The sequence below is a fragment of the Arcanobacterium hippocoleae genome (assembly GCF_031456295.1).
Taxonomy (GTDB): domain Bacteria; phylum Actinomycetota; class Actinomycetes; order Actinomycetales; family Actinomycetaceae; genus Arcanobacterium_A; species Arcanobacterium_A hippocoleae.
In genome coordinates this window covers 749,729-807,399 of record NZ_JAVDUJ010000001.1, presented here as the reverse complement: position 1 = coordinate 807,399, position 57,671 = coordinate 749,729, and the positions used below count along the sequence as shown (strand labels likewise).

General features: G+C 49.2%; 38 protein-coding genes and 2 tRNA genes (2 of these 40 running past the window's edge). 28 read left to right on the top strand and 12 right to left on the bottom strand.

What is annotated here, in order from left to right:
* Positions 1-3,200, top strand: partial view of a bifunctional proline dehydrogenase/L-glutamate gamma-semialdehyde dehydrogenase gene (locus J2S36_RS03430; RefSeq protein ID WP_309955589.1) — the 3' portion only. 280 nt of this gene lie to the left of the window's left edge; only the last 3,200 of its 3,480 coding nucleotides appear in the window; its start codon lies beyond the left edge, outside the window; it ends in the stop codon at positions 3,198-3,200.
* Between the two features lie 166 nt (positions 3,201-3,366).
* Here the strand turns inward: J2S36_RS03430 and J2S36_RS03425 are convergent, their stop codons facing one another.
* From J2S36_RS03425 to J2S36_RS03415, 3 genes are read right to left on the bottom strand one after another with little or no spacing between them, the layout of a single operon-like run.
* Positions 3,367-4,371: an aspartate-semialdehyde dehydrogenase gene (locus J2S36_RS03425; RefSeq protein WP_309955587.1), complete on the bottom strand. Its 1,005-nt coding sequence runs from the start codon at positions 4,369-4,371 to the stop codon at positions 3,367-3,369.
* Between the two features lie 44 nt (positions 4,372-4,415).
* Entirely contained in the window at positions 4,416-5,726 is a 1,311-nt protein-coding gene (locus tag J2S36_RS03420) for an aspartate kinase (protein ID WP_309955584.1), read from the bottom strand.
* A 7-nt stretch (positions 5,727-5,733) separates the two neighbouring features.
* Positions 5,734-6,894 carry a homoserine dehydrogenase gene (locus tag J2S36_RS03415; protein ID WP_309955581.1) on the bottom strand — a complete coding sequence of 387 codons (1,161 nt, stop codon included), beginning with the start codon at positions 6,892-6,894 and terminating at the stop codon, positions 5,734-5,736.
* Positions 6,895-7,278: 384 nt separating this feature from the next.
* On the opposite strand from J2S36_RS03415, the gene thrC reads away from it, so the two are divergent.
* Together thrC and thrB are read left to right on the top strand one after the other, a co-directional pair.
* Positions 7,279-8,910 carry a threonine synthase gene (gene thrC / locus J2S36_RS03410; RefSeq protein ID WP_309955579.1) on the top strand — a complete coding sequence of 544 codons (1,632 nt, stop codon included), beginning with the start codon at positions 7,279-7,281 and terminating at the stop codon, positions 8,908-8,910.
* Between the two features lie 38 nt (positions 8,911-8,948).
* Positions 8,949-9,818, top strand: a complete 870-nt coding sequence (gene thrB, locus J2S36_RS03405) for a homoserine kinase (RefSeq protein WP_309955576.1) — start codon at positions 8,949-8,951, stop codon at positions 9,816-9,818.
* Between the two features lie 280 nt (positions 9,819-10,098).
* Here the strand turns inward: thrB and J2S36_RS03400 are convergent.
* A tRNA-Gly gene (locus tag J2S36_RS03400) sits at positions 10,099-10,169 on the bottom strand.
* Positions 10,170-10,341: 172 nt separating this feature from the next.
* Here J2S36_RS03400 and J2S36_RS03395 point away from each other — a divergent pair.
* Both J2S36_RS03395 and J2S36_RS03390 read left to right on the top strand, forming a co-directional pair.
* Positions 10,342-10,415: transfer RNA gene (locus J2S36_RS03395), tRNA-Pro, on the top strand.
* A 298-nt stretch (positions 10,416-10,713) separates the two neighbouring features.
* Positions 10,714-13,818 (top strand): beta-galactosidase, encoded by a 3,105-nt coding sequence (locus tag J2S36_RS03390; RefSeq protein ID WP_309955573.1) that lies wholly within the window; start codon positions 10,714-10,716, stop codon positions 13,816-13,818.
* A gap of 632 nt (positions 13,819-14,450) precedes the next feature.
* Here J2S36_RS03390 and rarD read toward each other — a convergent pair.
* The 3 genes from rarD to J2S36_RS03375 form a co-directional block, all read right to left on the bottom strand.
* Positions 14,451-15,377, bottom strand: a complete 927-nt coding sequence (gene rarD / locus J2S36_RS03385; RefSeq protein ID WP_309955570.1) for an EamA family transporter RarD — start codon at positions 15,375-15,377, stop codon at positions 14,451-14,453.
* 230 nt (positions 15,378-15,607) lie between these two features.
* Positions 15,608-16,783 carry a homoserine O-acetyltransferase MetX gene (gene metX / locus J2S36_RS03380; protein ID WP_309957470.1) on the bottom strand — a complete coding sequence of 392 codons (1,176 nt, stop codon included), beginning with the start codon at positions 16,781-16,783 and terminating at the stop codon, positions 15,608-15,610.
* Between the two features lie 221 nt (positions 16,784-17,004).
* Positions 17,005-18,291, bottom strand: a complete 1,287-nt coding sequence (locus J2S36_RS03375; RefSeq protein ID WP_309957468.1) for an O-acetylhomoserine aminocarboxypropyltransferase/cysteine synthase family protein — start codon at positions 18,289-18,291, stop codon at positions 17,005-17,007.
* A gap of 738 nt (positions 18,292-19,029) precedes the next feature.
* On the opposite strand from J2S36_RS03375, the gene J2S36_RS03370 reads away from it, so the two are divergent.
* From J2S36_RS03370 to J2S36_RS03325, 10 genes are all read left to right on the top strand, one after another.
* Positions 19,030-19,974 (top strand): metal ABC transporter substrate-binding protein, encoded by a 945-nt coding sequence (locus tag J2S36_RS03370; RefSeq protein ID WP_309955566.1) that lies wholly within the window; start codon positions 19,030-19,032, stop codon positions 19,972-19,974.
* Positions 19,975-20,100: 126 nt separating this feature from the next.
* Entirely contained in the window at positions 20,101-20,895 is a 795-nt protein-coding gene (locus J2S36_RS03365) for a metal ABC transporter ATP-binding protein (protein ID WP_309955562.1), read from the top strand.
* The gene (locus J2S36_RS03360) at positions 20,892-22,052 is read left to right on the top strand and encodes a metal ABC transporter permease (RefSeq protein WP_309955558.1); all 1,161 of its coding nucleotides are present in this window, start codon (positions 20,892-20,894) and stop codon (positions 22,050-22,052) included. The genes J2S36_RS03365 and J2S36_RS03360 overlap by 4 nt, the downstream gene beginning before the upstream one ends.
* A complete protein-coding gene (locus J2S36_RS03355) occupies positions 22,049-22,915 on the top strand; it encodes a metal ABC transporter permease (RefSeq protein ID WP_309955555.1) in 867 nt (288 codons plus the stop codon). Before J2S36_RS03360 ends, J2S36_RS03355 begins: the two co-directional genes overlap by 4 nt.
* A 122-nt stretch (positions 22,916-23,037) precedes the next feature.
* Positions 23,038-23,235 carry a hypothetical protein gene (locus tag J2S36_RS03350; protein ID WP_309955552.1) on the top strand — a complete coding sequence of 66 codons (198 nt, stop codon included), beginning with the start codon at positions 23,038-23,040 and terminating at the stop codon, positions 23,233-23,235.
* Positions 23,236-23,347: 112 nt separating this feature from the next.
* Positions 23,348-24,871, top strand: a complete 1,524-nt coding sequence (gene tig, locus J2S36_RS03345) for a trigger factor (protein ID WP_309955549.1) — start codon at positions 23,348-23,350, stop codon at positions 24,869-24,871.
* 200 nt (positions 24,872-25,071) lie between these two features.
* Positions 25,072-25,707 (top strand): ATP-dependent Clp protease proteolytic subunit, encoded by a 636-nt coding sequence (locus tag J2S36_RS03340; protein ID WP_309955546.1) that lies wholly within the window; start codon positions 25,072-25,074, stop codon positions 25,705-25,707.
* Positions 25,708-25,834: 127 nt separating this feature from the next.
* Positions 25,835-26,455: an ATP-dependent Clp protease proteolytic subunit gene (locus J2S36_RS03335; protein ID WP_309957466.1), complete on the top strand. Its 621-nt coding sequence runs from the start codon at positions 25,835-25,837 to the stop codon at positions 26,453-26,455.
* 186 nt (positions 26,456-26,641) lie between these two features.
* Positions 26,642-27,928, top strand: a complete 1,287-nt coding sequence (gene clpX, locus J2S36_RS03330) for an ATP-dependent Clp protease ATP-binding subunit ClpX (RefSeq protein ID WP_309955544.1) — start codon at positions 26,642-26,644, stop codon at positions 27,926-27,928.
* 10 nt (positions 27,929-27,938) lie between these two features.
* Complete coding sequence (locus J2S36_RS03325) at positions 27,939-28,310, top strand: chorismate mutase (RefSeq protein WP_309955541.1); 372 nt, start codon at positions 27,939-27,941, stop codon at positions 28,308-28,310.
* 235 nt (positions 28,311-28,545) lie between these two features.
* Here the strand turns inward: J2S36_RS03325 and J2S36_RS03320 are convergent, their stop codons facing one another.
* Together J2S36_RS03320 and valS are read right to left on the bottom strand one after the other, a co-directional pair.
* Positions 28,546-30,381, bottom strand: coding sequence for an AMP-dependent synthetase/ligase (locus J2S36_RS03320; protein ID WP_309955538.1), 1,836 nt, complete (start codon positions 30,379-30,381; stop codon positions 28,546-28,548).
* 168 nt (positions 30,382-30,549) lie between these two features.
* Complete coding sequence (gene valS / locus J2S36_RS03315) at positions 30,550-33,240, bottom strand: valine--tRNA ligase (protein ID WP_309955535.1); 2,691 nt, start codon at positions 33,238-33,240, stop codon at positions 30,550-30,552.
* Positions 33,241-33,688: 448 nt separating this feature from the next.
* Here valS and J2S36_RS03310 point away from each other — a divergent pair, with 448 nt between their 5' ends.
* Positions 33,689-35,695, top strand: coding sequence for a potassium transporter Kup (locus J2S36_RS03310; protein ID WP_309955532.1), 2,007 nt, complete (start codon positions 33,689-33,691; stop codon positions 35,693-35,695).
* Between the two features lie 135 nt (positions 35,696-35,830).
* Here the strand turns inward: J2S36_RS03310 and proC are convergent, their stop codons facing one another.
* Entirely contained in the window at positions 35,831-36,643 is an 813-nt protein-coding gene (proC, locus tag J2S36_RS03305; protein WP_309955529.1) for a pyrroline-5-carboxylate reductase, read from the bottom strand.
* A gap of 536 nt (positions 36,644-37,179) precedes the next feature.
* Between proC and ileS the strand changes: the two genes are divergently transcribed.
* From ileS to J2S36_RS03285, 4 genes are all read left to right on the top strand, one after another.
* Positions 37,180-40,428 carry an isoleucine--tRNA ligase gene (ileS, locus tag J2S36_RS03300; protein ID WP_309955525.1) on the top strand — a complete coding sequence of 1,083 codons (3,249 nt, stop codon included), beginning with the start codon at positions 37,180-37,182 and terminating at the stop codon, positions 40,426-40,428.
* On the top strand, positions 40,421-41,953 hold the full coding sequence (locus J2S36_RS03295; RefSeq protein ID WP_309955522.1) for a bifunctional folylpolyglutamate synthase/dihydrofolate synthase: 1,533 nt from the start codon (positions 40,421-40,423) through the stop codon (positions 41,951-41,953). Before ileS ends, J2S36_RS03295 begins: the two co-directional genes overlap by 8 nt.
* Positions 41,954-42,378: 425 nt before the next feature.
* Positions 42,379-43,713 carry an aminotransferase-like domain-containing protein gene (locus tag J2S36_RS03290; RefSeq protein ID WP_309955519.1) on the top strand — a complete coding sequence of 445 codons (1,335 nt, stop codon included), beginning with the start codon at positions 42,379-42,381 and terminating at the stop codon, positions 43,711-43,713.
* Positions 43,714-43,748: 35 nt separating this feature from the next.
* Positions 43,749-44,708 (top strand): D-alanine--D-alanine ligase family protein, encoded by a 960-nt coding sequence (locus J2S36_RS03285; protein WP_309955517.1) that lies wholly within the window; start codon positions 43,749-43,751, stop codon positions 44,706-44,708.
* Between the two features lie 94 nt (positions 44,709-44,802).
* Here the strand turns inward: J2S36_RS03285 and J2S36_RS03280 are convergent, their stop codons facing one another.
* Entirely contained in the window at positions 44,803-45,054 is a 252-nt protein-coding gene (locus tag J2S36_RS03280; protein WP_309955514.1) for a hypothetical protein, read from the bottom strand.
* 230 nt (positions 45,055-45,284) lie between these two features.
* On the opposite strand from J2S36_RS03280, the gene ndk reads away from it, so the two are divergent.
* The 6 genes from ndk to J2S36_RS03250 all read left to right on the top strand — a co-directional run bounded on the left by ndk (position 45,285) and on the right by J2S36_RS03250 (position 54,238).
* Positions 45,285-45,701: a nucleoside-diphosphate kinase gene (gene ndk, locus J2S36_RS03275; protein WP_309955511.1), complete on the top strand. Its 417-nt coding sequence runs from the start codon at positions 45,285-45,287 to the stop codon at positions 45,699-45,701.
* A gap of 54 nt (positions 45,702-45,755) precedes the next feature.
* Positions 45,756-49,433, top strand: a complete 3,678-nt coding sequence (gene smc, locus J2S36_RS03270; RefSeq protein ID WP_309955509.1) for a chromosome segregation protein SMC — start codon at positions 45,756-45,758, stop codon at positions 49,431-49,433.
* Between the two features lie 97 nt (positions 49,434-49,530).
* Positions 49,531-49,974, top strand: a complete 444-nt coding sequence (locus J2S36_RS03265; RefSeq protein ID WP_309955507.1) for a hypothetical protein — start codon at positions 49,531-49,533, stop codon at positions 49,972-49,974.
* A 93-nt stretch (positions 49,975-50,067) separates the two neighbouring features.
* A complete protein-coding gene (ftsY, locus tag J2S36_RS03260; RefSeq protein ID WP_417281544.1) occupies positions 50,068-51,273 on the top strand; it encodes a signal recognition particle-docking protein FtsY in 1,206 nt (401 codons plus the stop codon).
* A gap of 157 nt (positions 51,274-51,430) precedes the next feature.
* Positions 51,431-53,014: a signal recognition particle protein gene (gene ffh / locus J2S36_RS03255; RefSeq protein ID WP_309955500.1), complete on the top strand. Its 1,584-nt coding sequence runs from the start codon at positions 51,431-51,433 to the stop codon at positions 53,012-53,014.
* A gap of 87 nt (positions 53,015-53,101) precedes the next feature.
* Positions 53,102-54,238 (top strand): amidohydrolase family protein, encoded by a 1,137-nt coding sequence (locus J2S36_RS03250; protein ID WP_309955497.1) that lies wholly within the window; start codon positions 53,102-53,104, stop codon positions 54,236-54,238.
* A gap of 387 nt (positions 54,239-54,625) precedes the next feature.
* Here J2S36_RS03250 and J2S36_RS03245 read toward each other — a convergent pair whose 3' ends face one another.
* Positions 54,626-55,615: a cation diffusion facilitator family transporter gene (locus J2S36_RS03245; protein WP_309955495.1), complete on the bottom strand. Its 990-nt coding sequence runs from the start codon at positions 55,613-55,615 to the stop codon at positions 54,626-54,628.
* Positions 55,616-56,089: 474 nt separating this feature from the next.
* On the opposite strand from J2S36_RS03245, the gene J2S36_RS03240 reads away from it, so the two are divergent.
* Together J2S36_RS03240 and J2S36_RS03235 are read left to right on the top strand one after the other, a co-directional pair.
* Positions 56,090-57,238: an ABC transporter substrate binding protein gene (locus J2S36_RS03240; RefSeq protein ID WP_309955492.1), complete on the top strand. Its 1,149-nt coding sequence runs from the start codon at positions 56,090-56,092 to the stop codon at positions 57,236-57,238.
* A 19-nt stretch (positions 57,239-57,257) separates the two neighbouring features.
* On the top strand, positions 57,258-57,671 hold the start of the coding sequence (locus J2S36_RS03235; protein ID WP_309955489.1) for an ABC transporter permease. It continues 510 nt past the right edge of the window; only the first 414 of its 924 coding nucleotides appear in the window; its start codon is at positions 57,258-57,260; its stop codon lies beyond the right edge, outside the window.

Below are 57,671 nucleotides of genomic sequence, written 5' to 3'. Positions count from 1 at the left end.
GAAAAGTAGCTCCGCTAATGCCGAAGGCAGTAGTGCCAATGGCGGAGAAAGTATTCCAACAGCTCGTGGGCGATTTGGTACTTGATGCGAAAGGAAAAGGTTTAACTAAGTCAATTGCGCGGTTGAAAGCACAAGGCGCACGGTTGAATATGAACCTCCTGGGTGAAGCCGTGCTTGGGAACAAAGAAGCAGCCAAGCGGATGGCTGATACGATTGGACTCCTTGAGCGCGATGATGTTGATTATGTATCGATGAAAGTTTCGGCAGTGATTGGCCCGCATAATCCGTGGGCTTACGAAGAAGCAGTGGATAACGCAGTAGCAGCGCTTTTGCCGCTATATTCCCGGGCGAATTCGTATTCTCCAAAGAAATTCATCAACCTGGATATGGAAGAATATCACGATTTACACATGACGATAGATGTGTTTAAGCGGATTTTGGAACGCCCCGAATTTAAACATTTGCGTGCCGGAATCGTATTGCAGGCATATTTGCCAGATGCGTTGCCAGCGATGGAACACCTACAAGCATGGGCAGCAGAGCGTGTTGCGGACGGTGGTGCGCCGATCAAGGTGCGCGTAGTCAAAGGTGCGAATCTTTCGATGGAACGTGTGCAGGCGGTAACGCACGGCTGGGAGCTCGTGACCGAACCTTCCAAGGAGCATACCGATGCAAACTATGTTCGCGTACTCGAATATGCACTTCGCCCAGAGCATCTGCGTAATGTAAATATCGGTGTGGCTGGGATGAATCTATTTACTGCCGGATTTGCCTATGAATTGGCGCAAGAACGCGGATTGTTTGATGGCTCAAACCAAATTGAATTTGAAATGCTTGCCGGTATGGCTGCTCCGCAAGCGCAGGCGGTAAAGCAGGATACGGGGCACTTGCTCTTTTATGTTCCGGTAGTGAATCCAGAAGAATATGATGTGGCGATCGCATATTTGGTGCGGCGCCTTGAAGAAAATGCATTGCCGGCGAATTTCATGTCGTCAATTTTCGAGATTTCGGAAAGTGAAGCGCTATTGCAGCGTGAAGAAAATCGGTTCCTTGCAGCATGTGCGCATGCTTTTGATGATGAAACTGGGCCAAATCGAAAACAAAACCGGCAAACTGAAACCGAAGCAGAAATCAAGGAGATCGTCACAAACGAATTTGGTGATTGGGAATTTCAAAATACGCCGGATTCGGATCCGTCACTACCAGCGAATCTGCAATGGGCGCGGGAAATTGCTGGCCGGATGCAAGGATCACAGCTGGGGCTAGCTGAGATCACTGCAGCGCATGTGGAGACGAAAGCGAAACTGGCTGAAATTATCGACAGCGCGGCTGCAGCTGCCACGCAATGGGCTGCGCGACCAGCGGCAGAGCGGGCACAAATCATCCACCAGGTGGGGATTGAACTGGCAAAACATCGCGGTGAGCTGATTGAAGTAGCTGGATCTGAGGCTGGAAAGACAATTGATCAAGGTGATGTGGAAGTCTCTGAAGCATGCGATTTTGCGCATTACTATGCTGAACAGGCCAAGGCGCTTGCGCAATTGGACGGAGCAGTATACAAGCCATCTCGGGTGATTGCTGTTACTCCGCCGTGGAATTTCCCAATGGCAATTCCGGCAGGCGGTGTGCTTGCTGCACTCGCTTCGGGTGCGTCAGTGATTTTTAAGCCAGCGTCACTTTCGGCGCGTACCGGCGCATATTTGGCGAAGCTAATGTGGGATGCTGGTGTGCCTCGTGAAGTTTTGCGGCTTATCGCTTTAGATGAGCGTTCGCTTGGGGAGGAGTTGATTCGTCATCCAAAGGTTGATCGTGTGATTCTCACTGGTTCGATCGAGACGGCGAAACTCTTTAAGAGTTGGCGTCCGGAACTCGGCGTGCTGGCTGAAACTTCTGGCAAGGATTCGATTATCGTCACGCCACATGCGGATCTTGATTTGGCTGCAAAGGATGTGATCAATTCAGCCTTTGGTCATGCTGGGCAGAAGTGCTCTGCTTGTTCGACGGTAATTCTTGTCGGGTCAGTGGCAAAGTCGAAACGTTTCCGGAATCAGTTACTTGACGGCGTGAAATCGCTACACGTAGGCTATCCGTGGGATTTAGAGACGCAAATGGGGCCATTGGTAGAGTCGGCAAAAGGCAAGCTTTTGCGTGGGCTGACCGAGCTCGAAGAAGGTGAAAACTGGGCGCTCAAGCCGCGTCAGCTTGACGAATCGGGGAAGCTGTGGAGTCCGGGCGTGCGCGTTGGTGTAAAGCCGGGTAGTGCATACCATCTCACAGAATACTTTGGTCCGATACTTGGTGTGATGACGGCAGAAACACTTGAAGAAGCCGTAGAACTGCAAAATGCGACAGAGTTTGGGCTGACAGCGGGAATCCATTCGCTCGATGCTGCGGAGATCAACTACTGGCTTACACATGTAGCTGCAGGTAATGCGTATATCAACCGGGGGATTACTGGTGCGATCGTGCGTCGTCAGCCATTTGGTGGCTGGAAGCGTTCAGCAGTGGGTGCTGGGACGAAGGCGGGCGGGCCTTCATATCTCTACGGTCTTGGATCCTTTGAACGGAATGAAAATATTCCAACGCTCCCGATTCCGCTCACTAGAAAGCAGCTCATCGCAGCTGGAAAGATTTCGGGAAATCTGGAAAATGGGCGCTTCTTGACCGATTTCCTCTCTTCAGCGGAGCAGGCGATCACGCAAGAATTTGCAGTTGGGCATGATCCTTCCGGGCTCGTAGTCGAACGCAATGTATTGCGTTATCAACCGCTGCCAGTGCTGGTGCGTTTGGCTGATGGGGAAGATTCCTGGCAGCTGGTAGCTTTGACCGCAGGCGCACTTGAACTTGGTTCACAGGTAAGTATCTCTGCTCGTACAGATTTGGAAGATGATGTGCTTGCATATCTGCACGAATGTGGTGTGAGGGTGAAGCTTGAAACGGATGAAGAATTTAATCGCGCAATGGCTCGCTGGGCGCGTGATGCCGGGTATGACGGGCGGATCCGGCTCATTGGTGGAGACTATGGCAAGCTGGCTGCAGCGATTCCGCATGAATATGCAGCTGACGTGGCGATTTGGTATGGGGAAGTGACACTGAATGCCCGAGTTGATTTACTTCCATTCGTTCACGAACAAGCCGTATCCTTTACGAACCATCGTTTTGGGAATCCAACACCGCTTGGGAAGCTAGTTCAAATCTAAGTAGTGGTAGTGTTTTGAAAATCATGGTGACCAGTTGTGAAATCTTGCAACTGGTCACCATGATATTTTCTGGATTTTATAGTTGTACAGAAACTTTTCCCGCGTCTGCAGCAGATCCGAATCAAAACTGTCAGATAGAAAGAAATCTCATTCTGCGCTGCTTTTCTCAAGCAATTACGAGCTCTGCAATTTGTACGGCGTTTGTAGCTGCACCTTTGCGTACCTGATCGCCACAACACCACAGGCATAAACCATTTTCATTTGTCAGATCAGGGCGAATCCTGCCGACATAGACGGTATCTTGCCCGGAAGTATCAAGCGGCATCGGATATTCATGATGCGCAAGATCGTCTACGAGTTTACAGCCGGGCGCATTTGCAATTGCTGCTTGCGCTGCTGCTACTGATACCGGGCTGTCGAAAGTGCAAGTGATCGAAATTGAATGACTCCGGACTACCGGCACGCGCACGCAAGTGCATGAAACTTTCAGCTCAGGCAGGTGCATGATTTTACGGCCCTCATTTTGCATCTTCATTTCTTCTGAGGTGTACCCTGCGTATTGTTCGCCACCAATTTGCGGGATCAGATTGTAGGCAATTTGATGTGTGAATACTTCTGGTGGATAGACTTCCCCCTTTTCGATGGAGCTTATTTCGGCAGCTAGTTCAATTGGTCCGCCAGCTCCAGCCCCTGAGACGGCTTGATAAGTGGACGCCGTCATCGTCTTGATTTTCGCGATGGAGTTAAGCGCATTCACGGCTGTGACGGCAATAATCGTTGAGCAATTCGGATTAGCAATAATGCCTTTATGGGTGAGTACATCTTGTGCATTTACTTCTGGCACAATCAACGGCACATCCGGATCAAGTCGGAAAGCTGAGGAATTATCCACAAAAACCGCTCCAGCACGTACGATCGCTGGTGCAAAATGCTGCGCGATATCATTTTCTGCAGCGCCCAGCACAATATCTACGCCGTCAAAAGAGCTCTCGGTAGCTTCTTGGATTGCGACCTGCTTTCCTTGGAAGGTTACTGTTTTTCCTGCAGAACGTGCACTGGCAAGCGGGATCAGCGTGCCGACCGGGAAATTGCGTTCATCCAAAATATTTAACATTTCCTGGCCGACAGCACCGGTGACGCCAAGAATCGCAACGGTGTATTGCTGCATCATATTCTCCTAGTTTTAATTATTTCAGTGGTAATGGTTCGGATCTGTTAGTTTACGAAGCTGGCGTATAGCAAAGAAATAGTGGATTTGAAATCGCGATTATCAATACCGAGAATGATGTTCATTTCGTCGGGGCCTTGAGTGATCATGCGGATGTTGATCCCGGCTTTTCCGAGGGCGGCAAAGATTTGCCCTGATGTGCCTGGGCGGGAAGCCATATTGCGCCCGACGATTCCGATGACGGCAATACGTTCATGAACGTTGAGTGCATCAGGGGAAACTGCTTTGCGAATCTCATTCATCACGGCGTACAGGTTTTTCGCAATCGCTTCTGAAGGAATTGCAAATGAAACTGAATCGATGCCATTAGTGATGTATTCAACAGGTACATTGTAATCTTCAAAAACGGAAAGAATTTTGCGGCATGTGCCAACCTCATTACTCATCCCATTTTTCTCCAGCGAGACGATTGTGAAATCTTGCTTTCCGGTGATGCCGGTAAGGAAGAGCTGATTTTCGCGTAGATCGAAATCGTCTTGGATCATCGTCCCCGGATGCTGTGGATTGTTCGTATTGCGGATATTGATTGGAATCCCTTTTTCCCGTACCGGGAAAATAGTGTGCTCATGCAGTACCTGCGCGCCAAAGAAACTTAATTGACGTAGTTCCGCATATGTGATGAATGGGATCGTTCGCGGATCATCGATAATGCGCGGATCTGCCATGAGGATTCCGGAGACGTCAGTCCAGTTTTCGTAAACGTCCGCACTGAAAGCTGCTGCTGCCAGTGCGCCGGTGATATCAGATCCGCCACGGGAAAAGGTTTTGATCCGACCGTCTGGCATAGTGCCATAAAAACCTGGGATTACAATACCCGGAAGCTGGATTTTATCCTGCAATGCTTCATAGGTTGCCTGCTGATTCACATTTCCGTCAAATTTGAATCGCACCCATTTGGTGGCGTCAAGAAATGCGAATCCAAGATATGCGGCCAGCAGTTTTGCGGAGAAATATTCGCCGCGCGAGACGATCTCATCTTCTGAAAGCTTTTTCGCTTCGAGATCTGTTTTGAATTGTGCAAATTCTGCTTCGAGCTCGACTTCAAGCCCAAGTTCATCACGGATCCCGAGAAAACGATCTTGGATGATTTGAAAAACTGGAGTGCAGTCTACTCCATATTTGATATGTGCATTACAGAGATAAAGTAAATCAGTGATTTTATGATCATCAGGGAAACGTTTACCGGGGGCGGATACTACGACTACCTGGCGTCCTGGATCTGCAGCAACGATTTCTTTAACTTTGCGGTATTGCGCTGCATCAGCCATTGAGCTGCCGCCGAATTTTAAGACTTTCATAGTGCTCTCATTTCATTTCGTGAACTTGGAAATCGCGGGGGAGTGCGGCGGCGAAAACTTCGCGGTGCGCTTTCAGCCATTGGTGCATTTTTGCCACGGGCTGCGCAGTGGTGAGGATCCCCTGATCCCAATGCGCGCTGATTTCAGCTGCCGGCCAATCTGCTAAATCGGTGGAATCTCCACGTAGGTAGTAGTGCAACTGTGTGGAGTTTTCGGCTGTTACTTCAGATTGTGGCACAGTATCGGTATGAAAACTTTTGCCTGCGAGGAGATCGCATAAATCTTGGAGTACGTTATAGGCGGTTGGGTAGCGTCCGGCACCTTGACCGCCAAAACTTTGTGTGCCGGTGGCGCTTCCGGAAAATTCGGCAAGATTGTAATTCGTATGCACTGCTGCTGTCGCATCTGAGCTGCGCACCAGGGTTGGCTGCACGTATGCTTCAATGCGGTCGGCAAACTTATCTGCGGTACCCAGAAGCTTGCAGACGTAACCGCGTTCGGTGAAAGTAGTGATGTCCGCAGAGTTGATTTGGCTGATTCCGCTCACCGGCACAGATTCGTGATGGAGCGAAATTCCGAAAGCGATATTTGCTGAAATAGTGAGTTTTGCAGCTGTGTCGAGGCCATCTACATCTGCAGACGGATCCGCTTCAGCATAGCCGAGATCTTGTGCCTGGCGTAATACTTGCTGGTAGTCGAGTTGTTGGCGCGTCATTAAGTCGAGCATATAATTGCATGTGCCGTTGAAGATTCCGTGAATATGATCGATTTCTTGGATTCGTTTTGCACGCTCTAAATTTGCGAGCCAACCGATCGAGCCGCCTACTGCCGCTGAGGCACGAAACTTTGCACCGCTCGTTTTTGCAGCGGCAAGCAATTCATCGTATTTGGCTGCAAGGAGCGCTTTGTTTGCCGTCACTACATTCTTTCCAGCGCGCAAGGCTGCCAGCACGTATTCGCTGGCATGCTCGATTCCGCCAATCACCTCAACGACGGTATCGATTTCGGGATCGTTGAGGATCTGTGAAAAATCATGAGTGACGGTACACCCCGGAATTTCTCCGTCTTTTCGGCGGAAAACTGTGACGATTTCCAGCTCAGGATGTGTTTGCGCGAGTTGATAGACGCCTTCGCCGACCGTGCCAAATCCGAGTAAGCCTATTTTCACTGATCGAGCTCCTTTTCTGACTCTGATTCCGAATCTGATTTCGTTGCCGATTTTCGGATGCAAGACCGGTGACCACTTTCGTACTTACTGCATTCAGCGCGGTTCTTAAAAAGGAGCGCCAGCCTGCTGATCTGATCTTTGCTCGCCAAAAGCTTACCTTCTCTTGGAAAGCCTGGCGTGCACTGATTCACGCTTCGGCGATGCTCAAAATATCAACGGTGAAAGCCAATTAGCCGATTATCGGATACGATATTTTACATCGTAGCGAAAAGTTTCCGCGGAGGTGCTTTCTCCCACAATGCAGTCATATTGTGGGATGCACAGTCCGATGTGGGTGGCGAAAAGCACCTGAAAATTTTTCCAGAATAGTAGAAAGACCAACAAATGCGCTATCACTCTACACGAAACCGGGATTTGCAAGCCACTGATATGAGAGCAATTATTGACGGGCTTGCGCAAGATGGTGGGTTATTTGTGCCTGCTGCCATCCCTGAATTTGATTGGCAAGCCTGCTTGCAGCTTTCGAGCATGGAGATCTCGGCAAAACTTCTGGCAGCTTTCTTTCCGAATTTACCGCAAATGGAAGCTCTTGTTGAGCGGGCGTATGCCGGGAAATTTGAATCTGATGTGCTTACGCCTACTGTGTCTGTGGGTGATTTTGCAGTGCTTGAGCTCTTTCGCGGTCCGACTTCAGCATTCAAGGATGTCGCACTTTCGGTGTTGCCGCAGTTACTTGTAGCTGCGAAGCAGGAAGCTGGTGAAACGAGCCGTACGCTGGTATTGACGGCAACGTCGGGAGATACCGGAAAAGCTGCGATGGAGGGTTTCGCTGATGTGCCTGGTACTGAAATTTGTGTGTTTTATCCTGACGGTGGAGTATCGCAAATTCAGCGAGCGCAGATGGTTACGCAAACTGGTAAAAATGTGCATGTTTACGGGATTAAAGGAAATTTTGATGATGCGCAAACGGGTGTAAAACAGATTTTTGCCGATGTGCGAGATGGTGTGAATGCCGTCAATGCTGATCATGGTGCGAGTGATGGAAATGCGGGCACAAATGTGAAAGCTGCTGCGGGAATGCAGGCTGTATCCAGTACACAAGCAGCTACTGCGGATAATTATGCATTGCGGGAATGTAAGCTTTCCTCGGCGAATTCGATCAATATTGGTCGGTTGATTCCACAGATCATGTATTATTTCGCCGCTTATCGGGATTTGCTGCAAGCTGGGCGGATCGAGTTGGGGGAGCGGGTAGATTTTTCAGTTCCAACAGGGAATTTTGGTGATATTCTTGCTGGTTATTTGGCAAAGCGTTTAGGGTTGCCGGTGGGGAAGCTGCTTTGTGCGTCTAATGCAAATAATGTGCTTACTGATTTTTTCCGTACTGGCGTATATGATCGTCGGCGCGAATTAAAAAAGACGATCTCGCCATCAATGGATATTTTGGTTTCTTCAAATCTGGAACGGATGTTGTACTTCTTGTGTGAAGACCCCGCGCAAGTGCAGGCGTGGATGAATGATTTACGCCAAATGGGGTATTACCAACTTTCGGCGCAGCAACTTAGTGAATTGCATGAACATTTCTGGGCTGGCTATTGTGACGATAGACAAGCCGGTGAGACGATTCGGCAGGTGTGGGAACGTGACGGATATTTATGCGATCCGCATACTGCTGCCGGGTGGAAGGTGGCACAGGATTATTGGCAGGAACTCGCCGCGAACGATGCAGTAGCTGATGTGCAAACTGAGCAAGGCGCGCAAAGAAAACGTGTAATGGTGGTGCTTGCTACTGCGGCACCATATAAGTTCCCGCGTGCAGTGCTTGAGGCGCTTGGGCAGATCCCGCAAGGTGATGATTTCGCGTTACTGGATCAATTACATGAGTATACGAATGTGCCGGTGCCACAAAATCTTGCCCGACTGCAAGAATGTACTGAATTGCATCCTGCGGTGATTCAGACTGCGCAAATGCGTGCGGCGGCATTTGGGGAGCTGAGCTGCCGTCAGTGTAAATAACTGCGGGAGCTTGTGAAGAATAAAACTAAGGAGCGTTCATGAGCGTGATGCAAGTTCGTGTACCTGCAACAACTGCCAATCTTGGTCCAGGATTCGATAGTTTTGGCTGCGCCTTGAGTCTGGCAAATACGGTTACTTTCGAGCCGTCAGAGAAACAACTCGAATGGGTTGGGTACAAGCCGGAGTACGCTACTGAAGATAATCTGATTTATCAGGCATTTCGTGCAACATTTGCATACTTGGGCGAACCCGTAGCCGGCGTGCGCATTTCGGCGCGTGAAGAGATCCCGTTTTCGCGTGGTTTAGGGTCTTCTGCGGCGATGCTGGTTGCTGGTGCGTTGGGGGCGAATGCGATGTCTGGAAACCAGCTTTCGCTATGCCAATTGCTTGAGATCACTAACCGGATCGAAGGGCATCCAGATAATCTTGCTCCAGCATTCTACGGTGGATTGACGGCATCTTTAGTGGACGATTCGGGAATGCCGATCACGCGTAATTATCAACTTCATGAGAGCTGGGAATTCCTGGTTTTTATCCCTGATTTTCCGCTTGCAACCGCGGAAGCTCGTGCCGTGTTGCCCCGGAAAGTGGAGCTTGCTGATGCTGTTTATAATGTGTCACATGCGGCGTTGCTTTTGCGTGCTTTGGCTGATGGTGACGCTGATTTACTGCGTGTGGCACTTGCTGATCGGCTGCATCAGCCATATCGGGAAACGCTGATTCCTGGATTCGCTGAGATTTCTGAGCAAATCACTGCTTTCGGCGGGAAGATCTGTATTTCTGGTGCAGGGCCAACCTTGCTTTGTATCACGCAAGATATTGCCCCAGAACAGATTAGACTGCCACAAGGGTGGAAAGTATTGCGGTTGGTGCCGGATTTGGTCGGAGCCGTCGTGAGTAAAATCTGAAACAGATGGGCTAATCAGGTTGCAGTTTTTTTAGAGCCCCAAAGGAATACTCGCCAAACGTGGACCCCGACCTTATCAAATCCGAGGTCATAGTAGAGCGAATGACGGGAATCGCGCGGATTTCGCTTTGTGCAATTCGTCCCGCTTGCAGCATAGCTGCTGCGCGTCTACCGTCGGAAAATGCTATCGGCATTTTCTTTCCGGTGTCAGCTCTCCCGGGTTTGATTCCCAGGCCCAGATAAAACTTTAGCCCAGCCAAAAGGCTGAGCTAAAACTTCAGAGCGAATGACGGGAATCGAACCCGCGTAATCTGCTTGGAAGGCAGAGGCTCTACCATTGAGCTACATTCGCACTTGCGAGGTTGAAAAATATCAACCGGCTCAATGAGTCTAGCAAGAAATATTGAAGATGAAAAACATAAAGTTTAAATGTGGCTCACGTAATAAAAATGAATTGGGAATTTTACTGAAAGTCGATTAACATTTATTGAGTCTGCTAATGCAGCGTAGCGAAAATTTAATAACGGGGTATGGCGCAGTTTGGTAGCGCGTCCGCTTTGGGAGCGGAAGGCCGTGGGTTCAAATCCCGCTACCCCGACGATGTGTTGTCTCGCGACATAGTTCCGGCTATGTCGCGAGGCATTTTTTTTATTTTGTGTGGTGTTGTCTCGCGTCATTGTTCCTTTTTTTGGGTTGGTATTTTTTGGTTTTGTCGATGGTGTGTTCGGCGAGGAATTTATCGCGATTTTTTCGGGTGTGGCGGGTGCAGGCATGGATGGGCTAAAAGGAAGTTAGAAATTTGCCAGCAGAATCGCTAAACTGGCACTAACCATTGAATGCTAAACCAATGATGGCCGCTGTCAATGTTCGCCTAATGACGAAGGAGTCACGCGAAAATGAACCATAATCATCCTCGATTTACCCGCTTAGCCACCCTGGCTGCGGCTGGCGTCGCGGCTGTGGCGCTATCTCTTAGCGGATTGGTGGGTATTTCCGCCGCTTCTGCTACTCCCAAAGTTTCACAAATACTGGAGACGCCCGTTTCCACCGTCGTTAAAACCAATATCAACGACGGTAAACATATCAGCTTCCCCGGCAATGACGGTCGCCCCCATAAAGTCACTTGGGATAAGTATACCTTCAAAGTAGACGATGAACCTTTGCATATCTACTCTGGGGAAATCCACTACTGGCGGCTGCCCAGCCCGCAGCAGTGGCGCGACGTGATGCAGAAAATGCGTGCCGGCGGGTTTAACGCTATCTCTCTGTACTTTTTCTGGGGTTATCACCAGACTTCACCCGGCGGAGCTTACGATTTTACCGGGGTGAAAGATCTTGACTTGCTCATGCGGATGGCTGCCGAAGAGGGGCTCTATGTGATTGCCCGTCCAGGGCCGTATATTAACGCGGAAATCTCGATGGGCGGGCTGCCGGCATGGATGACGAATTCCGGGGCGAACCTGCGTTCTGCGGACGACCCTGCGGTGTTGGCTCAATCCCTAGATTGGATGCATCACGTCAACCAGATCCTCAAGAACCACCAGGTCACGAACGGCACCGGCTCAATGCTCATGTATCAGAGTGAAAATGAGATGTTTTTCCAGGCCACCCCGCAAATCAAGTTCCAGCGGGCGTTGACGGATCAGATCCGCAAGGATGGCATCACCGTGCCGCTATTCCATAATGACTGGGCGCCAAACGGAAAGTTTTCAGGCGAAAAAATGCGTCAGGCAGGGCTAGATTTCTATGCCTACGACGACTATCCGATTCGTTTCGACTGTGGCGCGATGCGTTTTGAACTTGGTGATCACGAGTCGAAGGTGCGCAGATTTGCGCCGGACTCACCGATTTTCGTTGCGGAAGGTCAGGGCGGGGCGTTCAGCCCGTGGGGTGCGAAATTCCAAGCCTCGGATTGTATCGACTTTGCTGACGATAACTACATTCGCCAATGGGGTGCTACGAACATCGGCAATGGCGTGACCGCTTTCAACTATTACATGATTTTCGGCGGCACCAACTGGGGTTGGACCGGATCTCCGCACTCGGGTTTCACATCCTATGATTACGGCGCGGGCATCACTGAGGATCGCGACTTGACCGGGAAGTTCACCGCACAAAAGGAACTCGGCTACTTCCAAAATGCGGCGCCAGCCTTTGCTCGCAGTGAACCAGTGAAACCTTCTGCGATTAAGGCAAAGTTTGGTTCGGCGGTGGTCAAGGGATACCAGCGGCTCGGCGTTGATCCTGAGGCTTCCGTCACCGGTGGCGGAATGCGCTGGCTGGCGTTCCGGCATGTGTCCTCAAACCAGAAACGCACCTCTCATTTCGCTACGAACTTGCGGCTCACGGGTGCGGACGGGGCCACGATTGAATTTCCAAGGATCCCGGCTGACCCTGCGCGCTATCTGACGATTCATGGACGTGACGCGATGATGATGACCGCCGATCAACGCCTGGGTGACTTCGAGCTGTATTACACTACCTCACAACTGTTTGCGAATGAGGAACTTGCGGCGGGGCGGTTTGCGGCACTGATCGGGGCTTCCGGGGATTATGGCGAATCCGCATTCCACTTTGCTACCGAACCTCAGGTTGATGCGCCAAAGGGTGTGGATGCGGTCTACGATCTGGCAACAGAGCAGTTGCGTGTGTCCTATACTTACGGGGATATTCCGCAAGACATCCGCATCACTGATGCTGACGGTAAAGTGTTGCATTTGCAGGTGCTGTCCCGTGATATTCTGCACGATAAGTGGCTGCTGTCTGGTGGGGATGGTACACAGACTCTCTGGGTTGACGGCGCGGATCTCGTGCGTACTGTGGAATTTCAGGGAGATACTGCACATTTGACTGGTTCCATGAACCAGGAAGGTAAGATCACCGTGTGGCTGCCTGCCGGGATAAGTAAGGTTACTTTCAACGGTGCGGCTGCAGGTAGTGCTGACGAACTTGGCCGTGTGGCGTTTAATGCCGCTGGACCTGCCCCAGTAGTGGCACCTTCCTTGCAATGGCGTGCTCAAGGGGAAAGCCCTGAGGCGGCTGTGGATTTTGATGATTCTAACTGGGTGCGCGCCGATGATACCGAAACGGACAATCCGAAGCAAGGTCCCGGCCTGGTGCAAAAGGTTGTCTTGGATGCGAATCACTACGGTTTCCATGAGGGTGACGTCTGGTATCGCGCCCATTACAAGGCTGCGATGAATGACCCGTGGCTGTCCTTCACTGCCTTCGGGGCTGAGGCAGCAAACTTCCTGGTGTGGGTAAATGGGCAATATGCCGGGGCTTACGATGCTAACGGCATGTTGCAGATCGTGCGCACGCCACGTGGCTCTGTCACCAAGGGCGGGGACGTCACTTTAGCGGTGTTGCTGCGCAATAATGGGCAACGCGTGGATTGGCAAGGCTTCGGGGAATCTCAGCATGGAATGGGGATTCATGACGCTACGTTGATCAGCTCCGGTCCAGTGGAGTGGAAGATCCAAGGTGCCGTCGGTGGGAATACTGCGATTGATCCGGCCCGCACGATTTACAATAACGGCGGATTGTTTGGAGAGCGTCACGGCTGGTACCTGCCTGGGTTTGACGATTCGGCATGGCAGCCGGTGGAAAGCCTGCGCGCGGAGAAACCCGGCGTAACCTGGTTCCGCACGGATTTTGACCTGGATGTGCCGGCGGGGCAGGATGTGGGGTTCCGCCTGAATGTGAACTCGCAGCGTTTTGCGAACAAGTCTGACCATGCGCGCACTGTGATGTTTGTGAACGGTTGGAATGTGGGCACCTGGGTGGGTGACGTAGGGCCGCAAGAGTCCTTCACTATTCCGGCTGGTTTCTTGAATATGAACGGGCATAATGAGATTGCGATTGCCTTGACGGCAGAGGAAGCTAGTGCTGGTCCGGAGTCGATTGACTTGTCGGTGATCATGAATCAGACCGGAGGTTTGGATCTGCGCCTGAATGACGCGCCTGATTATTCTGAGTTGCAAGGCAGATTGGAGCGCTAAATATTAAGCAATTTGGGGTGTGTCAAAGTCTCTTGATGACGCTGGCACACCCCAAATTGTTGAGGATTTAATATATTTCTTCTTGAAAGTTGTGGTTAGTCTGCATCTGCCTGCCGTGCCGTGGTCACTGTATCGGATAGCGTAATCTGAAGCTGTTAATGGGTAATATCCCGAAGAGATTTCTTGCTGTCTTAGTTTTGCCGAACAAAGAAAATAATGTGGAAATTAAATTTGTATTCTGATACACAAAAGGTGTACCTTTTGCTTGAGGATTAAACTAGGCGTCTGGGCATGGCATAGATCTGATTCCAGTGTTGGGTGAGAGTCGGAGATGCCGTAGCGGGGTGTTTTTGGTGAAAAAGTGGATCAGTTTTACGAGAGACACGCTGTTCATTTTTTTGTTTTCTTGGTGTTTGTGACGAAAATTGTGCATGCATGGAATGGTTTTTGGATCGCAGTTTTCATTACTGTTGTCATAATGATCCCCGATACGGTAGCCATTTTTAAAGGCGATAAAGATACAGACACAGAGCGTTAATACCAAGATATCTTCTGGTGGGCGTGCGTTTGACTCACGTCCACCGAATGTAAATACACACAAATAACTGCGTTATAGATAGTTTTTCAAAGAACTAGCGCTCCTTGCATGTAGATCTTCTTTTGCGGGTAATTATGATCCCGTCAATTGATAAACACAGCAGCGCCAGCCAAATAATTCCGGAACCGATCCAACGCTCAACTGGCATATTTTCATGAAACACAAAAACGCCAATCAGCAGCTGCATGATCGGGCTAATATATTGCAAAAATCCAAGAATCCACAGTGGTAATTCGCGTGAAGCGATCGCAAAAAGCACTAACGGCACAGCCGTCACGATCCCTGAACCGATCAGCAAAGCAAAGATCATGAGAGAATTACTCGGATCAGGCAGCCTTTGCATAAAACTCTGGTTCGTCCACAATAAATATATTAAATATCCGAGCAGAAACGGCATTACCGCAGTATTTTCAATGACCATCCCAGCCAAAGCAGGCACATCCTTTGCCACCTTCTTTTTCACCAGCGAATATAGTGCAAAAGATAATGCAAGTATGATCGAGATCCAAGGCAGCGCACCCATTGAAATCACCAAATAACCAACCGCAATCACACCTAAGGCAATTGCAACTTGCTGCAGGAAAGTAATTCTTTCACGCAAAATAATCACACCGAAAGCAATGGTCACGAGCGGATTTATAAAATATCCCAACGAGGCATCCACAGTTCTGCCAATCTGCACGGCATAAACATATGTAGTCCAATTCGCGACAATAAATATCCCTGCCAAAGCTAGCCGCCAAATAATTTGTGGCGTCATAATAATTTGGCGCAAGCTACCCAATTGCCCAAAGATGACGATCAAAAGCAGGCAGACAAGCATTGACCAAAAAGCTCGATGCACAATTACCTCAAAAGGTGCAACGTCTTTCAACAAAACAAAATACAGCGGAAAAAATCCCCAAAGTATGTATGTGCCAGCTCCATAAAGCCAAGCGCGAGAACTAGAATTTGTAAACACTTATGCAACCAACATTTCAAATTAATAAAATCTGCATCTCTAAGTTTCCTGGAAAATACTTTGTAGTGCATATTCGGAGGTGTGAATTTCAAGGTTTGCCGTTTCCCAATTTGCACTTTTCAACATTGCCGGATGCGGCGTCTACACCGGCTAATTAGCTAACACAGAGCATGAAAATATGCGTCCTAGTTAAAGGCAGTATTTTTATTGGGATGCCAGCACGCCGCAAACTAGATTTTTTCACGCTGCAGAAACTCGGCAATAATTTTTGCAACCTGCGCAGACTCAATGAGAAATCCATCATGCCCAAACTTTGAAGTGACCGTTGCTACGCCATTTGCTCCTGGAAGTGCTGCAGCTAAAGCTGCAACATCGTCAGGATAAAAAAGCCGATCCGAATCGACGTTCACAACCAAAGCCGGCATTGTTAAGCTCGCCAACACGGCAGCAGTACCACCACGCCCACGACCAATAGAATGAGTACTCATGGCTCGATTCAATACAAGATATGAATTCGCATCGAAACGTGCCGCAAGTTTATTCCCGTGATAATCCAAGTATGATTCGGCAGCAAAGCGCCCAGCCCGTCTAAACCCGGCAATAGTATTTCCCGCAGCAAGTGTTACTTCGCCTGCTTGCGGTGAATTTCCAAAACGTGAATCCAATTCTGTATGGCAGCGGTAAGTTGTATGTGCGATTGCCCGCGCAAGACAAAGACCTCGATGCGGTCCGTTACCAACCTCAGCATCATAATAATCGCCACCACGAAAAGCAGGATCAAGTAAAATTGCCGCATGCTGCTGACGGCAAAAAGCAATCTGTTCTGCCGTTGCCTCAGCATTTGAAACCAAAACTGCAAAACTTTGCGTCCGTTGCGGAAAACTTGCTGCCCATTCCATCACTCGCTGCCCGCCAGCTGAAGCCCCGGCAATAAATCGCCATGCTTGAATCCCAAGAAAATCCGCGAGCGCCGCCTCAGCCCGCACTTGATCACGTACCGTAATTTCTGGAAAACGAGATCCATAAGGGCGTGCATCTGCTGCGAGGCTTGCCGGGCCTGTAGTACCTTGGCAGCCGCCGAGCACATTTGGAGCCACCACATAGAACTTTTCAGTGTCGATAGCTTTCCCTGGGCCAACAATATCACTCCACCATCCGCCGATACCGCAAGCATGTGAATCACCGGTGAGCGGATGGCAGAGCAATACCGCATTGTGACCGTTATATTCTCCCCAAGTTTCGTAGGCGATACGTACTGGAAGTTTCGCACCAAGCTCAAGTTCGAGCACGCCAATATCGGCAAAACGTTTTTCCCCAGGATCGCTCCCGGCAAGCCAGGCACCTGTAGCGGGAAGCAGCTCTTCGTTAATTTCTTCGCCAATATCGCCAGCGAGAGGATTATTCATATCGGACACTTTTGATACTCCTTATAAACTTTGCACGGAAAGTTGGTGAAAGAATCAGGCAAGCTTCGTTGGTGGTTTATCGAATCGCCAGGTTTACAGCGAGAAATTTTCAGAATCTGCGCTAAATCACGTTGCTTACCGAAACTTCATTCGCTTTACGGTTGTTTTCGATATTCGCCAACACTTACGTGATGTGCTCTAGTTTTTAGCTCGTTAGCTCGTTAGCTGATTTTCGCGAAAGCCTGTGCCAGGTCGGCAATAATATCATCTGCAGATTCAATCCCTACTGATAGTCGCACAAGGCCAGGGTTTACGCCTGCTGCGGCAAGTGCAGAGTCGCTCAATTGCGAATGCGTGGTAGAGGCAGGATGGATTGCAAGTGAACGGACGTCTCCAATATTTGCCACGAGCGAATGTAATTCGAGTGCGTCAATAAAAGCCTGACCTGCTTCCTTGCCGCCCTTGATCGTGAAAGCAAAAACGGAACCTGCACCCTTTGGCGTATACTTTTGTGCAAGTTCAAAATATGGGGAAGATTCGAGTGAAGCCCAAGTAACGCTTTCAACTGCTGGGTGATGCTCAAGAAAGTGTGCAACTTTCGCTGCATTTTCTACGTGGCGTTCTAGACGCAGCGAAAGTGTTTCGATCCCTTGCGCGATCAAGAATGCGTTAAATGGAGAAATGGCTGGTCCGAGATCTCGTAGTAGTGTACAACGGATTCGCGTGACGAATGCTCCAATCGCATCAAGGCTGCCAAACTGTAAACCATTATAAGAGGGGTCTGCTTCAGAGAAAGTGGGGAATTTTCCAGAAAGCCAGTTGAAACCACCTTTTTCGACAATAACGCCGCCAATAGCAGTGCCATGCCCGCCAAGAAATTTTGTGGCGGAGTGGATTACAATATCTGCACCGTGTTCAAATGGGCGCAGTAAGTAGGGTGTGGCAATAGTATTATCCACAATTAGCGGCACCCCAATTTCATGGGCGACTGCCGCAATCGCTTCAATATCGAAGATATTACCGCCGGGGTTTGGGATAGATTCGGCAAAGAAGGCTTTTGTGTTTTCGGTGACGGCTGTGCGCCATGCTTCCGGATCGTTTTGGTTCGTTACGAAAGTTGTGGTGATCCCATAACGGGAAAGCGTATTTTTCAATAGCGTCACCGATCCGCCATAAAGTGACGAGGATGCGACGATATGATCGCCAGCCTGGGCGATATTTAGAATCGTGGTGGTGAGCGCGGCTTGCCCAGAGGCAACAAGAAGTGCAGCCCGACCACCCTCAAGAGCAGCAATTCGCGCTTCTACAACTTGTTGTGTGGGATTCGTCAGGCGCGTATAAATCGGGCCAGACTCGGTGAGGGCAAAACGGTTCGCGGCTTGCTCAGTGTTTTCAAATACAAAAGAAGTGGTTTGATAGATCGGGAGTGCGCGGGAGCCGGTATCGGAATCAGGAGTCTGCCCGGCGTGAATTTGAATAGTTTCAAAGTTCCAGTTTGTCATTTTGATATCGTCCTTTGCTTTTGGCTATTTTAAGCCGATTTTTGCTAATGGGTGGATTCTGGTTGCAGTAGGATTAGGAGATCAAAATTTTCGGATCTGCGAAATTTTCGGAGCTACATCGTGTTCAGAAAAGCGGGTGCCGCAAATTTTCTGCGGTGAATCACGCTATTTGTTTTATGTGTGAGGAAAATTTCGGAAAATTAGCGAATTTTGATTGTCCAACTCAGCCAGAATTTATTGCATTTTCGACTGACCGGCGCGCCAGAATTTCGGCAGGTGCGCCGGGTGCGCACCAGACTCAGCGGTGGGTGCGCTAGTTGAACATTCGCATTCGGAGGAACATGAAAGCCACGCTAATCGAATCCGGTTTGGAAAAGCAAACGGTATCCAATATTTGAACACGCAAAAATGCGCGTGATTTTTTTTGGGGGGGGGAGGCAGCGCAACTTGCTGTGACTGATTGAAAAATTTGAAAATATCATGCTTTGATCGAGTTTGTTGGAAACTGCAACTATGGCATTAGTTATCACGCCAATTGCCGCCGCATCTATTTCCTTCGCATTTGCGAGAAAATACAAGCTATTGCAGCCGATTGAACCGCAAAAGATGCAATTGTAAATGGTGTGGAAAGTCGCGAAATTTACTGGTTTACATTTTGGATAACTTGCGATAACTTAGCTCTTAGGTTAGCCTAACAACAGAAACAATGTTCGGGAAACCGAACGCAATCTAAGAAGAGGAATAATGAAGCTGAAAGCTGTAATCTCTGGTTTTTGCGCAATCGCACTCGCTGCATCCCTTAGTGCATGCAACACTGACGCAAAGTCTGGCAAAGCTGATAAGCCTGCTGAAAATAGCAAGTTGAAGATTGTTGCCACAACTGGCTATCTTGCTGATGCAATCAAGAACATCGCTCCAGATGCTGATATCACCACGCTCGTAGCACCTGGCGGCGATCCACATACCCAAGAACTCACCACGAAAGATACCGAAAAGATCCAGGAAGCTGATCTCGTGGTTTGGACGAGCCACGATATGGAGCACAAGATGATGGCTCAGTTCGATGGTCTTGGTGATAAGTCCCTCCCAGCTGCAGAATCGATCCCAGAAAAGATGCTGCTTGATTGGGAAGAAGATGGCAAAGTTGAAGGCCATGATCCACACGTATGGAACGATCCAATTGGCTGGCAGTATGCTGTGACGGCAACTGCTGAGAAGATTGCGAAGATCGATAAAGCAAATGCTGATAAGTACCTTGAAAATGGCAAGGCATACAATGCGAAGATCCAGTCAATGCATGAAAAGGCAAAGGCTCAGTTCGATAAGATCCCAGCTGACCGTCGTACGCTTGTAACTGGTCACGATGCATTCAACTACCTTGGCCGGACGTATGGTCTGGAAATCTTTGCTACCGATACTGTCTCATCTGAAGCTGAAATTTCTTCAGTTCAGCTTGAAGAACTTGCTACTCTCGTGGCTGAAAAGAAGGTACCAGTTATCTTCCATGACAATCTCAAGAACCCTGAAGTGATCAAGCACTTGCAGGAAATCGTGAAGTCAAAGGGTTGGGAAGTAAAGCTTTCTGATACCGAGCTTTTCGCAGATACTCTCGGCGAGAAGGCGCCAACAGATACTTACCTGGGCGCATTTGAACACAATGTAAAGGCCATTGTGGAAGCACTCTCCTAAATAGCGTGTTGTGTGAGTGCGGCGGCGGGTTTCAGGATTTGTTGTTTCCTCGTTTCTTGATACCTGCCGCCGAATCTTTATTTTGAACAAAATTGATAAACTATTTCGAGACTGAAGGTAGCCTCCATGAAATCTGCAAGTGAAACAATGCAAGCAGCAAATTCTGGATTTACACAAAGCGTAGACGGTGTTGTTGATGCACCGCCGTGTGTTGTGAAAGAGCTGAGTGCCGCGTATCGCGATCGGCTTGCACTCTCGCAAGTGAGTTTCACAGTTCCTAAAGGTGAGATCATGGCGATTCTCGGTCCTAATGGGGCTGGGAAGTCAACTCTGATCAAAGCGATGCTTGAACTGATTCCGCGGGTTTCAGGGGAAGCTGAATTTTTCGGAAAGAATATTGGCAAAGTACGCAAGAAGGTTGCGTATATGCCGCAGTCAGCCTCAATTGATTGGGATTTCCCGGCACGCGTAAAAGATGTAGTACTCATGGGCACCTATGCTCGTTTAGGCTGGTTGCGCCGTCCAGGAAAAGCAGAGCATGATACTGCGCAAGCAGCAATGGAACATCTGGAAATTGCAGATCTGGCAAATCGCCAGATTTCTGAGCTCTCCGGTGGGCAAAAGCAGCGCACATTCGTGGCGCGGGCATTAGCTGCAAAATCTGATCTGCTCGTGATGGATGAGCCTTTTGCTGGTGTGGATATGAAATCCGAACAAACTATTTTGCACGCACTTCGTTCCCTGGCTGAATCAGGGAAGACGGTACTCTTAGTGCATCATGATTTGGCTACCGTGAGAGATTTCTGCTCAAGTGTAGTGCTTTTGCGTGAAGGGCAGCTTGTTGCCGCAGGCTCGCTTGCCACAGCATTCACTTCCGAAAATATTTCACGTGCGTATGGGATCGATGGAGCGCTGGCATGAAACTGGCACTTCTTGAACTCGCATTTGATCCGCATTCAGCACTGATTCCGCTCGGTGATTTTTGGGCTACTTACAGCTTCCGGGTAATGACGGTTGGAACGATCCTTGTCGGACTCTTTGCTGGTGCCCTTGGTTCAATTCTTTATGTACGGAAACAATCACTCGTCTCAGATGTGATTGGGCATAGCGCAATCGCGGGAATCGTTTGCGCTTTTGTGATTGCGTCACTCCTTGGTGGTGATGGGCAATCGATTTTGATTCTCACAATTGGTGCAACGATATCGGGTTTGCTTGCCGTTGTGACCACAAACTTGATTGCAGAAAAATCCAAGGTTGGCTTAGATGCTGCAATGGCGATTTCGCTCGCGATTTTCTACGGTGGTGGAATGGTTGCTTTGCGCTTGCTTTCCTTCTCAAACTTTTCAGGCCGTTCTGGAATTTCGCAGTACCTTTTCGGAAATGCTGCTACGATGCGGCAAATTGATGTTCTTACCGTCGGAATACTAGGTGTTCTTGCGCTCATTGTAGTGATCGTATTCTGGAAAGAAATCGCAATGTTTGCCTTCGATCCAGTCGGTTCACGCGCAGCTGGATTCTCAGGAAATGTCCTCAATGCGATCGTGACACTTTGCGCGACGATCGGCATCGTGATTGGTGTTAAGTCCGTAGGCGTTGTATTAATGGTTGCTTTTGCGATCATCCCAGCAGCCGCTGCACGTCAATGGACGGATGATCTGCGAGTGTTGGTAGCTGCAGCTGGATGTATTGGTGCTTTTGCTGGCGGTCTTGGATCTTATTTGGCAGTTTCAATCGGAAAAGTTCCAACTGGACCGATTATCGTCGTGATTTTATCGTTGATTTTAGCTATCTCACTGATCTTTTCCCCGCATCGCTCACTTTTAGCCTATCAATATCGGCGTCGGAAGCATCTCCAAGATCTCCATGATCACGATCATGACGGGCAGAATGGGATAATTTCGGCGAATACAAATACTTCCCAGCAGGGTGGAAAAAGTCGGCAAAAGTCTGTATCGCGAAATGCGATTGCGCCTAAAGCGAGTATCTCCTGTGCGAAGCTACCGTTTTCGCGTGCAGCACGCATTGCACGATTAACACGGCAGTCAAATATGATCCAGGTTCAGGTAGGTGCACGATGAGTTTTGTGATAGCTGCTCTCTTACTGGCCGTTACTACTTCTGTGACTTGCGCTCTTCCAGGTACGTTCCTTGTGCTCCGCAGGCAATCGATGCTGGTTGATGCGATGAGCCACGCGGTGCTACCGGGAATCGTGATTGGTGCATTACTCGCTGGATCTACCTATTCGCCAATTATGGTACTACTCGCTGCAGCATTCGGATTAGTAGTAGTACTCGGAGCAAATTATCTCCAATCTACTGGGCTACTTCCTGAAGATGCGAGCCAAGGTGTGATTTTTCCATTACTCTTCTCCGTTGGCGTGATCTTGTTGTCAACAGTGCTGGCGCACGTGCATATTTGCGAAGATACCGTGTTATCTGGAGATCTGAATCTGCTTGCGCTCGATACTGAGCGTTTGATCATCGGGACGCTTGATTTAGGTCCGCGCGCAATGTGGATGCTGCTGCTGATTTTATTGATAAATGCAATTTTCCTCGGACTTACATACAAAGTAATGCAACTTTCTACGTTTGACCGTGAATCAGCACAAGCAATTGGATTTCCAATTCGAGTTGTCGAAACGGGTTTCATGATTCTCGTGGCGCTGACGATCGTTGTTGCTTTTTCGACGGCTGGTGCGATCCTCGTGATTGCGCTCATGGTTACGCCAGCTGCCACTGCCGTCCTACTTACAAATTCCTTACCGCGAGTGATCGCACTAACAATTGTGATTTCAATGATCACGGCAATTATTGGATTCAGTTTCGCTTGGCATTTTAATCTTGCTACCGCTGCAATGATGGCATTTACTGACGGGATCCTATTTTTGCTCGTACTTTTCATTGATCGGATCTGGCTTAACCGCCGATATCGTAATGCTTGAAATTGCGAAACGATGTGCGCCTATCGCTCTTCCGAAATAAAAGAAGGCCCAGAAAATCTGGGTCTTCTTTATATTTAGATGCAGGCCTATCCGCAATTTGGTGGCGTTTTTGGATACTCGTTGTGAGTGAACCGGAAATCTTTGCTTTGCCAGAGATACTGAAATTTAGAAAGCAATACGATATGCCGCATAACTCAAATCCTGTGGTTGCTCTCATGGCTGATAAATGCGGAAAAAATGGCAATTTTATTTTAGAATTAGCGAGTATATGTCTGTGGTTAGCTGTATCTGATCGCCGCATATTATTCGTGCAAGAGTAATGTGTTGAGCTGAAATTTAGTAAAACGGCATACAAAGATATAGCACGCCTTAGAATCCGAAACGACGGGCGCCTCGGCGCTCTGAGCAAACTTATGATTGGGAGATTTCTCAGTGAACAATTCAGTTGAATACCTTAGCGATACCCGCGTAAAGCTTGATATTGCTGTTCCCGCAGCCGAATTTGGCGCAGCCTATGATAAAGCAGCAAAGTCATTAGCGAAGCAGGTAAATATTCCTGGCTTCCGCAAGGGGAAAGCTCCACGCCGCGTATTGGAAGCGAATATCGGCAAGGGCTACATTATTGAGCAGGCAATTAACGATAATCTCGATTCTTATTATCAGCAGGCAGTGGCAGAAGCTGGGGTAAAGCCAATGTCGCGTCCGGAGGTCGAAATTAACGAAGTGCCTGAAATGAAGGGCGAAAAAGACGAAACAGCATTGAAGTTCACTGTTGCGGTCGATGTAGTTCCAGAAATTTCTTTGCCAGATCCCGCAGGTATTACAATCGAAGTTCCAGCAACTGATGTCTCCGATGCAGACGTTGAAGCAGCTCTCACGGATTTGCGTGAGCGTTTTGCAACGCTTACCGATGTTGATCGGGCAGCCAAGGTTGGAGATTATGTAAATATTGATCTTGTAGCCAAGATCGGTGATGAAGAAGTCGACGATATGGCTGGAGTGTCATACAAGATCGGCGACGGCAATATGCTTGAAGGGCAAGATGAAGCACTTACTGGAGTGCAGGCTGGAGATACTGTTGAGTTTTCAGCAAAGCTTGCTGGCGGCGCACATGAAGGTGAAGCTGCGGAGGTAACCATTACGGTGCATTCAGTGAAGGAATCGGTGCTTCCAGAAGCTGATGATGATTTTGCTCAGCTCGCTTCCGAATTTGATACGATCGCAGAGTTGCAAGATGATTTGCGTGAATCTGCTGCGAAGAAGAAGTCTCGCGAGCAGCTGATGGGTGCAGAGCAGCGGCTCGTAGATGAGCTGCTCAAGCGTGCAGACTTCCCGCTGCCTGAATCTGTAGTGGAAGAAGAAGTAAAACGTCATCTTGAGCAAGAGGGCAAGCACGACGATGATGCTCACGCTACAGAAGTACGTAAGGAAGTTACGGAACAACTCAAATTACAGCTGCTTCTCGATGCGTATGCAGAAGGCTATGGGGTGGATGTAGCGCAAGAAGAACTCTTGAACTTCCTCGTTTCACAGGCACAAATGTATGGAATGGATCCAAATCAGTTCATTCAAGCTGCGGCACAGGCAAATCAGATCAATGCCTTTGCTGGTGAACTCGCCCGCAACAAGGGCGTAATAGCTTCATTGCGTCGTGCGAATATTGTTGACGAAAAAGGCGCCAAGGTGGATGTGGTAGCTGTACTTGGGGAAGCACCAGAAGACGAAAAAACTCCAGAATTTGAGAAGAAAATTGCGCGTAAAGCAACCACAGCTCCAGTAACGGAAGTTGCGAAAGCCGCAGAAAAGGCTGCGGCACAGGCAGCTGATGAGGTTGTGGCTCCAGCAAAATCTGCATTGAAGGCAGAATGGATCGCTTACCGCGTAGCTACTGGCGAGCTCACTGAAGCAGAAGCGAAGAAGCTCACCAAAGATCAACTGATTGAATATCAGGGCTAATTTTTAGCTTTTGCCAATTCGATTTTCCGACGGCTGGCTTGCAAGAAGGATGAAAGTTGCGAAGCCAGCCGTCGGCATATCTACGCTTATGATTCCTGCGCCATCAGCGAAAGGCGTGAAATAAGAGCGCAAAATAGCTCTGAAACGATTAAGGTAATGAGAGTATTTTGGAAAGCAACTCGAATGAAGAGGAGACAGGCGTGAGCCACGAACCACAGCTTGCAGCAGATGCCTCGCATGGCCTCGGCTTAGGCGATTCGATTTATAACCGACTGCTAAAAGAGCGTATCATCTGGCTCGGCAGTGAAGTGCGTGATGAAAATGCAAATATGATTTGTGCGCAGCTTTTGCTTTTGGCTGCAGAAGATCCAGAAAAAGATATTTATCTTTACATCAATTCCCCCGGCGGTTCTGTGACGGCAGGGATGGCGATTTATGACACGATGAGTTATATCAAGCCTGATGTGGCAACTGTCGGAATGGGCTTAGCTGCATCGATGGGGCAGTTCCTGCTCTCGGCAGGTGCGAAAGGTAAACGCTATATCACTCCGCATACACGTGTGCTGATGCATCAGCCGCTTGGCGGTGCTGGCGGGCGTGCTTCTGAAATCCGGATCAATGCTGATTTGATTTTGCAAATGAAGCAGGAACTCTCAGAATTGAATGCTGCGCATACTGGAAAGAGTGTGGCACAGATTTTGGAAGATTCTGATCGAGATCATTGGTTTACTGCGCGTGAAGCTGTGGAATATGGATTCGCTGATCATATCATCACTAATTCTTCTGCAGTAGTTGGTGGTGGCGGTGTAGACCGCAGCGTTGAGCAAGGCGAATAAGGGAAGGATAAAACAGACAATGTTTCCAAATATTTACTCGCAAGCCTTCCCGCAACACAGTGGCTCTGCCCAGTCAGGCAGCCCGGCAGGTTACAATGCTTACAACCAGAGGATACTTCCCGGTGGTATGGCGCCAATGATGCCATCGAATCGGTATATTCTTCCTGATTACGAAGAACGTACACCTTATGGGTATCGTCGGCAAAATCCGTACGCAAAACTTTTCGAAGACCGGATCGTATTTCTCGGAGTGCAAGTAGATGATGCTTCTGCTGATGATGTGATGGCACAATTGCTCGTGCTTGAATCACTTGATCCTGAATCTCCGATCACAATGTATATTAATTCGCCGGGAGGTTCTTTCACTGCGCTGACGGCAATCTACGATACGATGCAATATATCAAGCCGCAGATCCAGACTGTCTGTTTAGGGCAGGCAGCTTCAGCAGCTGCAGTGCTGCTTGCTGCGGGTTCCCCTGGGCGTCGGCTCGCATTGCCAAATGCCCGAATTTTGATTCACCAGCCAGCAATGGAAGGTGTACAGGGTCAAGCTTCAGATATTGCAATTGTGGCAGATGAAATCGATCGGATGAATCAATGGTTGATCGATACTATTGCGAAGCATTCTGGCACTCCAGTAGCGCAAGTTGAGAAAGATATTGCTCGCGATAAAATCCTTACTGCGCAGCAGGCAAAGGAATACGGCTTAGTTGATCAGGTACTTGTATCGCGGAAAGCTACTGCGTAAGTTTCAAGAGTTTTACACTGCGCGTGGGAAACTCATCTGTCGTCAACCCGTTATTTGGCACGTCCACGTTTTCTCGCTTGTATCACTACGTGAGAGATTTATCTTCGTGGGCGTGCCAAAGTAGCATCTTCGCCTGATCTGCGGTGGAATAGACGCAGAAAATTATCTCAGAAAGGCTTGATTAGTATGGCTCCTACTGCGGATGCGGCGGATATTCTGAAATGCTCTTTTTGCCAAAAGAGTCAGCGTCAAGTACGCAAATTGATCACCGGATCTGGGGTATACATCTGCAATGAATGTGTAGAGCTGTGTAATGAGATCATCGCCGAAGAACTCGGCAACGAAGCACGTGAAAAGAGCGAAACACAAAAACTGCCAACTCCGCGTGAAATATATGAGTTTTTGAATGAATACGTGATCGGTCAGCATGCAGCTAAGCGGACTCTTGCCGTCGCAGTATATAACCACTATAAACGTGTCCGGGCGCAAGAACAGATTCGTTCTGCGCAGGAGAAATTCGGAAAAAACCATCCTGAAGAAAATGTGGAAATCGGTAAATCAAATATTTTACTGATGGGTCCAACAGGTACAGGGAAAACCTATCTTGCGCAGTCGCTTGCGAAGATGCTGAATGTGCCATTTGCGATTGTGGATGCAACGGCATTAACGGAAGCCGGATATGTGGGAGAAGATGTCGAAAATATTCTCTTGAAGCTGATCCAAGCTGCCGATAATGATATTCCGAGCGCTCAGCGTGGCATTATCTATATTGACGAAATTGATAAGATTTCCCGCAAATCTGAAAATCCATCAATTACACGCGATGTATCAGGAGAAGGCGTACAACAAGCCTTGCTGAAAATCATTGAAGGAACTGTAGCATCAGTTCCTCCAACGGGTGGCCGGAAGCATCCGCAGCAAGAATATCTTGAGATTGATACGTCTAATATTCTTTTTATTGCTGCGGGAGCTTTTGCCGGGATGGAAGATATTGTGGCAAGCCGCATCGGCAAAGGCGGGATCGGATTTGGTGCCACTTTGCATGAGCCTGGCAAAGTCGAAAATATTTTTGCTGATGCCACCCCGGAAGATTTGCATAAATATGGACTGATCCCTGAGCTAGTGGGGCGCTTGCCGATCACGGCATCAGTGGAAGGATTGCAGGAAGAAGATCTCGTCGATATTTTGACTAAGCCGCGAAATGCGCTTGTGAAACAGTATCAAAAAATGTTCCATCTTGATGGTGTAAAACTTGAGTTTACTGATGAGGCGTTGCAGAATATTGCGGCAGAAGCGATTGCGCGGGGGACGGGTGCACGTGGGTTGCGTGCAATTTTAGAAAAAGTCTTGCGTGAACTAATGTTTGAAATTCCATCACGGAACGATATTGATAAAGTAATTATTACGGAAGAAGTAATAACTGATAATGCCGATCCTACGATCGTGTTAAGCAGCGCAAAATTTGCCGGATAGGAGAAAACTCATGATCAACCACTCTCCTTACTCAAATGAATCAATTGATACCGAAAATGCAATACAGCGCGACGGATATGCTGTGCCAAATGAGCTTAGTGCTTACCGGAGAACAATCGACAATCTTGATGCGGCGCTTGTGCATATCCTCGCTGAACGTTTTCGCTGTACGAAGCTGGTGGGAGAATTGAAAGCGCGTTGCGCATTGCCCGCTTCCGATCCGCGGCGTGAAACAGCACAAATTGCCCGGCTCCGCGCAATGGCTGAAGAATCTGGATTAGATCCGGTATTCGCTGAGAAATTTCTCAAGTTCATTGTGGCTGAAGTGATCCATCATCATGAGGTGATTGCGGCGAAAAAACAGCAAGAATCACAATCCTAAAAGCTGCGGATAATCATTATTGAGCGCCTTTTAGTTTGTGATATTTTTTCGTGCCTTCGTGCCTTCGTGCCTTCGTGACGCGGCACGGATTATGCGATTTACGCATCAAACAACTGTATTTTGATGCTGCAAGAAAAATAAAAAGAAAAAGCACGTGTGGTGTGAAACGAAGTAATTTCGTTTCACACCACACAAGCAGATATTAAGTTTTAGCTGCCGCAGGCATTTGGAGCAGCTAGCTAAGTTCTCCATAGATCTCAGCAATCTGATCTGCAAAATCAGCGAGTACCACGTTACGCCGCACTTTCAACGATGGCGTTAAATATCCGTTTTGCACTGTGAAATCGCCTGGCAGGATCTTGAATTTGCGAATTGATTCAGCGCGCGATACGGACTCATTCGTCCGTTTTACCGCACGGTCAATTGCTGCGATCACTTGTGGATCTTCAACTGCTTGCGCAGCTGTCATCGGCTCTAGTTGATGATTTACCAGCCATTGTGGAAGCGCGTCCGCATCGAGCGTGATGAGTGCGGAAATAAACCGCTTTTGATCGCCTACTACTACAACCTGCGAAATCAGTGGGTGCCCGCGCAGTGCGTCCTCTAATGGCGCAGGTGCTACATTCTTCCCACCGGCTGTTACAATCAATTCTTTCTTTCGACCAGTAATAAATACGTAATCATCTTCATCTACACGGCCAATATCGCCAGTACGGAACCAGCCGTCAGCGGTAAATACTTTTTTCGTCTCTTCTGGATTATTACGGTACTGCTTGAATACGTGGTCGCCTTTGACGAGGATTTCACCATCCTCAGCAGCTTTCACATAGCAGCCCGGATATGCTGGGCCGACTGATCCAATCCGCATCGTGCCAGGCTTATTCACGGTAGTTGGTGCCGAAGTCTCGGTAAGACCATAGCCTTCATAAACTGGGATCCCTACGCCGCGGAAAAAATGCCCCAGGCGCGCACCGAGCGGTGCACCGCCAGAAATTGCACCGCGCAGATGCCCACCAGTAATTTCGCGCAGCTTAGTGTAGATCAATGCGTCGCCGAGCTTATGCTCAGCCTTGAGCTTTGCGGACGGACCTTCGGGGGTGTCGAGAGCTTTTGAATATTTGATGGCAATTTTTGCAAAGCGGCGGAACATTGCCAGTTTCATCCCGCGCCCAGCTTTTGCGTCAGCAGCATTGTAAATTTTTTCAAATACACGCGGTACTGCAAGTACGAGCGTGGGTTTAAAGCTTTGCATATCGGAAACGAGATCACGAATATTGGGTGAGAATCCCACTACATTTCCACCATAGGAGACGGCGAGGAAAATGAATCGGGCAAATACATGTGCCATCGGGAGGAAGAGCAGTGTGCGTGCATTCTTTCCGGTAAGTAATTCCATCAAATCTTCATTTGTGACACCGTTCATCACCACATGCAAAATATTGCGGTGGGAAAGTTCAACGCCCTTTGGACGACCAGTAGTACCAGAAGTATAGATGATTGTCCATAAATCGTCAGCTTGCGTATTGTCGATTAGTTCATCAATGATTTTGCCGTCGATCGCTTCACCGAGAGCTGAGAGTTTTCCTTGTGCATCGTCGGAAATCGTCCAGATCTGGGTAAAGCTATCTACTTTCTGGATGATCGGTTCAAGCACTGCACGCATTAGTGGATCTTCCACAATAGCTGCTTTGATATTGGCATCTGCGATGATCCATTCCGCCTGCTCGCTTGAGGAAGTTTCGTAGATCGGAATGGCACATGCCCTGGCAAATTGAATTGCGAGATCAAATAGCGCCCATTCATAAGAGGTATGAGCCATGATTGCAACATTATCTCCGGGTTTGATCCCCGCGGCAATTAAGCCACGTGCAACCCGGCGAATTGCGTGCGCAAATTCTTTGAAGGTCACGTTTACCCATTGCCCGGTGGAATCTGTTTTACGAGCGACTGCCACTTTACGTGGAGTTTCTTCAGCCATTTTGCGGAAAAGCGCAGGCACTGACATTGATTCGGTGATTTTGATTCTTCCGGGGACGAATGAAATGCCAGGTTCTTCAATTAGATCGCTCATTGATATCTTCTTCCGTAGGTTTCGTCGGATTAGCGTTCGCTATTTATTGTTGTGCGACTCTTTGAGTCTATCGGTTTATCTGCGAAAGCGAGAAAAGTGCGGTTGCTCTTTTTGAAGTTGGTGTTCAAGAAGAGCAACCGCACTTAAGCCTAAACTAAATCAGACATTTTACACATTTTTTAACTCGTGTGTCGTGACGGTGACTGAGTTGATTTCTGCTTCCGCATCAGTATTTGGAAGTGGCTCGATTGTAAATGTACCGTCAATCTTTGCAGCAGCGATCAAATCTGTACGAGCAGCTGCAATAGCGGGAATTATCTCGGCTGGTGCCTGCAAAGTAACATGCATGAACGGAGTGCGTTGCGATACTTTTGCTTCCGTCTTTACCTTTCGTAATGCACGTAATGCTGCACCGGCTGCAACCAATACGCTGACTGTATCGGCTGATTCCGTTGCAGTAGTAGCGGTGGCAAAATCGGTGGCCGCTGGCCAGTGGGCACGGTGCACACTGCCAGTGCGATACCAGCTCCAGACTTCCTCTGTCGCGTACGGTAAGAACGGTGCAAAGAGACGCACGAAAGTATCAATGGCGATCTGCAAGGTAGCGCGTGCAGAAGCGATTTCTGCAAGTTTGCCAGCAGCTGCAAGCTCACCTTCACGGTCGTTTGCGCGATCTTTGACCAGCTCCAGGTAATCATCACAGAAAGTCCAGAAACACGTCTCGGCAACTTCCAGCGCACGAGTGTGATCATATTTTTCGAAAGCTTCGGTAGCTTGCTGCACTACATGCGCGAGTTCAGCAAGCATCGCCCGATCAAGCGCTTCAGTAACAGCTTGTGGATCGATCTTAATTGGGGCGCCCGCTTCGGTTGCTCCAAAAGCGAACTTGGAGGCATTGAGCACCTTCATTGCCAAACGACGGCCAATCTTCATCTGCTTTTCATCGAAAGCAGCATCAGTGCCAAGCCGTGCGGAGGCAGCCCAATAACGTACGGCATCAGAGCCGTGCTTTTCTAAGAGCGCCAGTGGCGTGACCACATTGCCTTTTGATTTGCTCATTTTCTTGTGGTCAGGATCGAGGATCCAGCCAGAAATAGCTGCATGACGCCACGGGATCTCCCCAAATTCGAGGTGCGCACGCACCATTGTGGAGAAGAGCCAGGTGCGGATAATATCCTGACCTTGCGGGCGGACATCCATTGGATAAACTTTGTTGAATAAATCTCCGTCTGTGAGCCAACCGCCGGCAATCTGCGGAGTAAGTGAAGAGGTCGCCCAAGTATCCATGATATCTAGTTCGCCAATAAATCCGCCTGGCACTCCGCGCTGAGACTCAGTAAAGCCAGGCGGGCAGTCTGAGGAAGGATCAACTGGGAGCGAATCTAGCTCAGGAGTGAGAATATCGTTGTAATCTGGTTCTCCGTTTTCATCGATGCGATACCACAACGGGAGTGGGACCCCGAAGAATCGTTGCCGTGAGATCAGCCAGTCAGTATTCAAACCGGAAACCCAGTTGTTGTAACGTACGCGCATGAAATCTGGATGGAATGCGAGTTCCGCGCCACGTGCAAGCAGATTTTCACGCAAATCATTACCATTACAATCGGTGTAGGGATGCCCGCCATTGCGGATATACCATTGACGTGAAGTGACGATTTCCAGTGGCTTATCACCTTTTTCAAAGAAGTTCGTTTTTCGTTGGGTGGGCTGCTCATCGCCGATCATCTCGCCGGTTTCTTTCAGCTTCTCGACAAGTACTTTGCGTGCAGAGAAAGTGGTTTTTCCAGCTAATTGCTCGTACATTGCAATGCCGTCAGGAGTGGTGATCCACTGCGGAGTTTCGCGCAGGATTCGCCCGTCTTTGCCTAATACGGAACGCATTGGCAGATTCAGCTCACGCCACCATTGCACATCAGTAAGATCTCCGAAGGTACAGCACATTGCAATACCTGCACCTTTATCCATTTCAGCGGCACTGTGTGCGAGCACCGGAAGTTCTACACCAAAAACTGGAGACTTTACTGTTGTCCCGAAAAGATGCTTGAAGCGCTCATCGTCAGGATGTGCAATTAAAGCTACGCAAGCCGGAAGCAGTTCTGGACGGGTAGTTTCAATGATCACGTCTTCGCCGTTTTCCGCATGGAATGCAAGTGCGTGGTATGCGCCGGGATAATCACGTGCTTCCAGTTCGGCTTGCGCAACAGCAGTTTGGAAAGTTACATCCCACAGACCCGGGGTTTGGGCTTGATAGGCTTCACCGCGTTCGAGATTCTTCAGGAAAGCAGCCTGAGCTACTTTTTGCGCTTTTGCGCCGATCGTTTGATAATTTTGGGCCCAATCTACTGAAAGTCCAAGATAGCGCCAGAGATATTCAAACTGTTTTTCGTCTTCGGCAGTTAGCTTCCAGCAAAGTTCAATGAAATTACGCCGGGAAATTGGCTTTTGGTCAGCGTATTTGATGGATTTACCGTCACCGCCGTCATGCGGAGGAATAAAATCTGGATCGTAGGGGAGTGACGGATCGCAGCGCACTCCAAAGTAATTTTGCACCCGGCGTTCAGTGGGGAGGCCGTTATCATCCCAGCCCATCGGGTAAAACACGTTCATGCCTTGCATCCGCTTGTAACGTGCTACTACGTCTGTGTGTGTATAAGAGAATACGTGCCCCACATGCAGTGAACCGGAGACGGTGGGAGGTGGGGTGTCGATCGAATAAACGGCATCGCGTTCAGTGTTGCGTTCAAAAGCGTAGGTGCCATTTTCTGCCCATGCTTTACCCCAGCGGTCTTCAAGACCTTCTAAAGCGGCGCGTTGTGGCACATTTGTTTGTTCTAGAAAAGCTGATTCTTGATTTGTCATAGGCTAATTCTTTCATGTTTCCGCCTGAAAACGCACTTATGCTTGCGTGAGATACGTCTTTTCACAGGTCTGACGGAGAGTTCGAGCTTGGCGTGATTGAAATCGGATTTTGCTTTTGCCAGTTTTTGTATCTGATTCCGATTGGCGGAATTATCTGTAGGAGCAACATGTAGTGGTTTATTAGCTGATAGCGTACTGCCAGTGATCGTTGGTGCTTGTGAGGGGCGCCACTTACGAGCATGTGATTGTGCTGATCCCAAACAGCTCTTTCTTGCGTTTTGCCATTTCAAGCTGCTTTCGCAGGCTGTTTCAAATAGCAGGAAGTTGGCACAATTGCCACGCTAGATTAGAGGAAATATGGTTTACAATTTTCACAAATGTCACGATATTTGTTGCTACTGCCTAATTCTGAATTGCATCGGCGTGAAAAAGTTGTATTGTATAGCGAGTGAACAAGATACCTGCTTCGAGCCGAGGCGAGAATCTCGCAAATTTACAAAATGGCTCAAAATCTGAGGTGTTACCAGTCGATAAGGTCGACAATCCGCTTGCTTCTACAGGCACACTGCATTTACCACAAACTTTTACTGGCGGCTTGATGATCGCTGCGCTCGGAGTTGTCTTCGGCGATATCGGTACGTCTCCGCTCTATGCAATGAAAGCCGTATTTACCACAAATAACGGCATGATTTCCGTCAGCGAACATTCTGTTTACGGGATTCTTTCGGTTATTACCTGGTCGGTAATGATCGTGGTGAGCTTGAAATATCTGAGCTTCGTGATGCGTGCAGATAACGAAGGTGAGGGCGGGATTCTTGCACTCACTGCGTTGATCCGCCATCATTCCAGCGGCAGATTATCAAAAGCAGTGACGATTATCGGCATAATGGGCGCAGCGCTATTCTTTGGCGACTCAATGATCACACCGGCAATGTCAGTGATGAGTGCGGTAGAGGGCCTAGATTTGGTCTATCCGCAGGCGCGTTCGATAGTGGTGCCGATTTCAATCGTGATTTTGTTGGCGTTATTTAGTATCCAACGTTTTGGTACTGGAAAAGTGGGGCGTTTGTTTGGGCCAGTGATGCTGGCATGGTTCGTCCTACTTGCAATACTTGGGATCCCCTACATCGTGCAGTATCCAAGTGTGCTGCAGGCATTATTGCCAACCTATGCGCTTAGTTTTGCAATAGATAACCCATTCTTTGCATTTGCGGCACTTGGCGCATGTGTGCTTGTGATCACTGGAGCTGAAGCACTTTACGCAGATATGGGGCATTTTGGGCGTAAACCGATTTCGATGGCTTGGGCTTTGGTTGTGCTCCCGGCGCTTGTCCTGAATTATTTTGGGCAAGGTGCATTGCTCTTACACGATCAGGCTGCACTGGAATCACCATTCTTCTATCTGGTGCCGGATGTGCTGCGTATCCCCGTCGTGATCATTGCTACTTTAGCTACAGTTATCGCTTCACAAGCCGTGATTTCTGGTGCGTATTCGGTGACGGCGCAAGCCTTGAATCTCGGCTTCCTGCCGCGAATGCGCGTGCTGCATACTTCAAAAGAAGCCAGTGGGCAGATTTATATTCCAGCAATGAATCTGACGCTACTTGTTGGGGTCATGGTCTTGATTTTGCTCTTCCAAAGTTCAGACAATCTTGCGCACGCATATGGGCTTGCCGTTACGGCCACTGAAATCTTGACCACCACGCTATTCCTGATTTGTGCGCGAGTACTTTGGAAGTGGCCGCTTTATAAGATCGTTCCGTTGGGGATCGTTGTTGTCGGGCTGGAGCTGCTTTATTTCAGCGCGACTCTGCCAAAGATTCCGACCGGCGGCTGGTTACCGATTATGATTGCGACGGTTTTTATCGCGATCATGGCTGATTGGGTTTGGGGGCAACGGCGTGTGCGGCAAATCCGACAAGAGCTCGGAATTTCGATGAGCGCATTAGTTGCTAAATTGCGTACGGAAGATATTCGCCGTGTGCACGGACAAGCAATCTACCTGCATCAAAATCGCGGCATGGTGCCGTTGAGTTTGAAAGAAAATATTCGTTTTAATCAAAGCGTGCATGAACAAGTGCTTTTGCTGCGTGTAAATGTGCTGAATGTTCCGCATGTGCGCCATGCGGAACGAATTTCGGTGAAGCGAATTGGTGCCGAACAAGACGGGGTATTTGATGTGACTATCGATATTGGGTTCAATGACAATCCGAATATCCCGCATAATCTGCGCTTGTGTAGTAAGGATGCCGATCTCGGGTTTGTTTTCGATGAGAAACATGCACGATATTTTGTCTCGCTATTGGGGTATCGGCGTGCCGATCCGTCGTCATTGTGGCACAAAATCATTACGAAACTATTTGTGATTCTGAGTCGGAATGCTTCTTCGCGAGTCGAAACATTTGGTCTGCCACGGCACCACACGGTAGTTATCGGCGGTGTGATTCATCTGTAGATTCATTTATGCATCATGATGCTGAAATCTGAGATTTGGCTCCTGGATTAAAATCAAATCCGGGAGCCAAATCTCGCTTCTTGCAATATTGGAAACTTTCCTCTGCGGAGCAAATTTGCGATGTGTAAATGTGCTTTATCCGAGTTGTGCATCGCGCGCAATCGCGGCTCTTACGCCGTTAATGACGGCATTGGAAAAGCCAGCTTGTTCCATTTCGATCAGCCCTGCCACGGTAGTCCCTCCAGGCGAAGTGACGGTATCGATAAGTGCTTGCGGGCGGATCTCAGGAAGCGATGCAAATGCTAATTGCGCTGCTCCAGCAACTGCTTGGGCCGCGACTCTAACGGATTCAGCTTTCGTCATTCCGGCTGCGAGTGCAGCACGCGAAAGCGCATCGATATAGGCGAAGGTCCATGCAGGGGAGCAGCCAGCAATTGCGGAAAAAGCCGGGAAATCCTTTTCTGCGATTACACTCACGGCGCCTACTGCTGCGAAAACTTCCTGTATTTTTGCAAATTGCGCCGCAGTAACGAAATCATTCGCGCACAGCGCCGTCATTCCTTTGCCAATTGCACTGGCTACATTCGGCATTGCACGCACTATCGGCTGGTTCGCGGGAAGAGCTGCACTTAATTTTTCGAGCGAGATGCCGGCAGCTACGGAAACTATTACCGTGCCATTTTTTGCTGCGGCAGGCGCAATCTCACTGAGTATCTCGTGGACGAGATATGGTTTTACCCCGAGGATCACGATTCCAGCTTTTCCCAGTTCAGATACCAGTGCAGTGTTCGTAGCAGCACGCTGCACTCCAAGTTCAGCGCTGAGTGCGGTTGCGGCAGTATCATTTACACGCGTAAAGCGAATTTCTGCAGCAGTAGCAGCTTTAGCTGAAAGTACGCCACGTAAAATTGCGCTGCCCATGGCGCCTGCGCCGAGAAAACCTAACATGATGGAACCTTCCTAAAATAATTTGCGGTAGCCGCTTCGGTGTATTCGGATTTAACTGCGATTTTCAAACTGTTTCGGATGCAGTCCTAATAAGAAAACTTTAGCAAGCTAAATTTGGTGATCACATCGCTTAACAGTGCACGTGGCTTTGATGATCTTGGATATTTTTGAATATCGGGCAAATATTTGATGTAAAGCGGTGAATTTCACGCCAATCGGAATTGGATCCTCTTTTGTCAGATGGCAGCTTTGAGTTAAACTCGAAGGCGTTATAATCGAAAGTCAAAAGCTATGATCTGGCTATCACCAGGGAGCTTCCGGAAGAACGGCAGAAGTATTTCGCGAATAGTATCGCATCTCGCGCGGAGTGCTGCAGCTTATTAGAACCGGACGGTTCAGATTCGTCATCATCTGCAATGAGTGGTTTGGCAGTAAATATTTTGTCTTCCTGCCAGGCAATCGGGGTGGTACCGCGGTTCGCGTTTTGCATCGCATACGCAATCGTCCTCGTGTCCAGAGACGCTACGAGGAGAATCATGAGTGAACAAACTAAGTACCCCTTGCATCGTGACGGTGAAGTAGTCCAAAGCCCAAATTTGCCGGAACTTGAAAAAGACGTATTGCAATACTGGAAAGCTGATCAGACTTTCCAGGCATCAATCGATCAGCGCGAAGGCGATGAATTCGTATTTTATGACGGCCCACCGTTTGCAAACGGGCTTCCGCATTACGGGCATCTGCTTACCGGATATGTGAAAGATGTGGTTGGGCGTTATCAGACGATGAACGGCAAACGTGTGGAGCGTCGTTTTGGCTGGGATACGCATGGTTTGCCAGCCGAACTGGAAGCACAGCGCGAACTTGGAATTGATGATGTCAGCGAAATTACGCGCCCAGGTGGTGTCGGTATTGAAAAATTCAATGCTGCCTGCCGTTCTTCGGTGATGAAGTATGCCAATGAGTGGGAAGAATACGTGACCCGTCAGGCACGCTGGGTAGATTTTGAGAACGACTATAAGACCCTTGATTTGCCATATATGGAATCAGTGATGTGGGCATTCAAGACTTTGCATGAAAAGGGCTTGATTTACAAAGGATATCGCGTTCTCCCATACTGTTGGAATGATCAGACACCGCTTTCAAACCATGAATTGAAAATGGATGATGAGGTGTATCAAGACCGTCAGGATAACACCGTGACGGTTGCGATGCGGCTTGAAGAATCGATCCTGGGCGGGCAGCAAGGTGAGATGGTTTTGATCTGGACCACTACACCGTGGACTCTGCCGTCAAATCTTGCAGTAGCAGTCGGGCCGGAGATCGAATATGTGGCTGTGCAGGTGGCAGCTGATTTAGCAACTCCGCTTGCGGGGCAGATCGTGATTCTTGGCGCGGCACGCCTTGGCGCATACGCGAAAGAATTGGGTGAAGAACCACAGGTATTGCGCCGTTTTCAGGGCAGTGAACTGGTCGGGAAACGCTATTATCCAATTTTCGATTATTTTGATACACCGCAAATGCGTGCTGCAGATGGGGAAATCGGGCCGCATGCGTGGGAGATCATTGGCGGCGATTACGTGACCGTTGATGACGGTACTGGTCTGGTGCATATCGCGCCAGCTTTTGGTGAAGACGATATGCTCGTAGCGCAGGAAGCAGGAATTGGCACTGTTGTGCCAGTAGATGATGCGGGTGCTTTGACTGATGCTGTCAGTGACTATGCGGGCATGAATATTTTTGCGGCAAACAAGCCGATCATCACGGATCTGCGTGACGGCACTGGCCCAATGGCACGAATTGCTCCGGAAAAGCGGGCAGTGCTCGTACAACAAAAGAGTTATGTACATTCTTATCCGCACTGCTGGCGTTGCCGGAAGCCGCTGATGTACAAGGCGGTATCTTCATGGTTCGTGAAAGTGACGGCTTTCCGCGATCGGATGGTGGAACTGAATCAGCAGATTACCTGGCAACCGGAGCATATCAAAGACGGTATCTTTGGCAACTGGCTGGCAGGAGCTCGCGACTGGTCAATTTCGCGCAACCGTTTCTGGGGGGCGCCGATTCCGGTCTGGATGAGTGATGATCCAAGGTATCCACGTGTGGATGTGTATGGTTCGATTGCTGAGCTGGAAGCGGATTTTGGGGTGCAGGTAACGGATCTGCACCGGCCTTTCATTGATACGCTCACGCGGCCTAATCCGGATGATCCAACAGGGAAGTCGAAGATGGTGCGGGTGCCGGAAGTGCTTGATTGCTGGTTTGAATCCGGTTCAATGCCGTACGCCCAAGTGCATTATCCATTTGAAAATCGGCAATGGTTTGAATCGCATTATCCTGGCGATTTTATCGTCGAATATATTGGGCAAACGCGCGGCTGGTTCTACACGATGCACGTACTTGCCACAGCACTTTTTGACCGTCCAGCATTTACCTCATGTATTTCGCATGGAATTGTGCTGGGTAATGACGGTCGGAAGGCATCAAAATCATTGCGGAACTATCCAGATCCGATGGAAATGTACGATCAGTACGGTGCGGATGCGGTGCGCTGGATGTTGATGAGTTCACCAGTATTGCGCGGCGGAAACCTGGTTGTAGCTGAGGAAAGTATCCGCGAAGCGGTACGGCACGTGATCCTTCCTGTCTGGAATACGTATTATTTCTTCGGGCTTTATGCAGGTACCGTAAATGCCGGAGCCGGATATCAAGCGAAAATACTTGATTTGCAAGATCCAGCAGTGCTTGCAGAGCTAGACGTGATGGATCACTATTTGCTTGCGCGTACAAAGAAGCTCAGTGATGATGTGCGTGCAGCTTTCGATGCGCTGGATATCCCGGCTGCAGCGAATGCGATTCGCGAATATCTTGATCTGCTCACGAACTGGTATGTACGCACCTCACGTGACCGTTTCTGGAGCGAAGATTTGCGTGCATTCGATACGCTTTACACTGCTCTTGAAACGCTCACTCGCGTGATCGCGCCACTCGCCCCACTTGTCGCAGAAGAAGTCTGGCGCGGGCTGACGGGCGGGCGTTCAGTACATCTCCAAGATTGGCCATGCCTTCCTGAACTTCCAGGTGCGGCAGAGCTTGTTTCGGTAATGGATGAAGTACGGGAAGTAGTTTCCAATGCGCATGCTCTGCGCAAAGCGCATAAACTGCGTGTACGCCAGCCGCTCACTAAACTCACTGTCGTCACAGATCTGGATCTCACGCCTTTTGCCCGGCTAGTTGCCGCAGAAGTGAATGTGAAGCAGGTAGAAGTACTCCAAGCTGCAGAATCTGGTTTGGCAGTGAGCCGGGAACTTAGTGTACTGCCGCGTGAACTCGATCCAGGCGTGAGGAGGTACACTTCAGCTTTGTTCCAGGCGGCAAAGAATGGAGCATGGGAAGAAACCGCAGACGGCGTGCTGATGCACACAGATCCGCAAATCAAGCTTGCGCCGGGGCAATATGAGCTCTCAACTTCGGTGACGGCAGCTGCAGGTTCAGTAGCTGCAGTGCTTCCATCAGGCTCATTCGTGGTGCTTGATACAGTGCTCACTGCGGAATTGGAAGCTGAAGGGATCGCACGTGATGTGATTCGCCAAATCCAGGATCAGCGGAAAGCTGATGGCTTGCATGTGGCTGATCGGATCACACTGACTTTACGGGTGCCAGATAAGATGCTTGCAGCAGTTACCGCAAATCTGGAAATGATTCAAACTGAAACACTTTCCGTGGCAGCTGATGTGACTGGGGGAGCTGCGGAAGTAGTGGTATCGGTGCAGGTAGCTAATGGTTGAGAAAACGAACAAACAGATGGAAGAACTTACGCCAGCAGAGCAACTGGAAGCTTTAGATGAAGCAGCGCTCGCGGCGCTGCTTTCGTCAGGATTGATCGTCGGGCCTGATCCGGAGATTCTCACTGAAGTTAAAGCTGCACCGGATCCGAGTGTAGAGCTGGCAAATGACGTAGCGCTGGGAGCTCAGGTGGATGAGATTTATCGCGAGATTATTTCTCGTGCACCTGAGCACAAGGTGCAGCCGTCTTTGGAACGGGTAAAAGAGTGCCTTGATTTACTTGGAAATCCGCAAGATACTTACCGTGCAATTCATCTCACTGGCACGAATGGGAAAACTTCGACGGCACGGATGATCGAAGCGCTGCTGCGCGAGCGTGGTTTACGTACCGGACGGTTCACTTCTCCGCATTTGAATTCGGTGCGTGAGCGGATCACGATCAACGGTCGAGCAATCAGTGCCGCTGATTTTATTGATACCTGGGAGGATGTACGGCCGGTAATTGAGCTGGTGGATGCACGTTCGCAGGCAAAAGGTGGGCCGAAGCTGTCATTCTTTGAAGTTTTTACGGTAATGGCTTATTCGGCTTTCGCAATGGCGCCGATTGATGTTGCTGTCGTGGAAGTTGGAATGGGCGGTCGTTGGGATGCGACGAATGTGATCGATGCGGATGTGGCTGTGATTTTGCCGGTTGCGCTTGATCATCAGCAATGGTTGGGAACTACGGTTGAAGAAATTGCACAGGAAAAACTGGGCATCTTAAAACCCGGAAAAATTCTGGTGACGGCAGCTCAAGAACCGCAAGTGGCTGAACTGATTGCGGCTGATACGCAGCAGAAATATGCACAGTTGATTGCCGCAGGCGGTGATTTTCAGGTACTTTCCCGTGAACGTGCTGTTGGTGGGCAAATGATTTCATTGCGTACACCGGCGGCAATTTATGAAGATATTCCGTTAGCGATGTTTGGAGCTTATCAGGCTGAAAATGCGGCTGTGGCGTTAAGCGCGGTGGAAGCGTTTTTCGGTGGCGGAGCTTTGCCGGGTGAAGTGGTAGAACTGGCGCTAATGAGCACAAAATCGCCAGGACGGATGGAAGTGGTAAAAGGTTCGCCAGTAATTATTGTGGATGCATCGCATAATCCTGCTGGTGCGAAGGTGACGATGCAAACCCTGGAAGAAAATTTTCCTGGTCCGCGTGTGGCAGTATATTCTGCGATGGCAGATAAAGATACGGAAAGTATGCTCGTGGAAATCGAACCGTACTTTGCCGCAATTGTGCTCACCCAAATGCGTGGCGAGCGGGCAGCAAATATTGCTGATTTAGCGCTGTTGGCACGGGAAGTTTTTGGGGAAGAACGAGTGCATCTTGCGCCAGAGCTGGGTGATGCGATCACTACCGCAGCTGATTTAGCGGAAACGGCAGATCCGGATGCGATTGCTCCAGCATCGGTAGTGATCTTGGGTTCGATCCAGCTTGCCGGTGCAGCACGCGAATTACTGGGTGCAAAGCAGCTCGATCAAGCCTGATTTTGCTTGGCGCTTCATAATTTACAGATGATTGATGACGGTATCTTCAGGTGCCGTCATCAATCATCTGCACAGTTTTCGCGCGGGCGATTTTTGCCGCAGATTTTTCGTATTTCATGTATCTCGGTAGATCTACAGTATTTGTAGCTAGCTGGCGCAAATTTGGTGTGCCAATGCGTGGAATAAGTGTGAACTAAGTTTCAAATCATGGCAGAATATGGCACAAGGATTTATTCAGCTCAGCTGACGCAAGTACGATTCATGAATTACATAGTTTATGTAGAATACGTGATTTCGCTATTGCAGCTGATTTAATGTGCGGTTGAGCGGCGGCTGAATCGATCTTGTGGGCAGCTTTTTACAAGCGCCGATCAAAATACGATCGAATTGCGCAAAACGCAGTGGTAACCAGGGATAGGAGTGAAATGGCACAGATCAGCAGTATCGCAAAGAAGGTTGTGAATGCCGCCGCCGGTGCTGGCACTCGGCTTGATCCGTGGTTTGGTTCTTACGCAGATCGTGCTTTAGGCATGAAACAATCTGAGACGCGTTCACTTTTTGCTGTCGCAAATCGCCCGGAAGTGGTTTCGCTTGCTGGTGGGATGCCAAATATTACTGGGCTACCTTTAGAATTTTTGGCTGATCTTTCAGCACGTTTGATTCGTGAGCGGGGCCCGCAAGTGCTGCAATATGGCAGTGGGCAAGGTGAAGAAGAACTTCGTGAAATGATTTTGGAAGTCATGCGTGTGGAAGGGATCCGTGCGCATGTAGACGACATCACCATTACCACTGGCTCGCAGCAGGCGCTTGATATTGTGACGCAAATTCTGCTTAATCCAGGGGAAACAATCGTGGCAGAGGCTCCTTCGTATGTGGGTGCCTTGGGGGTATTTCGCGCATATCAGGCCAATGTGGTGCATGTGCCGATGGATGCGGACGGCTTGATTCCGCAAGCTCTTGATCAGACGCTTGAGAAGCTGGCAAAAGAAGGTAAACCAGTAAAATTTTTATATACTGTGCCGAATTTCCATAATCCTGGCGGCGTATGTCTGAGTTTGGAACGCCGTCCGCAAATCGTGGAGATTTGTAAGCGTCATCATGTTTTGATTTTGGAAGATAACCCGTATGGAATGCTTGGTTTTGCCGGGCAAACAATGCCGCCGCTGCAAACCTGGAATCCAGATGGTGTGATTTATCTTGGTTCTTTTTCAAAGACTTTTGCGCCAGGTTATCGGGTTGGGTGGGCGCTTGCACCACATGCAGTAACACAGCGTCTGGTGTTAGCCAATGAAAATGCATGCTTATGCCCGACGAAGATGGGGCAGATTTCAATTTCGCAATATTTGCGGAATTTTGATTGGATGGGGCTGATTGGTGAGTATCGGCAGATGTATCGTCAGCGCCGTGATGCAATGAATGCTGCTTTGGAGAAGTATCTGCCGATGTGTAGCTGGAACGTGCCCGAGGGTGGATTTTATACCTGGGTGGAGTTGCCGAAAGGTTTGGATGCGAAGGCAATGTTGCCGCGTGCTACTACAAATTTGGTGGCTTATGTATCAGGTACGGCTTTCTTTGCGGACGGGCAAGGGCATGATCATCTGCGGTTATCGTTTTGCTATCCGCCTCCGGAGCGGATCACGGAAGGGGTCCGCCGGCTGGCAGGCGTGGTTGAGTCTGAACTGGAATTGGTCGAAATGTTTGGGACGGCTCCAGTGCATCAAAGCACCGGAGTGGAAGTGCCGCGCGCGAATCAAATTTAAGCCGATATTTACATATAGTTTGCAAAGGAAGAATAATGGAACGTCCTTTAACGGTAGCTGTGATTGCAGGTGGTTTAACGCATGAACGTGAGATTTCATTGATTTCTGGGCGGCGGATCGCTGGTGCTTTAATGAATAGTGGGATCCAGGCGAAGGTGCTGGATTTAGATTCTCAGCTTTTACAACGATTAAAAGCTTTGGAACCAGATATTTGCTGGCCGACGGTGCATGGTGCTTCAGGTGAAGATGGCTCTCTGCAGGATTTGCTTGATTTGGCTGGTGATCCGTTTGTGGGTACGGGCGCCGACGGGTGCAGGGTTGCTTATGATAAATCCGTCGCTGCCGCTGCGCTGAGTGAGGCGGGGGTGGCTGTGCCGGATTCGATTGCGATTCCGCAGAGTTTGTTCCGCGAAGTTGGGGTGAATGCAATTCTTGATTTGTTTGAATCACGTTTTGGGTTCCCGCTGGTAGTGAAACCTACTCGTGCCGGATCTTCAATGGGTTTGACGATTGTTGAATCGCGGGCGCAATTGCCGGGGGCGATGGTTGATTGTTTTGCTTATGGTGAGGTTGCGCTGGTGCAGCAGTTTATTGCAGGGCGTGAGTTCGGGGTTGCCGTTGCAGATTTCGGGCAAGGCGCGCAGGCACTTCCGCCTGTGGAGATTCGCGCTGCTGGAATTTATGATTACGATGCCCGCTACAATCCGGGGCGGGTGGAGTATTTTGTTGCCGAAGATTTGGCTGTAGCTGGTGTGGCAGAAGTGGCAAGTTTGGCGCAGGAAGTACATCGTGTGCTGAAGCTGCGGCATTTATCGCGGACGGATGTGATTCTTGACGCCAGTGGTAAGGCCTGGTTTATTGATGTGAATACTGCTCCGGGGATGACCGAAACTTCAATCTTCCCGCTTGCTGCTGGTGCTTATGCGCAAACGCATGGGATTGCGCCGGATCAGGTGTATTTGGAGATTTTGAAAGCAGCTGCGCTCGGGGAGTAGCACAGATTAGCGGAATCTTGGAGTATTAATTTTAAGCGCGGAAATCTGGTGATTTACCTGTACAAGTTCTGCTGCAAGCTCAGCTTTGCTTTTCTTATTCCAAAACATTAGATTCTGCGTTACCGTTTCTATTTAACTCACTTTTGTCTGGAGATTCTTTCCGATACTGTTCTGTAAAATAGAGCCCAATAACTCCAATTGCGCAGCAAACTCCGCCAATTTCTTTAGTTTCGATCCTTTGGTTCGGCTCTAGCCAGAATCCAGCTATTAAAAATCCCAGACCGATAATCCCAATCATAAAGAGGAAGAATCTAATCACGGAAATAGTTTTCTTTTGGAATCTCATCTCAAAAATCCAATAACTTGCTAGGTTTGCTATTTACGCAAAAAGGAAATGAAACTAATTAACCTTCGTAATTTATTTTCATAATGCATCCTAAATATTGGATTATTTTCATGAAATTGATTTTTCCCAATATTTTTCTCTTTGCAGTAACGGTGGAGAAATGTTTGCTCTTGAACCATCTGGAAAAGGCAGATACCTAGATCTTGAAACTCTTCGGTATCATTAAACACATGAGTGAAAAGACATTGATTCTGATTAAACCCGACGGTGTAAAGCGCGGTCTTGTCGGTGAAATTTTGCGCCGGATTGAAGCAAAAGGATACGAAATTGTAGAACTAAAAATGCTGCAGGCAACTGATGCACTGCTTGCGGCGCATTATGCAGAACACGTCGAGAAACCGTTCTATCCAGAAATGGCTGAATATATGCAATCTGGTGCAATCGTGGCGGCAATTATTGCAGGTACTCGTGTAGTTGCAGGAGTGCGTGCTTTGGCTGGAGCTACAGATCCAACCACTGCCGCACCAGGCACGATTCGTGGTGATTTTGCACGGGCATGGGATCAGGGCGCAATTCAAAATTTGATTCATTCATCTGATTCTGCGCAGTCAGCAGAGCGCGAGATCGCGATTTGGTTTAACAGATAATGCTCGCTAAGCGGGAATCAGCAATTTCGTGATGGGATTGGGAGCAGATCGGCAGTGCATCTAAAATCATTGATCTTGCGCGGCTTTAAGTCATTTGCAAGCACCACTGCGCTCAATTTCGAGCCAGGCATCAACTGTGTGGTTGGTCCGAACGGATCTGGTAAATCCAATGTAGTTGATGCACTCACCTGGGTCATGGGCGAGCAGGGTGCGAAAAATTTGCGTGGCGGGCAAATGTCTGATGTGATCTTCGCTGGTACCGCAAAACGCCCTGCTCTCGGGCGTGCTGAAGTTTCCTTAACAATTGACAACACTGACGGCGTGCTCCCAATCGACTATTCAGAAGTGACGATCACCCGTACCTTGTTTCGCTCAGGCGGTTCAGAATATGCAATCAACGGCACTTCCTGCCGGCTCCTCGATATTCAAGAGTTGCTTTCTGATACCGGCATGGGGAAAGAAATGCATGTCATTATCGGGCAAGGCAAACTCGACGAAGTACTCACAGCTACTCCCGAAGAACGCCGCTACTTTATTGAAGAAGCTGCCGGAGTGCTAAAACACCGCCGTCGGAAAGAAAAAGCCTTACGCAAACTGGAATCGATGCAAGGCAATTTAACTCGGATCGAAGATTTAGCAGGAGAATTGCGGCGCCAACTTGGGCCGCTTGCCCGGCAAGCCGCCACAGCACGGCGCGCTCAAGTGATTCAACGTGAAGTGTTTGATGCACGGGCGCGGCTTTTAGCTGACGATTTAGCGCAAGCACAAGCCCGACTTTCGGCACAATCCATTGACGATCATGCTTTTGATACACAGCGTGAAGAGCTCGTGAAAAAACTTGCTGCAGCTGCAAACGAAGTTCAAATATTAGAGTCGGAAGTAGCTGCTGCTTCGCCAAAAATCGCCCTGCTAACTGAGCAATGGCAACGCCTCACATCGCTCGTAGAAAGATTTCGGGCACTAGTCCAGCTGGCAGATGAAAGAGAACATTCCTTACGGCAGGTAGGGCCAAATATTCACCGCGGTGAGAGCCCGCAGCAGATCAGCGAACGTGCTGCGGCTGCGTTTGCGCAAGAGGAAGAATATGCAAAAGCGCAAGAAGCGGCACAAGATCTACTTTCAGACTCGGTAGCTGCACGTGAGAAAGCTGAAGCTGTCGAACGTGATATTGACCGACAGCTAGCTTCTCTTTCACGCAGGCTTGCTGACCGGCGCGAATCTGCTGCTCGGCTGGGAGGAAAAATTTCCACCGTCCGCTCTAAAATAGAGTCACTCACAGCCGAATCTGCCCGTGTAAAGGCAGCATCCGAAACTGCACGGCACAGAGCAGTACAATCCGCTGAACAGGTGGCAAAGCTTGAGCAAGATATTGTCGCTCAAACTGACGGCGATGATACTCTCGCAATTTCGCAAGAAGAAGCATCGCGTGAATTGAGCGAAGTAAAAGCTGCACTGGCCGCTGCCCGTGAGCTTGCCGTTACCGCAGCTACCAATGCCGCGAAATGGCAGGCAAAAGCCCAGACCCTTGAGCTTTCTTTAGCGCCGGAAGATGCTACTGCCTGGGTATTTGATGAATATCGTCTTGGAGTGCAAGGGCTGGTGCGTGATCAATTGCAGATTCGATCTGGCTGGGAAGCTGCAGTTGAAGCAGGCTTGTACGGAGTAGCTACCGGGGCCGTCATGGATTCGATCGATAGTGCAATTGATGCTCTGCGTGGCGCTCGCGAGGCTCAGTCAGGGCATCTCGAATTGTTGATTTCCGGTGCTGCAGGCGGTGTAGAAAAAGCTGAATCAGTATCGGATCCGCAGCAAGATCAGCAAATTAAGCAAGCCAGGCAAGCGCTCAGAGAAAGCAATTTTGATGAAACGGAAGCAATTCTTGGAATTGATGCATTGAGCGTAAACACGCGCACAAATATTCTTGCACGTGAGATTTTGGAGCACACGATTCTTGCTGCTGATTTGAGTGTCGCACGCAAGCTGCTCGCTGCCGGAGCGCTGCGAGTTGTGACACTAGCAGGAGATGTGCTTACACCACAGCATATTTCAGGTGGGGCAGTGCAAACCGGGGCAGTGCTTGCGCGGCAAGCAATGTATGCAGATGCGCGTGCGCAGGAAGAATCTGCGGCTGCTGAAAAAACAGCTGCCGATCAGGCCGTGATCCAGGCGGAAGCAAAACTTGCACTTGCACAAGCAGAATTTGATCAGATTTCGCTGCAGCTAAACGCGCGTGATTCTTCCCTTGCAGCCGTCAGTGCGCAGCTGGGAGTTTTGCGGCAAAGCGTCCAGTCTGCAGAAGACGAAGTGGCACGAAATGAGGCACGGCAAGCAAAAATCCAGCAAGAAATAAGTCTCGCGCAAAACGAATTAGCGCAGCTTAACGCGCAGCAAATAGCATTGGATGAAGAACCTGAAGAAAACGAATCACGGCTTGCAGAACTCACTAGAGAACGTGAAAGTGCGCATCAAAATACAGTGCAAGCACGTACTGACGAAACCCAGGCACGCCTAGTATTACGCACGAAAGAAGAACGGCTGCGGGCAGTAGCTGGGAAAGGTGCAGCACTCGAAAACCAGGCCCATGCGGTAGCGGCACGGATTGCACAGGAAGAACGGCAAGCTACACGTCGTCTCGAATTGGCAGATCATGCAGCGCGAATCAGTGGGACTTCCCGCCTTGCATTAAGCCGTACGCAAGAGCTGCTTACCGCGGTCACAAGTGAACGGCAGGATGCCGAAGCTGAGCGCAGCGCGCAGGATACGAGTCTTCACACAGCACGGAAAATCCTCCAAGATTTGCAGACTGAACAGCGCACCTTAGATGATCTTGCGCATCGTCGTGAACTTGCTTTGGCACAATTACGATCCAAATACGAACAGCTTGCTGCGAAAGCGATCGACGATTTGGGGCTGCCTGCGCAGACCTTGATTGATGAATACGGTCCGCATTTGCTGATCGAAGTTGATATTCAAACTAATACGGTACAGCCGCTATCTGCAACAGCGGAAGATCAGGCGCAAACGGAAAATAGTGAAACGCCCAGCGGCGTGAAGCAAATTCCATTTGTGCGCGCAGAGCAGGAAAAACGGCTTGCCCGCGCAGAGCGTGATCTTTCCCGTCTGGGAAAAATCAATCCGCTTGCTTTGGAAGAACACGCGGCTTTAGAAGAGCGGCAACGTTATCTTACAGAACAGTTACAGGATTTACGGAAATCGCGTGAAGATTTGCTGAAAATTGTACGTGATATTGATAAACGCGTGAATGAAGTGATGCAAGCAGCTTTTGTTGATGTATCGCGTGAATTTACCGGTACTTTTACCAGACTCTTTCCGGGTGGTGAAGGCAAGCTGATCCTCACTGACCCAGATTCTCCGCTTACTACAGGGATCGAGATTGAAGCCCGTCCGCCAGGGAAACGGGTAAAACGGCTGTCATTGCTTTCCGGTGGGGAACGTTCGTTGACGGCAATCGCGTTCCTTGTCTCGATTTTCAAGGCGCGCCCGTCGCCTTTCTATGTAATGGATGAGGTGGAAGCTGCGCTGGATGATGTAAATCTTTCACGATTGATTGAAATTTTCAAAGAGCTGCAAGACAATTCGCAACTATTGGTGATCACACACCAAAAACGCACAATGGAAATTGCTGATGCGCTTTATGGAGTAGCAATGAAGGAGCAGGGGGTCACATCAGTGATTTCGCAGCGGTTGCAAGAATTAGTGGATCAAAAGTGAAATATTGGCGCGGATCGGAATAAGAAGGACGTTGCGATGTGCGCAATCTCGCGGATAAATGCAATACAGGAAAGAATGGATCAGGGATAATTAAAGCATGGAATTCGTAATTATTTCTTTGATTGTGGTGTTGGTGGTGGGTGCCTCGGCGCTTTATCTGGTGCGTCGCAATAGCACAGGGCAGACTGACGAATTTATCGGCCAAACGATTTTGGCATGGCGCAATAAAGAATTACGTAATGACGATTTTGAAGTACAAGTTTCACATGGTTCGGTAGCTGATCTCTTCGATACGTTTGAAAAAGATGAGATTTCTACTGATATTGCCGTCGAAAAAATATCAGTCGCAGTGCAAGGAGTAGCTGCTTACGCGCCGAAACTTGGGGGAAAGAAAGATCTGGCTGAAAAAATCCCTGAAATCGGTACAGATCATGCCGAAACGGTAACTGCGGAAGTGAGTGAAGATCCGCGTAATTCGCGTGATGAATCTGTTGAAACCGACGATGAATTACCCGAAACGGAAGAAAAACTCCCCAACTGAGCTGAGGCGTTTCCATTTCTTCTTACAGTGCCGATAAAATGGAGATAACTATATTCAAATTCAAGTCTTTCAAAGGATCGGCACGTGCAATTTATTCAAGAAAATTTGCTCGCACTAGTTATTGCTCTGCTTGTAGTACTTGTTGGCAGTGGCGTGGTAATAGCAGTTTGGCAGCAGAAAAATAAATCTCGCAATGAACTTCCTGCAAGCACACAGAAGCGTGCACAGCTCGAAGCGCAGGAAATCGCAGATGCACAAATTATTGAAGACGTGCCGTTAGCGGACGAACCAGGAGCTGAGAAAGGTGGAGCAGCACAAGATACTACTGCTCTGCAAAGTATTGCAGCACAATATGAAGTTCCTGAATCTGTACCATCTAGGATGCAGCGTTTGCGGGCAAGACTTGCCAAAGGTGGCGGGCTTGGGCAGTCGATCCTGGCGATTCTTTCGCGTACAGAGCTGTCCGCACAAGATTGGGAAGAGATCGAAGAAACTCTCCTGATGGCTGATGTCGGCATGGATGCTACTACTGAAATCCTGGAAAACCTGCAGCGGGAAGTGAAAGTAAAAGGTAGTGCAGATGCTGCTACCGTCAAGCAATTATTGCATGCTGAACTATTGCGCGCAGTGCAAGTTGATGCATCACGTGAGCTTGATTTGGCTCCGCGCGATCTCGTCGATGGGCAGAAACTCCCAGCTCCGATCTTAATGGTTGGGGTGAATGGTACTGGAAAAACTACTACTACCGGCAAACTTGCGCGATTGCTCGTGGCTGAAGAAAAACAGATTGTGCTGGGTGCAGCAGATACATTCCGTGCGGCAGCAGCCGATCAGCTGCAAACTTGGGGCGAACGTGTAGGCGTGCAGGTAGTACGCGCAAATCGGGAAGGCGCAGATCCTGCTTCTGTGGCATTTGAAGCAGTAAAGACGGCTTGCGATGTGCAGGCAGATGTGGTGATCGTGGATACTGCTGGGCGCTTACAAAATAAGGCCGGATTGATGGATGAGCTTGGCAAAATCAAGCGTGTGATGGAAAAGCAAGTTCCGGTGCGTGAAGTGTTGCTTGTGCTTGACGCAACTACAGGGCAAAACGGTCTGCAGCAAGCAAAAATTTTTGCTGAAGTTGCAAATATTACCGGAATTGTGCTGTCGAAGCTTGATGGAACTGCGAAAGGCGGCATCGTGATCTCTGTACAGCGCACGCTTGGCGTACCAGTGAAATTTATTGGTTTGGGTGAAGGCGCGGATGATCTTGCTCCATTCGATCCAGAAAATTTCGTTGATTCTCTGCTTGCCTGATTTACTTTTCCGGCGATGCATGAGTTTACAGATACCAGCGGGAGACAAATCTTGAAATAAATTCACAACCGTGCCCCCCCCCCCCCAAAAAAACTCAGGCAAGCGCCTCTGATAATCCCTCAATTCGTCACAAAATAAGCAATACCAAGGAAAATAGATGTTCAACTCACTTTCAGATCGAATTACAAACTCACTGCGAAATTTGCGGAAGCAAGGCCGGCTCAGTGAAGCAGATGTCGAAGCAGTCATTTCTGATATTCGGCGCGCTTTACTTGATGCAGATGTCGCGCTTCCAGTGGTTCGTTCCTTCACTGCGGCAGTGCGGGAAAAAGCTGTTGGGGCACTGGTGTCGAAAGCATTGAATCCGGCACAACAGGTTGTGAAAATCGTTAATGAAGAGCTGATCGAAGTACTTGGCGGAGAAACTCGTGAGCTGAATTGGGCGCAGCACGGTCCGACGGTAATTATGCTTGCTGGTCTGCAAGGTGCGGGTAAAACCACGCTTGCTGGAAAGCTGGGCAGATGGCTGCGTACACAAAATAAACAAACTTTGCTGGTAGCTTCCGATTTGCAGCGTCCGAATGCGGTAAATCAATTGCAAGTAGTAGGGGCGCAGGCTGGCGTAGAAGTCTGGGCGCCGCAGCCGGGTAACGGAATCGGTGATCCAGTGGAAGTGGCTCGCAGCGGTGTGGCTTACGCGCGGGAAAATGGGTTTCACGTGGTTGTGGTCGATACCGCTGGCCGGCTCGGTATCGACGAAGAAATGATGCAGCAGGCACGGGATATTCGCGATGCAGTAAATCCAGCTGAAATCTTGTTTGTACTTGATGCAATGGTCGGGCAAGATGCCGTCAATACTTCGATTGCTTTCCGTGACGGTGTTGGCTTTACCGGCGTAGTACTATCGAAGCTGGATGGTGATGCGCGCGGTGGTGCAGCGCTTTCGGTCCGCGGTGTTACCGGGCAGCCGGTACTTTTCGCATCTACTGGTGAAAAACTTGATGCTTTTGAACGTTTCCACGCTGACCGGATGGCTTCCCGAATCCTCGATATGGGTGATTTACTCACACTGATTGAGCAGGCTGAGCGCACATGGGACGCGAATGAAGCCGAAGATCTCGCTGCAAAAATGGCGAAAGGTACATTCACTCTTGATGATTTCCTAGAGCAACTTGAGCAGATGCGCAAGATGGGCTCAATGAAGAAAATTATGGGAATGCTTCCAGGCATGAATCAATACCGGGAAGCACTCGATAATTTTGATGAACGCGAAATTGACCGTCAGGTGGCGATCGTGCGTTCGATGACGAAAGCTGAACGCACTGATCCTGCGATTCTCGACGGTTCGCGCCGGCGGCGAATCGCAAAAGGTTCGGGTACGAGTGTTCCGGAAGTTAATTCCCTGATGGATCGCTTCCTTGCCGCGAAGAAGATGATGCAGCAGGTTTCGCGCGGCGGGATGCCGAATATTCCAGGAATGCCGAATATTCCCGGGATGCCGGGGATGGGCGGCGGATATACGAAGAAGCAAAAGAAAAAAGCGAATAAGCGTATTTCCGGAGGTAAAAAAGGGCGTTCTGGAAATCCGGCGAAGCGCCGGCAGCAAGAACTTGCTGCCCAGCGGGAAGCTGCGCAAGGCGGTGCTGCGAAATCTGGAAGTGCTTTCGGCAGATTACCGGCAGGCAGCCCGAGTAGTGCCCAAGATGTGGATTTGGATGCGTTGAAACAGTTCCTGCGCTGAAAAATAGTGCGGAGCGCACTGGATTTTCGAGCAGGATTCAGGGAGCGGGATGCAGCAAACTATTTAGCGCTGGAGACGGGGGTATAGATGACGATTTATCATCTCAGCGGCGAACTTCGCGGTACAGCTCTGCGGGAAGCATGGATTGCGGCAGGTGTGCTGCACCATGAAAACCCGCTTGGGAGCGGCAGCAAAAAATTCAGCGATATCGGCGCTGACGGCACAATTGCTGGCATAGCTGTTAATCTGCCTGAATCCGTCGTCGAAATAAATGGTTTTATCTATCCGGGGCTGCTTGATACACATACGCATATTGGCATGAATCATGGGGCAGCAGCGCCAAGTGATGCGCAGATGCGGCAACGGCTGGAAATTTGCGCAAAACATGGCGTAACTGCAATTCGTGATTCGGGCGGGCAGCGTAATCCGAATGAGGTTGCGTGTATCGGCTTGCCGAAAGTGATTCACTGCGGGCAGCATATTGCACGGCGGAAACGTTATACCAGATATTTAGCGGTAGAAGTGGAACCGGGTGATCTGCTTGCGGAAGTTGAAGTGCAGGCAGCGAAATCGGATGGGTGGATTAAAATTATCGGTGATTGGATTGACCGTGAACGAGGTGATCTAACGCCGCTTTGGGAAGCCGATTTACTGCAAGCAGCTGTGGAGCGTGCCCATGAGTTGGGCGTAAAAGTCACGGTCCATACTTTTGCTGCCGAGACGGTTCCAATGATTTTAGCTGCTGGTGTGGATGGAATCGAGCATGGCACCGGTATGAGTTTTGCGGAAATTGAAATGGCGCGTGAGGCAGGAATCGTCTTAACTCCGACGGTAAATCAAATTTCACGTTTCCCGGAGTTTGCTGCGGCTGGGCACAGATTTCCGGTCTATCAAAAGCGGATGCTTGGGATGGATCTTCAGCGGAGTGAACATCTGCAGATGTTTGTGGATGCGGGAATTGATTTGCTGATGGGGTCGGATACGGCAGAAGATGTGGCAGAGCGCGGGCTGTGGGTGGAATTAGAAACTGCCGTGGCGAATGGGATGCCAGCTGATACGGTGATGGCTGCAGCTTCGTGGCGCGGGCGTGAGCTCTTAGGTTTTGATACGTGGGGTGCAGGTGCCCCAGCTGACTTTGTAGTTTATGAAACTGACCCAGAGCAGGATATCACTGTTGTTTCTCGCCCGAAACACGTATTTATCGACGGGATTGAAATATTCTGAAAAATTTTACACGCATCCTGCAGCCGCGCTAAACGCAACGAAATTCTGAATGCTTCAGATAATCGATTTTTTATTGACTAAAACTAGTAATTGCATTGAAATAACAACAAATCTTGGATTAAGTTATCAACATTTGTCTATGTTGTGATGCGCATAAAGAGATTGCAGGAGAATGTCAATAAGTCTTGAGCCTTAGATCTATGACGCGATAAGCTACGCGCCATTTGGATTGCGCGTAATGCTGGGGTGTTGCTTACTCCGACGGTGAATCGAATTTCGCGTTTTTCTGAATTTGCGGTAGCTGATGGGAAGTTTCCAAGATAACGCCAGCAGATGGCGGTAATGGATGCAAGACGTAATGCGTATGAGATTTATTCAGGAGTGGCATCACATTTGCGTCGGTGGTTTGATTGCATCATTTGCGCGCATCAGCGGAACATACCCGCAGGGGATATCTTCATATGATGCCGGATCGCTGATTGGCTCGATATGGATTGCAACTTCGCAGTTCTCAAGAGCATTTTGGATCTCAGCTTCGATTTGCATCGCCAAATCATGGCCAGCCTTTACCGTCCAATCATCGGGTACCTGCATATCAAGATTTACGTAGCGGGCTCTGCCGGATACGCGGGTTTGCAACCCGTGGAATGTGATTACTCCGTCTTTTTGGAAAGTGTGCAGGATCTCGATAATGGTCGTGTTTTCTGTGGATGGGAGAGTAACGTCTAGTAAGCCAGCCAGGGCGGTGCGGATCAGCCCGATTCCAATATAGATAATGTTGAGTGCAACAGCGATGGCAAAGATCGGATCGAGAATTTGTTGACCAGTAAGCCAGATGAGCAGTACCCCAATGAGCACTCCAGCCGTCGTGATCACGTCAGTGAGCAGATGCTTGCCGTCTGCCGTTAATGCTGGTGAAGAATATTTTTGACCGCTGCGAATCAGGTAGATCCCGACGATCAGATTTACTCCTGCGGAAATTGCTGAGATGAGCAGGCCGATGCCGAAATTATTGAGCGTGACAGGATGGAGGATTCGCTCGATTGCAGAAAAGAGGATCAGCGCGGCAGCGCCGAAAATCATTGCGCCCTCGACGGCTGCCGAAAAATATTCGGCTTTTGAACGACCAAAAGTGAAGGAAGAATCAGCTGGTTTTGCCGCTATTTTTAGCGAAACTAGGGCGACCACGGCAGCGACGAGATTGACCACTGACTCCATTGCGTCAGAAAGTAAGGAAACAGAGCCGACGAGAAGATATGCGCCCAGTTTGGTAGCGATCGTGAAAACTGCGGCAATGATCGAAATCCAGGCGAAACGAGTGAGATTAGCTGATTTTCCGTCTGTGTTGGTTCTGAATAATTTCTGTTGCTTTTGCACAAAGCTATCTTCCCGATTTTTACACCGTTTTGCTAGTGTGCTGCAGATTTTGCGAAGAGGCATTACCCACAGTTCGGCAGTGCGAAAAGATAATTTTCGCACTGCCGTTAGGTGAAGTATTCGGCGATTTTTGCGGCGAAAGCAGGTGCTCGACCGATTATTGTCCAGAATATGAACAAATTTGTGCAGCGGCTGCTCGAATTGCTAGTCTCGACTTAACTCAAAAGGAAAGGAAACACCATGGCGACATCCATGATCGCGCGTTGGCGTAACTGGTTTAGTTGGCGGTCTGCCTAGCTAAATCGGCTTTTAGTTGCATGATCGCTCAACCAGAGATCATGCAGGCGCGAAAGTTTCCATAAGTAAGCCCTCAGGTCTCTGCCTTGAGGGCTTTTTTCATTGCCGCAAAGCCGCAAAAGCTAAAACACATTGAGAGAAAACGTAAATCACATACATGCAAAGAAAGATGTACTCATGAAAAAAATTAGTGCAATCGGTTCGTTTCTTATTGGCGGTTTGCTCGTGCTTGTGCTGGTAATGCCGTCTCTGCAACGCCTGCATCAACTGGAAAGCGGTACGATGCCAGCCGCGAATACTGCAAGTAAGCAGACTTCGGGATCAAAAGCAGTAGATCTGGTGCCGGAGGGATACCAGCCTGTTGGTGCAAAACGAATCACGAACAATGGAAAGACGAAAGAAATCAAAGACGGTAGAGTCCTGAAAATTGGGATGCTCCAGTTGATGGAACACCCTTCGCTTGACGATATTCGTTATGGTCTGATCGATCAGCTGGCAAAGCGCGGATATATCAACGGGATCAACCTGGAGATAGAATATCAGCAAGGTCAGGGGGATCAGAATCTGCTGAAATCTATTTCGGATGATTTTATGGCAGACGGGAAAGATCTGCTCATCGGCATCGCCACTCCAGCTGCCCAAGCATTGATGAATGCGGCGCAAGGAGAAGTGCCCGTCGTATTCGCGGGAGTTTCTGACCCCGTTGGGGCTGGCTTGGCAAATAGCCTTGCCGGCTCAGGCAAGATGGTAGCTGGATCTACCTTTGCTTCCGCAGATAAAGAAACGCTTGAATTGATCCGGCAAATTACTCCTCAGGTCAAGACTATTGGCTTGATTTACAACACTTCTGAGCAAAATGCGGCACATCAGGTGCAGGAAATCAAGGCGCTTGCTCCAGCAGCTGGTTTTACGGTCAAGGAAGCCTCGATTACAAATACAAATGAGCTGAAGCAGGTGGCAGAGCAGCTAGTTTCGCAAGTTGATGCGCTTTTTGTGCCAGAAGATAATACCATCGCAGCTGCAATGGATACGCTTATTCCCGTCACGAATGCGGCAAAAGTGCCCGTGTATACTGTGGTCGATGCGATGGTGAAAGCTGGCGGTTTAGCGACCGTAGGCTTGAATCAATACGTCTGGGGAGCCGATTCGGGAGATGTGGTAGCAGATGTGCTAGATGGTGCAGATGTGCCTTCCTTACCCGTTAACGTCAGCAATACAAAAAATACGATCGTCAATACTGATGCTGCCGCGATGCTTGGAATAACCATTCCAGAGAACATCTTGCAAATTGCCATTGATCTGGCTGCTTCGCAGAATGATAAATAGCGGAAAGGAGAAATAGACGATGGATATTATACTTTCTGCAATTTCTCAGGGCGCGATCTGGACGATCATGGGCATTGGTGTGTATATCACCTTCCGTGTATTGAATGAAGCAGATCTTACGACGGAAGCATCATTTACTTTGGGTGCGGCGATCGGAGCACAATTTCTCTTACTCGGAATGCATCCGCTGCTCGCATTACTGATCGCATTTTTCACTGGAGCTGCAGCTGGTGCAATCACGGCTTTGCTCATTACGCGGGTGAAAATAAATTCACTGCTTGCGGGCATTATTACAATGACGGGTTTGTATTCTGTGAATCTTGTATTCATGGGAAAGGCCAATATTTCGATCGCCAGTGAATACACTTTAAAGTCCTTAGTTGCTCCTTTGAATCTGCCGCGTAATGTCGATACATTACTGATCGGTGTGGTC

Excerpts from the sequence above, each read along its gene's own strand:
- J2S36_RS03280 (WP_309955514.1), bottom strand. The coding sequence starts at position 45,054 with ATGAGATTCCAAAAGAAAACTATTTCCGTGATTAGATTCTTCCTCTTT.
- J2S36_RS03295 (WP_309955522.1), top strand. The coding sequence starts at position 40,421 with ATGGTTGAGAAAACGAACAAACAGATGGAAGAACTTACGCCAGCAGAG.
- J2S36_RS03355 (WP_309955555.1), top strand. The coding sequence starts at position 22,049 with ATGAGTTTTGTGATAGCTGCTCTCTTACTGGCCGTTACTACTTCTGTG.
- J2S36_RS03285 (WP_309955517.1), top strand. The coding sequence starts at position 43,749 with ATGGAACGTCCTTTAACGGTAGCTGTGATTGCAGGTGGTTTAACGCAT.
- clpX (WP_309955544.1), top strand. The coding sequence starts at position 26,642 with ATGGCTCCTACTGCGGATGCGGCGGATATTCTGAAATGCTCTTTTTGC.
- J2S36_RS03265 (WP_309955507.1), top strand. The coding sequence starts at position 49,531 with ATGGAATTCGTAATTATTTCTTTGATTGTGGTGTTGGTGGTGGGTGCC.
- J2S36_RS03320 (WP_309955538.1), bottom strand. The coding sequence starts at position 30,381 with ATGAGCGATCTAATTGAAGAACCTGGCATTTCATTCGTCCCCGGAAGA.
- J2S36_RS03325 (WP_309955541.1), top strand. The coding sequence starts at position 27,939 with ATGATCAACCACTCTCCTTACTCAAATGAATCAATTGATACCGAAAAT.
- ffh (WP_309955500.1), top strand. The coding sequence starts at position 51,431 with ATGTTCAACTCACTTTCAGATCGAATTACAAACTCACTGCGAAATTTG.
- J2S36_RS03240 (WP_309955492.1), top strand. The coding sequence starts at position 56,090 with ATGAAAAAAATTAGTGCAATCGGTTCGTTTCTTATTGGCGGTTTGCTC.
- thrC (WP_309955579.1), top strand. The coding sequence starts at position 7,279 with ATGCGCTATCACTCTACACGAAACCGGGATTTGCAAGCCACTGATATG.
- J2S36_RS03250 (WP_309955497.1), top strand. The coding sequence starts at position 53,102 with ATGACGATTTATCATCTCAGCGGCGAACTTCGCGGTACAGCTCTGCGG.
- thrB (WP_309955576.1), top strand. The coding sequence starts at position 8,949 with ATGAGCGTGATGCAAGTTCGTGTACCTGCAACAACTGCCAATCTTGGT.
- metX (WP_309957470.1), bottom strand. The coding sequence starts at position 16,783 with ATGAATAATCCTCTCGCTGGCGATATTGGCGAAGAAATTAACGAAGAG.
- J2S36_RS03360 (WP_309955558.1), top strand. The coding sequence starts at position 20,892 with ATGAAACTGGCACTTCTTGAACTCGCATTTGATCCGCATTCAGCACTG.
- J2S36_RS03370 (WP_309955566.1), top strand. The coding sequence starts at position 19,030 with ATGAAGCTGAAAGCTGTAATCTCTGGTTTTTGCGCAATCGCACTCGCT.
- J2S36_RS03335 (WP_309957466.1), top strand. The coding sequence starts at position 25,835 with ATGGCGCCAATGATGCCATCGAATCGGTATATTCTTCCTGATTACGAA.
- J2S36_RS03290 (WP_309955519.1), top strand. The coding sequence starts at position 42,379 with ATGGCACAGATCAGCAGTATCGCAAAGAAGGTTGTGAATGCCGCCGCC.
- J2S36_RS03390 (WP_309955573.1), top strand. The coding sequence starts at position 10,714 with ATGAACCATAATCATCCTCGATTTACCCGCTTAGCCACCCTGGCTGCG.
- valS (WP_309955535.1), bottom strand. The coding sequence starts at position 33,240 with ATGACAAATCAAGAATCAGCTTTTCTAGAACAAACAAATGTGCCACAA.
- ndk (WP_309955511.1), top strand. The coding sequence starts at position 45,285 with ATGAGTGAAAAGACATTGATTCTGATTAAACCCGACGGTGTAAAGCGC.
- ileS (WP_309955525.1), top strand. The coding sequence starts at position 37,180 with ATGAGTGAACAAACTAAGTACCCCTTGCATCGTGACGGTGAAGTAGTC.
- J2S36_RS03425 (WP_309955587.1), bottom strand. The coding sequence starts at position 4,371 with ATGATGCAGCAATACACCGTTGCGATTCTTGGCGTCACCGGTGCTGTC.
- J2S36_RS03420 (WP_309955584.1), bottom strand. The coding sequence starts at position 5,726 with ATGAAAGTCTTAAAATTCGGCGGCAGCTCAATGGCTGATGCAGCGCAA.
- proC (WP_309955529.1), bottom strand. The coding sequence starts at position 36,643 with ATGTTAGGTTTTCTCGGCGCAGGCGCCATGGGCAGCGCAATTTTACGT.
- J2S36_RS03365 (WP_309955562.1), top strand. The coding sequence starts at position 20,101 with ATGAAATCTGCAAGTGAAACAATGCAAGCAGCAAATTCTGGATTTACA.